The organism is Glycomyces tenuis DSM 44171 (assembly GCF_000427885.1).
GTDB classification, from domain to species: Bacteria; Actinomycetota; Actinomycetes; order Mycobacteriales; family Micromonosporaceae; genus Glycomyces; species Glycomyces tenuis.
Genome location: NZ_ATYW01000016.1, coordinates 57,672 through 115,342, shown reverse-complemented (window position 1 = coordinate 115,342; position 57,671 = coordinate 57,672). Strand labels below are relative to the sequence as shown.

Genomic DNA, 57,671 nt, shown 5'->3' with positions numbered 1-57,671 from the left:
CACCTGCGCCGTGCGCGAGAACGCCGACAACAAGCTCTACGGCAACCTCGGCCACCTGCGCCCGGCCAAGACCGCCAACCCCGACATGCAGATCGCCGTCGGCGGCTGCCTCGCCCAGAAGGACCGCGGCGAGATCGTCAAGCGCGCCCCCTGGGTCGACGCGGTCTTCGGCACCCACAACATCGGCTCGCTCCCGACCCTGCTCGAGCGGGCCCGCCACAACCGGGCCGCCGAGGTCGAGATCCTCGAATCGCTCGAGGTCTTCCCCTCGACGCTGCCCACCAAGCGCGAGTCGACCTACTCCGGTTGGGTGTCGATCTCGGTCGGCTGCAACAACACCTGCACCTTCTGCATCGTCCCGTCCCTGCGAGGCAAGGAGAAGGACCGCCGCCCCGGCGAGATCCTCGCCGAGGTGCGGGCCCTGGCCGAAGAGGGCGTCTCCGAAGTGACCCTCCTGGGCCAGAACGTCAACACCTACGGCGTCGAGTTCGGCGACAAGTACGCCTTCGGCAAGCTCCTGCGCGCCTGCGGCGAGATCGACGGGCTCGAGCGCGTCCGCTTCACCAGCCCGCACCCGCGGAACTTCACCGACGACGTCATCGCCGCGATGGCCGAGACGCCGAACGTCTGCCACTCCCTGCACATGCCGCTCCAGTCGGGCTCGGACCGGGTCCTCAAGGAGATGCGCCGCTCCTACCGCTCGAAGAAGTACCTGGAGATCCTCGACAAGGTCCGCGAGGCCATGCCGGACGCGGCCATCACCACCGACATCATCGTCGGCTTCCCCGGCGAGACCGAGGAGGACTTCCAGGCCACGCTCGACGTCACCGAGGCTTCCCGCTTCTCGAGCGCCTTCACCTTCCAGTACTCGATCCGCCCCGGCACGCCCGCCGCGGAGATGGAGAACCAGGTCCCCAAGGCCGTCGTCCAGGAGCGCTACGAACGCCTGGTGGCCCTCCAGGAGCGCGTCTCCTGGGAGGAGAACCGCAAGCTCGAGGGCGCCGAGGTCGAAGTGCTCGTCACCGTCGGGGACGGCCGCAAGGACGAGGCCACCGGCCGCATGACCGGCCGCGCCCGCGACGGCCGCCTCGTCCACTTCACGGCCGACCCGGAGCAGGGCGTCCGCCCCGGCGACGTCATCACCACCGAGGTCACCTACGGCGCCCCGCACCACCTGGTGGCCGACACCGCGATCCTGAGCCACCGCCGCACGAAGGCAGGCGACGCCTGGGAGGCCGGCACCGCCCCGAAGCTCCCCGGCGTGAGCCTCGGGATGCCCACGATCGGCCGCAAACCGGCCGAGAAGGCCGAATCGGACGGCTGCGCCTGCGGCTAACCGCCCCACCAGAAGACCGAGCCCAGCACGATGAAGGTGATCCACACCGGCAGGCTCACCGAACCGAGGATCAGCCCGGCGAGCGCGCTGGACCTGTTGTCGGCCAAGCCTTTGTTCGCCTTGTCGATCCCGATGGCGCCGAGGACGATCGCCATGACCGAGAACGGGAAGAAGCTGAACACCGAGACCAGGCCGCAGATCAGCGCCCCGTTCCCCATCGCGTTCGACGGCTCCTGAGGCGCCTCCGGCGGTGCCGCGGGCGCTCGCGGCCGAGGCGGCGGCGCCTGCTCGACGGCCGTGGGCGGAACCGCCGGGACCGCGCCGGGCAGATCGCTGAGCAGGCGGTTGAGCTCGTCGTACGTGGCGGCGTCATAGACGGCCCGGGTGCGCTCGTCGAACTCGCTCAGATTGATCCGGCCGGCGTCGAGCGAGTCCTGCAACTGGGCGGCGACGGCGTTGCGCTCCTCGTCGGAGACGCGGAGCGAAGCGGGGTCAGGCTGGGACATGGCGGCATTCCCGCAGGACGGGGGGAGGGGTGCTCGGGAGGAACATCCCTCAAGTGTATGACTCGCCGCTCTCGGTCTCAACGTGCCAGAATGTCTCGGTATGACACAGGAAACGAGTCCACAAGAGCGGCGCGATCTCATGTACGGCGAGCAGGACCTGAGCTCGCTGACGATCTTCTCCGGTTCGTTCATCAACTACGGGTACTGGAGCGATGTGGACCCGGACCGGCCGATCACGGTCGATGAGCGCACCGAGAGCCAGGCCGAGATGTACCGGCGGGTCGTCTCGCGGCTCGAGCCCGGACTGGGCGAGCGCCTGCTCGAACTGGGCTGCGGCATCGGTGTCGGCGCGGCCCTGGTGGCACGGGAGTTCGGCGTCATGGTCACCGGCGTCGACCGCTCGGACGAGCAGCTCGAGCGCGCCCGAAGAGTCAACGCCGAGGCGATCGCCGAGCTCGCCGACCGCCTCACGTTCCAGAAGGGATCGGTCACCGAGCTCCCCTCGGCCGACAACGCCGTCGAGGGCGTCTACGCCGTCGAGATGCTCCAGCACGTCGACGACCTCGCGCAGACCGCCCGCGAGGTCCAGCGCGTCCTGCGGCCGGGCGGGCGCTTCGCGACGGCCGCGTTCTTCGCGCCGGACGCCGTCGAGCCCTCGCTCTCCGAGCTGATCGAGACCATCGGCCCCGGCATCGACGTGATCCGCCCGGTGGGGGAGTTCGCGGCGGACCTGTCAGAGGCCGGACTCGAAGACGTCGAGGTCGATCCGATCGGCGAGCACGTGTGGCCGTATTTCGACCGCTGGGTCGCGCAGACCGAGTACGCCGACTCCTGGGGCCGCAACTGGCTGCGCTGCTACGAGAACGGCTGGATCGACTACTACATCGTCACGGCCCGCCGCTAGACCAGGCTCGCCTCCCACTGGCGGTGGAGTTCGGCGTAGTCGCCGCCGGAGTCGACGAGGACCTCGGGCGGGCCGTCCTCGATGATGCGGCCCGACTCCAGGACCAGGACGCGGTCGGCGATCTCCACGGTCGACAGGCGGTGCGCGATGATGATCGCCGTCCGGTCGGCCAGGATCGTGCGCAGCGCCCGCTGCACCAGCCGCTCCGAAGGGATGTCCAGCGAGGAGGTCGCCTCGTCGAGGATCAGGACGCGCGGGTCGGCCAGGAACGCCCGCGCGAACACCACGAGCTGCCGCTGGCCCGCCGAGAGCCGCCCGCCCCGCTTGCGCACGTGCGTGTCGTAGCCGTCGGGAAGCGACTCGATGAACTCGTGCGCGCCGACGACCTTCGCGGCCTCCACGATCCGCTCGCGCGTCGCCCCCGGCCTCCCCAGCTCGATGTTCTCGGCGATCGTGCCGTTGAACAGGAAGTTCTCCTGAGTGATCATGATGACCCCGGCCCGCAGGTCCGCTTCCCCGAGGTCGCGCAGGTCCACGCCGTCGAGCGAGATCGCGCCCTCCTTCGGGTCGTAGAAGCGGCTGACCAGCTTCGCGATCGTGGTCTTGCCCGCGCCGGTCGCGCCGACGAGCGCGACGGTCTGCCCGCCGGGTATCAGCAGGTCCAACCCCGGCAGGACCACCTGGTCCTCCCGGTAGTGGAACCGCACGTCGTCGAAGCGGATCTCGCCGCTCGGCCGCTCGATCCGCTTGGGCTCGGCGGGCTCGGCCACCTCGATCTCCTCGTCCATGACGCCCGAGAGCTTCTCGAGGGCGGCCGTGGCCGACTGGAGCACGTTGTAGAACTGCACCAGCTCGTTCAGCGGGTCGAAGAACCGCTTCATGTACAGCAGGAACGCCGCGAGCACGCCGACCTCGGTGTTGCCGATCATGACCTGCCAGCCGCCGAACGCCAGCACCACGACCGTCGCCAGGTGCCCGATGCCCCTCATGCCGCCGGCCATGATCGCGTTCTGCTGGTGGCCCTTGGCCTGCGCGAACCGGTTCTCGTGGTTGAGCCGCCCGAAGATGTCCCGGTCGCGCTCCTCGCGCCGGTACGCCTGCACCGCGCGCACCCCGCCCATCGACTCGACGAAGTAGACGATGAGGACCGCGACGGTCTCGCGGGCCTTGCGGTAGGCGACGGCCGAGACGCGGCTGAACCACTTGGCGAGCCCGAGCATGAGCGGGAACGTCAGCAGCGACACCGCCGCCAGCAGCGGATCGATCACGAGCATGACGACGGTGATCGTCACGACGTTCATGCCCGCCAGGACCAGGTCGTCCACGCCGTTCTCGGTCATCTCGCGGATCGACTCCATGTCGGAGCTCTGGCGCGCCGTCACGCGCCCGGAGGTGAACCGCTCGTGGAACGAGACCGACAGGCGCTGGAACTTCCAGAACACCCGCTTGCGCAGCGCGTACAGCATCGCGTTGCCCACCCTCGCCGACTGGGCGATGTAGAGCCTGACGCAGACGTATTCGAGGATCGCGCAGGCGGCGAAGGCCGCGCCGACGGCGACCATCACCGAGTAGTCGTCGTGGTCGCTGATCGCCGGGATGCCGTGGTCGATCCCGTACATGACGAGGATCGGCGTGGCCATGGTGGCGACGTTCTGCCCCACCAGGATCAACACGAGGAACACGATGGACCGCTTGTGCGGCCGCATCATCGACCCCAGGAGCCGCCGGCTGCGGGCGCGCAGCCGCCTGATCGACTCGGCGTCGTCGAGCTCGGCGCTGGTGCGCTCGGCGTCGGCCTGCTCGCTGCGGCCGCGCCAGGCGACGTGCCTGTCCTGCTGCGTCGGCACCTTCTCCTGCTGAACGGTCACGCCGCGACCTCCTCTGATTCGGCGGAGAGCACGTCGACGTACTCGGGACTTGTTCGCATCAGTTCGGAATGCGTGCCGACCGCCGTGATGCGGCCCTCGTGGAGGAGCGCGACGCGGTCGGCGAGCGCCACGGTCGAGGGCCGGTGCACGACCACGAGCGCGGTGGTGTCCTGGAGGACTCGTTCGAGGGCGCGCTCGACCAGTTCCTCGGTGTGGACGTCGAGGGCCGAGAGCGGGTCGTCGAGGACGAGCACGGCCGGGCGCACGACGACGGCGCGGGCGAGCGCGAGACGCTGGCGCTGGCCGCCGGAGAGCGAGAGGCCCTGCTCGCCGATGCGGGTGTCGAGCCCGTACGGCAGGTCGTAGACGAACTCGGCCTGGGCGACGCGCACGGCCTCCTCGACGTCGGCCTCGTCGGCGTCGGGCCGCCCGAGCGCGAGGTTCTCGCGCACGCTCATCGAGAACAGCGTGGCCTCTTCGAACGCGGTGGTCACGACGCGCCGCAGCCCGGCCAGCTCGAGGTCGCGAATGTCGGTGCCGTCCAAGGTGACGCGCCCGGCGGTCGGGTCGTTGAGCCGGGACGGGAGCGAGACGAGCGTGGTCTTGCCCGAGCCGGTCCGGCCCGCGATGGCGAGGGTCTCGCCAGGTCTGACGTCGAGGTCGACGCCGCGCAGGATCTCGCGTTCGTCATCGTCGTAGGTGAACCTGACACCTTCGAAGGCGAGCTTGCCTCGCAGAGCCGAGCGGTCGACGGCCTTCGCACCGGGGCGGTCCTTGATGGCCGGCTCGCTGTCGAGGACCTCGTAGACGCGGTCGGCGGCGGTCATCGCCTCGTTGCCGTGTGCCATGACCCAGCCCGCGGCCTCGATCGGCCACAGCAGGTTGAGCTGGAGCATGATGAACGCGGTGAGCTGGCCGACCGTGAGCTGGCCGTTCGCGACCATGATGGCGCCGATGACGAGCGTCGCTCCAAGCATGGCCGAGGCGATCGCGCCGAAGGCCGACCAGGACTTGGCGGCGATGAGGCTCTTGCGGACGCCGAGGACGCGGAGCCTGTCGGCCTCCTTCTCGAAGCGCTCGGCCATGAGCGGGCCGCGCCCGAGGGCCTTGATGGCGCGGATGCCGTTGGCCGATTCCTCGGCGGCGCTGGAGACCTCGCCGGACTGGTCCTGCTCGGCGCGGGCGGCGGGCAGGAAGTTCTTGAAGAAGCCGCGCCCGATGAGGAACAGCGGCACGGCCGCGACGGCGACGATGACGGCGAGCCGCCATTCGATCCAGAACAGCTGCGCCATGATGATCGTGATCATCCCGGTGGAGCTGATGGCGAAGACCAGGCCACCGGCGAAGAAGCGGCGGATCATGCCCAGGTCGACGGTGATGCGCGAGAGCAGCTGGCCGGTCTGCCACTGGTCGTGGAAGCCAGTGTGGAGCCGCTGGAGGTGCTCGTAGATGACGTTGCGGATGTCCGCTTCGATGGCCATGGCCGTCGCGGTCTGGAAGTAGCGCCGCACGAGGTTGAGCAGGGCGTCGAGGGCGCCCACGGCGGCGATGGCGCCGATGAAGACCCACAGGGCGTCGAGGTCGCCGTCGGTGATGGGGCCGTCGATGGCGGCGCCGACCAGGGGCGGCACGGAGAGCCCGGCGGCGATGTTGAGGAGCACCATCGTCCATAGTGCTCCAAGGCGGAAGCGGTAGGGGCGGAGGTACTGCCGCATCCTCCACAGGTTCGTCAGGGCCGTTGGGCGGGAACTCGGATCGTCGATGTCGGACTGTTCTGGAGATGTAGCGCGCACTGAACCCACCAGGCCACCGTACGGTGGCCCGGTGACAAGCGGCAAGCGATTTTCTAGCCGTGCGGCTAGTTGAATTGTGCGAGCTCGGTCACTCGTGGTCCCCGCTCATCGGGAACGACTTCGACGCCGCCCGCTCACTCCAGCAGCAGCTCGCGGAGTCGGTCGGCCTTGGTGAAGCCGATGGCCTCGGCATAGGCCTCGAGCGAACCGAAGCGCGAGTTCATCTCCTCGATGGTCTGGCGCATGGCCTCCGCCGGAGTGCGCAGACCGCGGTCGACGGTGGGCTTGCCGATGTTGGCGTCCCGCCACGCCCGCCACCGGTCTATGCCCACATTGGACAGGGCATAGTCGGCCGCGACGTCCTCATCGTCGACGCCGAGGAGCGAGAGCAGGACCGCCGCGACGATCCCGGTGCGGTCCTTGCCCGCCATGCAGTGGAAGACCACCGGCTCGCCCAGGGCGATCACGTCGAGCGAGTCGCGGATGGCCAGGTAGCCGGCCTCCATCATGCCCGAGTAGCGCTGGCGCAGGAACTTGACGACCTGCTCTTCGGGGGAGTCGTTGTAGATCTGGAGCCGGACCGACTCCCAGGCGATGTGGAGCAGCTCGAAGTGGTGGAACGTGACGCCGTCGACCTCGGGGAAGCGGCCGGTCTGCTCGAGCTCGGCGGGGCGGCGCAGGTCGATGACGTGGCGCACGCCCAGCTCGCCGACGACGTACTCCATGTCGGCGTCGGTGGCCTGGCCGAAGTTGTCGGAGCGGAAGACCCGGCCGGTCTTGACCTTCTTGCCGTCGGCGGCGTCGAGGCCGCCGATGTCGCGGAGATTGAAGATCTGCTCGGTGGGGAGAAACTGCTGCGGGAGGGTTTCCAAGGTCATATGGCTGCCTTCCTGTCGGCGGGGTGGCACCTGTCGGCGCTGCGGCGCTGTGAGCATCGTCCCTCACAGTGCTGAACACATCGAAAAAGCGGCGTGAACCGTACAGTCCACGCCGTTGTAGCTCTTCCATTATCCAGATTTTCGCGGAAGTCTCGAGTGATCTGGACGGCACTCTCAGCGAGCTTCATGCCGCCTTACGTGGTTCCCTCCGCAAGCTCCAGGCTGTGCTGCTTCGTTCCTTCCGCAAGCTCCAGGCTGTGCTACTTGGTTCCTTCCGCAAGCTCCAGGCTGTGCTACTTGGTTCCTTCCGCAAGCTCCAGGCTGTGCTACTTGGTTCCTTCCGCAAGCTCCAGGAACTGCCGCTTGCCCGCCAGGTCCGCCTCGGCCTTCTTGATGCGGCCGGCGTCGCCGTCGGCCTTCGCGCGCTCGAGCTTCTCCTCGGCCTCGGCCACCTGCTGCTTCATCTGGAGCAGCAGCGGGTTCTCCTCGACGGGGACCTTCCGCCACGCCGTGTCCAGCGCCTCGCGCAGCTTGTCCTCGACGGCCCGCAGCCGCCGCTGGAGCTTCGCCTGGTTCTTGCGCGGGACGGCGCCGGTGTCGTGCCAGCTGCCCTGGATCTCCCGGAACGCGGCCTGCGCGGCCTTCGGGTCGCTCGCGATGTCCAGCGCTTCGGCGCGCTTGAGCAGCTCTTCCTTGACGGCCTGGTTGGCCTCCAGCTCCGCGTCGCGGGCCGAGAAGACCTCTGAGCGGGCGTTGAAGAACACGTCCTGGGCGGCCCTGAACCGCTTCCAGGCCTTCTGCTCGGCGTCGGGGGCGAGCCGCCCGGCCTCTTTCCACTCGGCCATGAGCGCCTTGAGCCTGTCGGCCGTCGGGCCCCAGTCGGTCGAGGTGGACAGCTCCTCGGCGGCGGCGATCAGCTCTTCCTTCTTGGCGGCGATCACCTTCCGCTCGGCGTCGAGCTGCGAGAAGTACGCGCCGCGGTGCCTGGTGAACGTGTCGCGGGCGGCCGAGAAGCGGCGCCACAGCTTCTGGTCGGTCTTGCGGTCGACCCCGTGGATCGACTTCCACTCCTCGACCATCTCGCCGAACCGCTGCCCCGAGGCCTTCCAGTGGCTGTCGCGCTTGGCCAGCTCCTCGGCCTCGGCGACGAGCGCCTCCTTGGCGGCGACCGCCTCGGCCCGCTCGGCGTCCTTGGCGGCCTTGAACTCGCCGACGCGGTCCTCGGCGTGCTTGGACAGCTCGTCGAGCCGGTTGCCGAGCGCGTCGACGTCACCGACGACGGCGGCCGTGTCCAGGCTCTCCCGGAGCTTGCGCAGCTGCGCCGCGGCCTGCTCCACGTCCGCCGAGTCCGAATTCAGGCGCGCGGCGATGAGATCGACTTCGACCACCAGGTCGGCGTACTTGCGCGCGAAGTGCGCGAGCCCCTCGTCGGAGGAGCCGGCCTGCCAGGAGCCGACCGCGCGCTCGCCGGAGGAGGTTTTCACGTAGACCGTGCCATCGGCGTCGATGCGGCCGAAGCGGGTCCAGTCTCCGAGGTCACTCATCGCGGTAATCTCAAATCCTTCACACGAACTAAGGGACGTATTCCCGTACCTTACGGTGGTTGCCGGGTCGCTGCCAGCCGGGGCCGTCCACCTCGAAGGACGAACGGTGCCAAATGGTGCGGCCCGGTCGACATCGGGTCGGGCCCACCCGCCCGCCCACTCGAACCGAAGGGGTATTCAGTTGGACGGTGCCGAGTTATGGCTCGCAAGTTTCGCCATGAGGCCAGATGATGGCTCCCGAGCTTCGCCATGAGGGCGGCGGCGGTACCCCCACCCTACAGCCGAGGGTGATCGCGGTAGTAGGCCCTACCGCGGCCGGGAAGACGGCGCTCTCGGTCGCTCTGGCCGAGGCCCTGGCCGGGGAGGTGGTCAACGCCGACTCGATGCAGCTGTACCGCGGGATGGACATCGGCACCGCCAAGATCACCGACGCCGAGCGCCGCGGCATCCCCCACCACGTCTTCGACGTCCTCGACGTCACCGAGGGCGCCGACGTCGTCCGCTACCAGGAGCTCGCGCGGAGCGCCGTCGAGGACATCGCCGCCCGCGGCAAGACGCCGCTGCTGGTCGGCGGCTCCGGGCTGTACGTGCAGGCCGCGCTGGACGAGATGGACTTCCCCGGCACCGATCCCGAGATCAGGGCCCGCCTGGAGGCCGAACTGGAGCGCGAGGGCCCCGCCGCGCTGTGGGAGCGGCTGCGCCGGGCCGACCCGGCCGCCGCGCGGGCCATCCTGCCCTCGAACGGGCGGCGCGTGGTGCGCGCGCTGGAGGTCGTCGAGCTCACCGGCTCGTTCACCGCCACGCTGCCCGAGCCGAAGGCCCACTACGAGGCGGTGCGCATCGGCGTCGACCTCGACACCGCCGTGCTCGACGAGCGCATCGAGCGCCGCGTCGAGGCCATGTGGGAGGACGGGCTGGTGGACGAGGTCCGCCGCCTCGAGGCCGAAGGGCTGCGCGAGGGCCGCACCGCTTCGCGGGCGCTCGGCTACAAGGAAGTGCTCTGCCACCTGGCAGGCGAATACGACGAGGCCGAGGCGTTCCGCCGCACCGTGCAGGGCACGCGCCGCTTCGTGCGCCGCCAGCGCTCCTGGTTCAAAAGGGACGGCCGCATCGAGTGGCTCGATGCGGCCGATCCCGATCTGCTGGAACGGGCGACGGCTCTCGCCGCCTGACGACGCCGGTTCCCTACGGACGCGGCTTGGGGCTCTGCGTCTTCTTCGGGTCCTTGATCGAGACCGGGTCGAGGACCTCGTTGACCTTCTCGTAGACCTCGGCGTCGAGCTTGACGCCCGCGGCCTTGACGTTGCCCTTGACCTGCTCGGGGCGGGTGGCGCCGATGATCGCGGCCGAGACGTTCGACTGCTGGAGCACCCACGCGAGCGCCAGCTGCGGCAGGCTCAGGCCCGCCTCCTCGGCGACCGGGACGAGCTGCTGGACGCGCTCGAGGACGTCGTCCTCCAGCCAGCCCTTGACGAAGTGGCTGTACTTGGGGTCGGCGCCGCGCGAGCCCTCGGGGGCGGCCTGTCCGGGCTTGTACTTGCCGGTCAGGACGCCGCCGGCGAGCGGGGACCACACGATCTGGCCGATGCCCAGCTCCTCGCAGGCGGGGATGACCTCGTCCTCGATGACCCGCCACAGCGGCGAGTACTGCGGCTGGCTGGAGACCAGCTGGATCTTCAGGTCCTGGGCCAGGGCGTGGCCGCGCCGGATCTGGTCGGCGGTCCACTCGCTGACGCCGATGTAGTGCGCCTTCCCGGCGCGGACGACGTCGGCGAAGGCCTGCATGGTCTCCTCGAGCGGCGTCTCGTAGTCGTAGCGGTGGGCCTGGTAGAGCTCGACCCGGTCGGTCTGGAGCCGCCGCAGGGAGTTGTCGATGGACTCCTTGATGTGCTTGGCGCCCAGGCCGCGGTCGTTCCTGCCCTCGCCCATCGGCCAGTAGACCTTCGTGAAGATCTCCAGGCCGTCGCGCCGCTCGCTCTTGAGGGCCCGTCCGAGGACCTCCTCGGCGGCGCCCTGGGCGTAGACGTCGGCGGTGTCGAAGGTGGTGATGCCCTCCTCGAGTGCGGCCTGGACGCAGGCGATCGCCGCGTCCTCCTCGACCTGCCCGCCGTGGGTGATCCAGTTGCCGTAAGTCAGTTCAGAGATGACGAGGCCGGAACGGCCGAGATGACGAAACTCCATGCGCATGAGCCTACCGGCCGCTCGGCTAGTGTCAACGAAACGAAAATCACAGGGTTGTAGGAAGCCCTGCTCTACAGCGGTCCGTCGTCGATCGACACGACCGCGTCCAGCGTCCGGACCGCCTCGGACCTGTCCATTCTGGGCGGTATGAGCTCGGTGCCGTCGAGCCCGAGGGTCCCCCAGGAGTAGCCGTCCATGGAGGCCAGGAACCCGGCCGGATGGACCGCGATGTGCTGGTAGCGCGGGGGAACGACGACGCGCCCGGAGCGGTGGACGACGCCGGAGCGCCCGCGCTGGACGGCCACGGCGACGCCGCCGACGAAGCCGGTCACGGTACGTCCGTCCACAGTAGGCGTGTCGAGGGAGTTGTAGAGCATGGGGACGACGACGGTGCCGTGCTTGTCGATGGCGCCCCAGTCCGCCTGGCAGACCGCGGCCACGCCGCCGCGGAAGTCCCCGGCCTGGCTGAACGCCGCCTTGACCACCGGCTGGCCGTTCGGCCCCAGGTAGCCCCACCGCCCCGTCTGCCGGTCCTGGTAGCGGTCGGGCGCCGGGTGCCCGGCCCGCTCGGCCCACGGCCGCGGCCCCGGCCCGAAGCCGCCCTTCGCGGCCAGCTCCTCGGCCAGGCCGAGCGCGGTCTCGACGATCTGCATGACGAAGGCGTGCGGGTTCTGCTCGCTGGCCCGCTGGAGGTGGATGAGGCTCTCGGTGACGCGGCCCTGCGACAGGCACGACAGCGCCGCGTAGGCGCGCGCCGCGCCGGTCAGCGTGCGGGGGAGCTCCCCGGCCTCGGCGAGCGCGAACAGCTGGTCGGCCTCGGCGTAGCGGCCCTGGACGCGGAAGACCTGCCCGAGGCGGGCGCGGGCGGGGGCGAGCAGGAGGTCGGCGCCGACGGCCTCGGCGTACTTGACCGCGGCTGCGGCGTCCGCCTCGGCGCTGTCGAAGTCGCCGAGCACCCGCATCGTCACGGCCCGGACGCCGAGCAGCCGCGACTGGTCGGCCTCGGAGCCGTAGCGGGCGAGCCGCTGGCCGGCCTGCTCGCGGATCTGCTGGAGGCCGACGGTGTCGGCGATGCCGTGGCGCAGTGTGGCGCGGTCGAGCGGTCCGAGGGCGCGGACCAGCCCGGCACGCAAGTCCGCCGCGACATCGACCACGTTGACTTCTTTCCCGGTAACTGAGGGTTACGACATTCAGATTAAGCCATCGGGCGCCCCGGAGGCGAGGGGCGAGGGCGCCGTCGACGACTCGCGGGGCGCGCCGGGCCGGATCCCGGCGGCCGGGCTACCTGACGACTTGGCCGAGGTCGTCCTCGGTGGCCTTGTAGCTCATGCGCGGTTTCGGGGCGCGCATCGAGCGGAACATGATCGCCCGCTGGATCGCGTACCAGTACAGGCCGCCCTTGCGCTGCTTGGTGTTCGGGAAACGCTTCCAGACGAGGCGGCGGACCTTGCGGCACAGGAAGTACGAGTCCAGGGCGAAGCCGGCCATCATGACCACCCACCCGAGCATGAGGACGCCGACGGCGTTCGGGAAGACGTTGGTGGCCAGGAGCAGGGCCATGGTGAAGACGAAGAAGTACTGGGCGACGGTGCGGCGCGAGTCGACGATGTCGCGCACCAGCAGCCGCTCGGGGCCGCGGTCGCGGGGCAGGTGGTACTTGTCGAAGAGGGGGTCGCCCTTCCACTGGCCTTCGGCGATGCGGGCGCGCTCGCGGCGGAGGTCCTCCTTGGCCTGCTTCTTCTGCTCGGGGGAGAGCTTGGACGACTTCGACTGCTGCCGGGCCTCCTTGGCGGTGAGCGGAGGATTGGCCGGAGGACGGGCCTTGGCCTGCTTGACCTGCTTGGGGGTGGCCTTCCCCTTCTTATCGGTGGCGCCGACCGGCTTCGATTCCTCGACGGCCGGAGTGGGTTCGGCGGACTTCTTCGCCACGGGACGATCGCCCTTCCTAAAACGTGCGACAGCATGCTGTCGTCCAGCATACCCAGGCTTTCGGCGCCGCCGATCCGAGCGGCGCCCGGCCCCTGAGGGCGGCCTCAGGCTGCGGCCCCGCCCGGGCGCTCGATCTTGGCGCCGAGGCCCTGGAGCTTCGCCTCGAAGTTCTCGTAGCCGCGCGTGATGTAGCGGTCGACGCCGTAGACCCGCGAGGTGCCCTCGGCGGCCAGGGCCGCGATGAGGTGGCTGAACCCGGCGCGCAGGTCGGGGATCTGGAGGTCGGCGGCGTGGAGCTTGCTCGGCCCGGCGATCACGGCCGAGTGCAGGAAGTTGCGCCGCCCCCAGCGGCACGGGGTCCCGCCCAGGCACTCCGAGTACAGCTCGATGTTGGCGCCCATCTGGCGCAGCTCGGAGGTGTAGCCGAGCCGGTTCTCATAGACCGTCTCGTGCATGATCGACAGGCCGTCCGCCTGCGTGAGCGCGACGACGATCGGCTGCTGCCAGTCGGTCATGAGGCCCGGGTGCACGTCGGTCTCCAGCGCCACCGGCTTGAGCGGCCCGCCCGGGTGCCAGAAGCGGATGCCGCCCCCGACCGGGTCGTCGTCCACCTCGTAGGCGCCGCCGATGGAGCGGAAGACGTTGAGGAAGGTCATCATGTCCGCCTGCTGGGCGCCCCGCACGAACACGCTGCCCTCGGTGGCGAGCGCCGCCGAGGCCCACGAGGCGGCCTCGATGCGGTCGGGGAGCGCCCGGTGGGAGTAGCCCTTGAGCTCGCCGACGCCGACGATCTCGATGACCCGATTCGTGTGGACCTTGATGATCGCGCCCATCTTCTGGAGGACGCAGATGAGGTCGATGATCTCCGGCTCGATCGCGGCGTTGCGCAGCTCGGTCGTGCCCTCGGCCATGACCGCGGTCAGCAGGACCTGCTCGGTGGCGCCGACCGAGGGGTACTCGAGCGTGTAGCGGATGCCGTGGAGGCCGTTCGGGGCCGACAGGTGCGTGCCGTCGGCGCTCTTCTCGACGACGGCGCCGAACTCGCGCAGCGCGTCGAGGTGGAAGTCGATGGGGCGCCCGCCGATGTTGCAGCCGCCGAGGTCGGGAATGAAGGCGCGGCCGAGCCGGTGCAGGAGCGGCCCGCACAGCAGGATCGGGATGCGGCTGGTGCCCGCGTGGACGTTGATCTCCTCGACGCCGGCCGACTCGACCGAGGTGGGGTCCATGTACAGGGTGTCGCCCTCGAACGCGACGTCGACGCCGTGGACGCGGAGGAGCCCGGTGACGACCTCGACGTCGCGGATGGCGGGGACCCCGCGGAGGACCGAGGGGGAGGTGCCGAGGAGCGCGGCCACCATGGCCTTGGACACGAGGTTCTTGGCGCCTCTGACGGTGACTTCGCCCTGAAGCGGAGTTCCGCCGTGGATGATCAGCATGTCTTCCGGGGTGGTCGCAGTGCCGCTCAACAGGTCTCCTCAGATGGGTGGATAAGACCGGGATCGTCGCCCAACGATAACGGACCGGCAACGGCTGACACTCCCAGGCGGGACGATGGCACGGCGTGATCATGCTTACCGCTGGAGCGCGCAACCTCGCCCCTGGCCAGGGCGTGTCAACGGGAAGTGCCGGGAACGCGATCCTCGGACGCATCGAGCCTAGGGCAGTTCCAGCATCCTGTCGAGGGCCGCCCGCGCGTGCTTGGCGGTCTCGGGGTCCACCGTGATCTGGTTCGGCACGCGACCGGCCACCAGCTCCTCCAGCGCCCACACCAGGTGCGGCAGGTCGATCCGGTTCATCGTCGAGCAGTAGCACACCGTCCGGTCCAGGAACGAGATCTCCTTGTCCGGGTGCGCGTTCGCCAAGCGCCGCACCAGGTTCAGCTCGGTGCCCACCGCCCACGAGCTGCCGGGCTCGGCCTCGTCGAGGGTCTTGATGATGTACTCGGTCGAACCGACGTGGTCGGCGGCGGCCACCACCTCGTGCGTGCACTCGGGGTGCACCAGGATGTTGACGCCCGGCTTGCGCTCGCGCATCTCCTCGACGCAGTCGAGCGTGAAGCGCCCGTGCACCGAGCAGTGGCCCTTCCACAGGATGATCTTCGCCTCCCGCAGCTCCTCGGCGGTCAGGCCGCCGTTCGGCTTGTGGGGGTTGTAGAGCACGCAGTCGTCGAGCTCGAAGCCCATCTGGCGGACCACGGTGTTGCGGCCCAGGTGCTGGTCGGGCAGGAACAGGACCTTCTCGCCGCGTTCGTAGGCCCAGCGCAGCGCCCGCTCGGCGTTCGAGGAGGTGCACACGACGCCGCCCTCGCGGCCGACGAAGCCCTTGATCGCCGCCGAGGAGTTCATGTAGGTCATCGGGACGGTGTCCGCGGCGACGCCGGCGGCCGTCAGGTCCTCCCAGCACTGCTCCACCTGCGAGGCGGTCGCCATGTCGGCCATCGAGCAGCCCGCTGCCATGTCGGGCAGGACGACCCGCTGGTGGTCGCCGGTGAGGATGTCGGCCGACTCGGCCATGAAGTGGACGCCGCAGAAGACGATGTACTCGGCGTCGGGGCGGGCCGCGGCCTGCTGGGCGAGCTTGAAGGAGTCGCCGGTGACGTCGGCGAACTGGATGACCTCGTCGCGCTGGTAGTGGTGCCCGAGGACGAAGACGCTGCCGCCCAGGGCCTCCTTGGCGGCGCGGGCGCGCTCGACGAGGTTGGGGTCCGAGGGCGCGGGCAGCTCGCCGGGGCAGTCGACGCCGCGCTCGGAGCCCGCGTCGGTGCCTCGGCCGAGCAGCAGGAGCGCGGTCTGTGTGGGAGCAGGTTCATTGAAGCCCGTCATGGCGACGATTCTAATGGCTTCCGAACGGTTGTCGGAGACTCGAGCGTTCCGGTGTGCGGCGCGTGGTGCTCCTGGTGCCGCCGGACCGTTTGGCAAGCGGTTACACACCGGTTCCGGGCATGGATTAGGCTCTCGGTGTGCGCATCCTCATAGCTCCCGACAAATTCGCCGGAACCATGACCGCCGCCGAGGCCGCGAGCGCCATCGCCGACGGCTGGCGACGCGCCCGCGAGGACGACGCCACCGCCGAGCTCCCGCTCGCCGACGGCGGACCCGGCTTCCTCGACGTCCTCGAAGCCGCCCTTCCCGGCGCCGCGAGGCGCACCGTGGACGCCCGCGACCCCCTCGGCCGCCCCGTCACGGCCGACTACCTGCGCGACGGCGACACCGCCTACGTCGAATCGGCCGCCACCTGCGGCCTCCACCTGCTCACCGCCGCCGAACGCGACCCCCGCCGCACCACCACCTACGGCCTCGGGCAGGTCCTGGCCGCCGCCGTCGAGGCCGGTGCGAAGCGCGTCGTCGTCGGCCTCGGCGGCTCGGCCACCAACGACGCCGGAGCCGGCATGCTCACCGTCCTCGGCTACACCTGCCGCGACCTCGCCGGCGAGGCCATCCCGTACGGCGGCGCCGCGCTCGCCTCCTGCACCTCGATCGACGGCCTGCCGCGCACCAGGGGCGTCGAGTTCGTCGCCGCCACCGACGTCGACTCCCCGCTGCTCGGCCCCCACGGCGCCACCTACATGTTCGGGCCCCAGAAGGGCGCGCAGGAGAGCGACCTGCCGTTCCTGGAGTCGGCGCTGACGAACTTCGCCGAGATCGCCGAGCGCGACCTCGGCCCGGCCGGAGCCTCCGGCTGGCCCGGCGCGGGCGCCGCGGGCGGCCTCGGACTGGCCCTGTTCCTCCTCGGCGGCCACCGGGCCTCGGGAGCGAAGCTCACATGCGAGGCCGTCGGCCTGGACGCCGCCGTGGCGGAGGCCGACCTCGTCATCACCGGCGAGGGCTCCTTCGACGCCCAGAGCCTGCGCGGCAAACTCGCCGCCGAGGTCGCCGCCGCCGCCGCCTCCCACGACAAGCCGTGCCTGGTGCTGGCGGGGAAGTCGGACCTCGACGAGCACCCCGAACTCGCCGGGGTGCACTCCGTCGCCGGACTGCTCGGCAGCGTCGGGGAGGCGATGAGAGCGCCGGTCGAAGGGCTGCGTGCGCTGGCGGAGTCGGTGGCCCGCGACTGGAGGTAGGCCGGTGTTCCACACCTCGGCGAGACCGGGGCCGACGGCCCGGACCGCGCTTCCCATGCCCCGCCTCCGGCTCGGCCTGTGCTCCCCATCCCTCGCCTGGCGGCTCGGCCTGTGCTCCCCATCCCTCGCCTGGCGGCTCGGGAATAGAGACACGCCCAAGCCCGTTAGGTACTGTTGACAAGTCGAAGACCCGATCGACGCCGTTGATCCCAAACTCAAGCAGAGGGAGCTACAAGTGAGCGCTACTCAGCAGGCCGAGGACGTCAAGGAGACCGCCACCACCGGCGTGAAGCTCACGGACGCGGCCGCCGCCAAAGTGAAAGCCCTGATCGAGCAGGAAGGCGAGGAAGGCCTCCGCCTGCGCGTCGAGGTCAGCCCCGGCGGCTGTTCCGGTCTGCGCTACGGCCTCTACTTCGACACCGACAACCGCGAGGGCGACGTCGTGCAGTCCTACGAAGGCTTCGAGGTCGTCGTCGACCGCATGAGCGTTCCCTACCTGATGGGCGCGAACATCGACTTCGCCGACCGCATCGACGCCCAGGGCTTCACCATCGACAACCCGAACGCGCAGGGCTCCTGCGCCTGCGGCGACTCCTTCCACTAGGAGTTCAGGGGCCGCCGGAGTCGGCCAGAGCCCATGGCGGAAGAACCGGACCGCACTCGGCGGAACCCGCGAGCCGAGGCCCGGCGCGCCTCGTCTCGCATGGGCTTCACCGCGAAGCCCGACCGGTTCTCCGCCCAGCGGCCAGTCCGCCGGGCCCGGCTCCGGACGTCCATTCACCTGAGGTGACCCATAAGCTGGAAAGCCCGGTCGAAACCACCCAATATCTGGTCTCATCGACCGGGCTTCACCGTGTCTCCTGCGAGGTCAATCCCATGAAGACCGCAGTCACAGGTTCGACCGCCCTTGCCGTCTCGCACGGGATGAGCCAGCTCGGCGAGCCGGCCATCGCCCTCGAGCCGGGCCAGGAGGCATTCGACCTCATCGAGGTGATGGAGCAGTCGGGGCCGCTCAGCCTGGTGCACATCGGCCCCGACGCCCCGAAGGTCATGCTGTCCTACGCCGAGCAGTGCCGCGACCTGGGCCTGGAGTTCAGCGCCGACCCGGGCACGCTCGACGGCGCCGACGCCGCCGAGTTCATCGAAGGCGCGAAGTTCCTGGTCACGAGCCAGGACCGCTACCAGTTCCTGCAAGGCGTCACCGGCCTGAGCGACGACGAGATCCTCGCCCGGGTGCGCGTGCGGGTGACCACCGTCGACGCCGAAGGCGTCGAGATCGTCGGCCACGACATGGAGCGCATCCGGGTTCCCGTGGCCCGCGCGAGGGAGCTCATCGACCCGGCCGGCGCCTCGGACGCGTTCGTCGCCGGACTGCTGACCGCGCTCGGCTGGGGCATGCCGCTGCGCCGCGCGGCGGAGCTCGGCAGCCAGTTGGCCGCAGTAGTACTCGAATCCGTTGGTACCCATGGATACACGGTCAATCACGCCGAATTCGTGCGCCTCCTGGAGGAATCCTACGGAGTCGCCTGCGCCGCCGAGGCCTCCGCATATCTGTTGCCTGAGTGAACACTTGGGTTCCTTCTTGTCACTCTGATATCACAAGTAACAGAAGTTTGAGTTTTTACAGGTATACAAACTTAAGTTCGTCACCTCAAGGTCTCCAGTGGTGTTCCAGTGGGTAACGATTTCACAACGCACTCTTTCATTTCGCGGTGTTGTGCGTCATGGTGTGAGTCATCCCACGACTCTACTCACATCCCTGGAGCGACCTGTGAGACGAATGAAACTCGCGGTGGCCACATCGGCAGCCGCCGTACTCGCGTTGTCCGCCTGCGCGGGCGATGAAAGCGATCTCGACGGCGAGGGCGACGGCGGCGGCGGAACCCTCAACATGCAGATCGGCGAGGTGTTCAGCCTGATACCCGGCGGCTCAGGTGAATCCGAGGGCTTCCGCATCATGAAGAACGTCTACGAGGGCCTGGTCTACTACAACGCCGAGACCGGCGAGCCCGAGAACCTGGTCGCCGAGGAGATCTCGACCGAGGACAACACGACCTGGACCATCAAGATCAAGGAAGGCCTGACCTTCCACAACGATGAGCCGGTCAACGCCGAGGCCTTCATGCGCTCGTGGAACCGGACGGCCTACGGTCCGAACGCGCTGCGGCTGAACTACTTCTTCGCCACCTTCGAGGGTTACGACGAGATGAACCCCGATCCCCTCCCCGAGGAGGAGTGGGCCGACCCCGAGGTGCCCGAGTTCCCCGAGGTCGAGACCACGGAGCTGTCCGGTGTGACGGCCGTCGACGAGTACACCATCCAGGTGCAGCTCAAGGCGCCGTTCGCCGCCTTCTCGACCATGCTCGGCTACGAGGCGTTCTTCCCCGTCGCCGAGGAATGCCTCGAGGACACCGAAGCCTGCGAGAAGAAGCCGATCGGCAACGGGCCGTTCATGTTCGAAGAGGAGTACAACCTCGAGAGCGGTGGCACCGCCGTCGCCTGGGACGGCTACCAGGGTGAGCACGCCCCCTCGATCGACGCCGTCGAATGGCACGTCTACCTCGAGGGCGACGACTGCTGGGCCGACTTCATGACCGGCGACATCGACGTCTGCCGCCCGACCGCGGCCGACTACGAGCAGGCCGTCAACGACCCCGAACTGGCGGAGCGCCGCATCACCGGCCCCGACCCGAGTCTCACGGTCCTCGGCTTCCCGATGTACGCCGAGCCTTACGACGACGTGAACATCCGCCGGGCCATCTCGATGGCGATCGACCGCGAAGGCGTCATCAACGTGGTCGGCGCCGACCGCTTCGTGCCGGCCACGAGCTGGGTGCCCGAGTCCATCCTCGGCGGCGGCACCGGCATCTGCGGCGAGTACTGCACGCACAACCCCGAGGAGGCCCAGCGCCTGATCGAGGAGGCCGGCGGCTGGCCCGAGGGCCAGAAGCTGGAGCTGTGGGTCAACGACGCCAGCGACAACCTCGACATCTTCCGCGCCATCGGTGACTCGATCAGCGAGTCCCTGGGTATCGAGTACGAACTGGTGTCGATGGAGTGGGGCGACTTCCTGCTCGCCCGCGAGGGCCACACCGTCGAGGGTCCCTTCCGCTCTGGCTGGAGCCCCGACTACAACCTGAACGAGAACTACCTGGAGCCGATCTACGGCGGCGGCGCCGCCACGAACGACTACGGCTTCGAGAACGAGGAGTACAACGCCAAGATCGCCGAGGCCGGTGCCGCCGCGAGCCTGGAAGAGGCCGTCGAGATCTACGCCGAGGCCGAGGCCATCCTGGCCGAGGACTTCCCGAGCGCCCCGGTGTTCGAGGACAAGGTGAACTTCTTCTACAGCGAGCGGGTCAGCAACGTGATCGTCAACCCGATCTACGCCGGCCCCGGCGGTGACGCGGAACTGCGCGACATCGTCATCAACGAGTAGCGAACCGAGCGAACCGCGGGCGGGTCTTTGACCCGCCCGCGGCCTCTAGAACGGAAAACCATGGGACGCTACGTCATTCGACGACTGCTCCAGGCGCTGCTGACACTGTTCATCACACTGTTCCTGCTGCACTACCTGACGGCGCTGTCCGTCCAGATCCGCGGCAACCCGGCGCTGCTGTTCTTCGGCGGCGAGCGCACGCCCGACCCGGCCATGCTCGCGCAGGTCGAACGCCTCTACGGCCTCGACAACAACTGCTACGAGCGGCCCGGCGACCCCTGCCTGGTCCCCTTCGTCGAACGGCTCCAGAACTACGCCGCCGGCGACTTCGGGACCACGCTCCAGGGCAACCGCGATGTCGGCGAGCTCTTGTCGATCTACATCCCCAACACGCTGCGGCTGTTCATCTTCTCGACGATCACCCTCGTCGTCCTGGCGATGCTCCTGGGCACCTGGGCGGCGCGCCACCGCGGGGGACTGATCGACCACACGGTCCGGGGCACGACCATCCTGATCGACTCGATCCCGGTGTTCCTGATCCTCCTGGCCTACGTCTACATCATGGCCGTCCCGCTCACCAACTGGGCCAGGGACATATGGGGGACCGAGTCGTTCATGGGGCAGTTGTTCAGACCCAACTACAACCCCGACTATCCATGGACGACGATCATCATCCCCGGGATCATCGTCGGCACGGTCGGACTGGCCACCCTCACCCGCCTGGTGCGGGCCAGCCAGCTGGAGAACATCGGCTCCGACTTCGTGCGGACCGCCAGGGCCAAGGGCCTCAAGAAGTCGCGCATCACCGTCGTCCATGTGGTGCGCAACTCGATGATCCCGATCGTGACCGGGGTCGGCTACACCTTCGCCTTCGCGCTCTCCGGCGCCGTCCTCACCGAAGGGGTGATGGGCATCCCGGGGATGGGCCGCATGATCTTCCAGGCGGTGCAGAGACAGGAGACGAACCTGGTCATCGTGGGCCTGACCGTCACAGCGGTCGTCGTGGTCCTGGTGACGCTCGTCGTCGACCTCCTGTACGCCGTTCTCGACCCGAGGATCCGATATGACTGAGTTGACAGCGCCCACCGCCCAGAGCGAAGTCCCGCAGGCGTCGCTGTGGAAGGACGCCTTCCGCACCATGGCGCGTCGGCCGGACGTCATCTTCGCGACACTGATCATGCTGTTCGTGTTCACGATGGCGGCGTTCCCGGGGCTGTTCACCGACAAGGACCCGACCCGCTGCCTCGGCCGCGACGCCAGGCTGCGGCCGGACACCTGGTTCACCGGGGAGCACCCGCTCGGCACCGACGGCTTCGGCTGCGACTTCGCGGCCACGATCGTCCACGGCACCAGGCCCACGATCACGCTGGCGCTCACCGTCATCATCCTGTCGGTGCTGATCGGCATGACCCTCGGCATCCTCGCCGGCTACTTCGGCCGCTGGGTGGACGCGATCATCTCCCGCGCGCTCGACGTCTTCATCGTCATCCCGCTGATGATGGGCGCCATCCTGCTGCTGAGCCTGTTCCGCGGACGCGGCTCCTCGGGCAACCTGCTCGAGACCGTCGGCCCGGCGGCCCTGGCGCTGACCCTGTTCGGCTGGATGGAGTTCTGCCGCTACGCACGCGCGGCGACGATCGAGACCAAGAACCTCGACTACGTCACCGCCGCCCGCTGCCTCGGCGCCAGGGACCGCCGGATCATGTTCAAGCACGTCCTGCCGAACGCGATCGTGCCGATCACCGCGATCGTGCCGACCAGCCTCGGTTCGGTCATCGTCGCCGAGGCGGCGCTGGCGGTGCTCGGCATCGGCGTGCAGCCGCCCGCCACCAGCTGGGGCGTGCTGCTGTCCAACGGCACGCAATGGGCCGGCGGCGGGTACATCTACCTGTTCGGCATCCCGCTCGTGCTGCTGATCCTGACCGTGTTCGCGTTCGCCACCTTCGGCGACGCCCTGCGCGACGCGCTCGACCCGAAACTGAGGTGAGACCAGTGGCAGAGAACGTACGCGTCGTGGGCGACACGCTGCCCGGCGCCGACTTGAACGCTCCGCTGCTCGAAGTGGACGACCTCAGGGTCGAATTCCGGGTGCGCGGCAAGCGCATCCCGGCCGTGCGCGGCGCGTCCTTCACGCTGGAGCGGGGCCGCACGCTGGCCGTCGTCGGCGAGTCCGGCTCGGGCAAGTCGGTGACCTCGCAGGCGATCATGGGCATTCTCGACACGCCGCCGGGCTACGTGACGGGCGGCGAGGTGCGCCTGCACGGCGTCGACCTGCTCAAGCAGGGCGAGGAGACCCGCAGGACCGTGCGGGGCAACCACATCGCGATCGTGTTCCAGGACGCCCTGTCGGCGCTCAACCCCCTGTGGTCGGTCGGCTTCCAGATCGGGGAGCTGTACCGGGTCCACCGCGGCACGAGCCGGGCCGACGCCAGGAAGCGGGCGATCGAGCTGCTCGACCTGGTCGGCATCCCGGACGCGAAGAACCGCGTGGGGCACTACCCGCACCAGTTCTCCGGCGGCATGCGCCAGCGGGTCATGATCGCCATGGCGCTCGCACTCGATCCGGAGGTCCTCATCGCCGACGAGCCGACCACCGCGCTCGACGTCACCGTGCAGGCCCAGATCATGCGCCTGCTCAAGCAGATCCAGGACGACCGCCACATGGGGCTCATCCTCATCACGCACGACCTGGGCGTGGTCGCCGACGTCGCCGACGAGGTCGCGGTCATGTACGCCGGGGAGGTCGTCGAGCGGGCGAGCATCCACGACGCCTTCAAGCGCCCTGCCCATCCGTACACGAAGGCGCTGCTGCGGGCCATCCCGCGCGTCGACACCGTCGGCCGGGAACTGGAGGTGATCCCCGGTCTGCCGCCGAACCCGGCGTCCCTGCCGAGCGGCTGCCCGTTCCACCCGCGCTGCTGGGCGGCCGACCCCGAGAAGTGCTCGACCGAGGCGCCGCCGTACGAGGAGGTCGCCGAAGACCATCGGGCCCTCTGCCACTTCGCCAAGGAGGTCTACAGGGATGAACGCTGAGCTGGGACAGGCGGACGCCGCGCCCGAACCGGTGCTCGAGGCGACCGGGGTGGTCAAGCACTTCCCGGTGCAGCGCGGCATCGTCGTCAAGCGGACCGTCGGGCACGTGCAGGCCGTCGACGGCGTCGACCTGAAGCTCTACGCGGGCAAGACGCTCGGCGTCGTCGGCGAGTCCGGCTGCGGCAAGTCGACGCTCGCGAAGCTCCTGGTGGGCCTGGAGCCGCCGACCTCGGGCTCGATCAAGGTGCTGGGCAAGGAGATCGGGAACCTGTCGTCGAGGCGGATCCGGCCGGTGCGGCGGGACATCCAGTTGGTGTTCCAGGACCCGTACACCTCCTTGAACCCGCGCATGACCGTCGGCGACATCGTCGGGGAGCCGTTCGAGATCCACACGGACGTCATTCCGCGCGACAAGCGGGCCAAGGAGGTCAAGGAGCTGCTCGACATGGTCGGGCTCAGCCCCGACCACGTCAACCGCTACCCGCACCAGTTCTCCGGCGGCCAGCGCCAGCGGATCGGGATCGCCCGGGCCCTGGCGCTCCGGCCGCAGGTGCTGGTGTGCGACGAGCCGGTGAGCGCCCTGGACGTGTCGATCCAGGGGCAGGTGATCAACCTGCTCGAGCGGCTCCAGGAGGAGCTCGGCCTGGCCTATGTGTTCATCGCCCACGACCTGTCGGTGGTGCGGCACATCGCCGACGAGGTCGCGGTCATGTACCTGGGCAAGGTGGTCGAGCACGGCACCAGTGCGGAGATCTACGACCACCCGCGGCACCCGTACACGCAGGCGCTGCTGTCGGCGGTGCCCGTGCCGGACCCGGATCTGCGCGGCCACCGCGAGGAGATCGTCCTCCAGGGGGACGTGCCCTCGCCGATCAACCCGCCCTCGGGCTGCCGCTTCCGCACCCGCTGCTGGAAGGCCACCGAGAAGTGCGCCGAGGAGGTCCCCGGCCTGGACGTGGGAGACAAGGGCACCCATCCGACGGCCTGCTTCTACGCCGAGGAACGGGACGTCACGCACGCCGTGAAATAGCCGCGGACACACGGAAGAGGCTCCCGCCGCGCAGCGGCGGGAGCCTCGGCGACTCCAGTGGATCGGGCCGCGGCCCGCTCCGGCCTCCGCCGCGGCATCGCCCCGGCCGGTCCGAAATCGTCGAGCACTGTGGATGATCCGGCCGCGTTCCGGCTCGGCCCCGTGATCGACATGCCGGCGGGAGGACGGCCCTGTGTAGCATGAGCTCCACCGCCGCGCGAGAACGGCGGTCAGCACACCAGTCGAGACCAGATGGGCGACCATGACCGACGCCGTTCCCGGTGCCAGTTCGCTCGTGTCCTACATCCTCACCGGTTCCAGGCACGACCGCACCGCCTACCGGGCGCTGCCCGCCGAGCAGCACGCCGCCTACTACGGCCTGGTCAACACGGTGTTCTCGGTGCTGGTCTCCCACCACTTCGGCGGCGTGTTCCTCAAAGACGACGTCGACCGCCTCGTCAGGCGCGTCGCCGAGCGCCACCCGCAGTACGGCGGCGGCGTCAAGCGCGTCCTGCGGTCCCTCGTCGCCGGGGAGGACCGCCGCTCGGAACTGAGCGTCCAGCAGATGCGCACCGCGCAGCACCTGGTGATCCGGGAGCTCGCGAAGATGTACCCCCACGTGCGGACCAACGCCGAGCAGATCGTCGCCGAGGCGGCCACCCTCACCAGCCTGATCGAGCATCCCCGGCCCGGCGCCGCCGTCCCGCCGCCCGAACCGGCCCCCCGGCCCGAGGCCGTCCCGCAGCCCGGCGGCGAGGGCCCCATCGACGGCGACCCCGAGATCACCAAGCTCGGCTCGGAGCTGACCGAACTCGACCGCAGGTACCGCGAGATGCGCTCGGCCATGGCCGAAAGCGAATTCACCGGCTCCGACGCCGAGCACCTGGCCTCGGTCACGCTCGGGTTCACCGGCGAGCTGCGCCATCTCGAACTCCGCTCCGGGGTCGAACGCAAAGGCGGCAGGAGCGTCGCCGAGGCGGTCATCTCTGCCTGGAACATCGCCGAACGCGAACGGGCCGCGGGCGGCGAGGAGTTCAACCGCCGTTTCGGCGTCACCAGCGCCTACGACCCGGCCGTCCTGGAGCCCACCAGCGTCGAGAAGCTCTCCGACACGGGCGTGTGCCGCGTCGGCGTCGACCGGCACGGGCGCCTCAGCGAGATCGTCTTCCTCAGGAACAAGCTGTTCGAGCCGGCGGGCCGCGACGGTCTCGCCGCCGAGGTCGCCGCCGCGATACTATCCGCGCAGGCGAGCGCCGCCCCGAGCTCTGGAGGCTCTCAATGAGCGAGACGAACGAGTTCCATGCCGACGAGGTCCGCGCCGCCGCCCGTCGCATCCAGGCCCTCCCCGACGACACCGACCGCATCCCCGACCGGATCGCCGAGGCCACTCGGCGCGCCGCCGACGCCAACCCCGGCTTCGCCTCCGCGAGCGGACTCGTCGACATCGCCGAGGAGTACCGGCTGTCCGTCACCGGCCTCGGCGAGCGCCTCACCGACCAGGCCGAGCTGATCCTCAGGGCCGTCGAGGCCCGCGAGAGCGGCGACGAGGCCGCCGCCGCCGAATTCGACCGCATCGACCCGCCTTCGTAGACCGGAGAGACATGCCGAGCTATCAAGAGGTACTGGACGCCGACCCGGCCGAGTTCGAGTCCTGCGGCGACGAGCTCGAAGGAGCCGCGGGCGAGCTGTCGTCTGGCCGAGAGCGCTACCGCTCGCACGTCGACGACACCGACGCCCACTGGAGCGGCGGCGACCACGAGCGCGTGCGCGAAGCGGCCGCGAGCCTGGAAGACGAGGCGGCCGGTCTCGAGCGGTCGCTCGGCGAGCGCGCGGCGATCCTCAAGACGCTCGGACCCGCCCTCGCCCTCGCCGTCGAGACCCTCCAGCACACCGACCAGGAGCTCAGGGACGCCGGTTACGACGTCGACCCGAGCCCGCAGGTGCGCCCGCGAGCGCCGCGGGCCGAGCCGGGGCCGTTCGGGCCCGCGCTGGCGGCCCTGGACGAGGTCACCGCCGAGACCGCGACCGTGCTGCTCAAGATGATGCACCGGGCCGTGGTCGTCATGGACGAGACCATGGCCCGCGCGCTCGAGGCGGGGGAGCTGCCGGTGGGGCTGGCGCAGGTGATCCTCGACGAATGGGGCGACATCGCCGAAGCCGCCGACGTCGTCCGCGGCCGGCTCACCGAGACGGCCCTGGAGGACCAGTACGGAACGGCCGCCGCGCCGCGCACCATGCTCACCAGCGGGAAGGCGACCGAGACCGCTCTGGAGATCGCGGCCAGGTTCGCGCGCTGAGCGCCCGCCCTCCCGGCGAAGCCTGCGAGCCGTGAATTCAGCTCCCTCGGCGAAGCCTGCGAGCCGTAAGTTCAACTCAGCCGCCGGATGCCCTCGACGACGCCCGGCAGGACCTCCAGGAACCGGTCCACCTCCGCCTCCGTCGTCTCGCGGTGGAGCGAGACGCGCACGTTGCCGTGGCTGAGCACGCCCATCGCCTGGAGCACGTGCGAAGGGCGCAGCCTCGTCGAGGCGCACGCCGAACCCGAGGAGACCGCGAAGCCCGCCCGGTTCAGCTCGGTGAGCAGCACCTCGCCGTCCACGCCGAGGCAGGAGAACGTCACGATGTGGGGGAGCCGGTCGGCCGGGTCGCCGGGCAGCTCCACCTCGGGGATCGTCGCGGCGATGTGCTCGCGGATGCGCTCGGTGAGCTCCCGCGCCCGCTTCGCGAGCTCCTCGCGCTCGGCCGCCACCGCCCGCAGCGAGGCCGCCGCGGCGACGGCCGCGGGCACGTCCACCTCGCCGATCGCCTCCTGCGGCGAGGAGTCCTCACCGGGGAAGGGATTGCGCCACCTCGTGCCCTTGCGCACCACCAGGATTCCGCAGCCGGCCAGACCGCCCCACTTGCGGGCGCTCGCCGCCAGCACCGACCAGCCCTCAGGCACCGGCTCCCACGGCAGGCTCGCCGCCGCGTCGCACACGAGCGGGACGCCGCCCAGGCCCGCCGCGATCGCCGCGATCGGCTGGCGGGTGCCGACCTCGTGGTTGGCGCTCTGCACCGCCACGGCCGCCGCCTCACCGGTCTCGACGAGCGGATCGGCGTCGACACGCCCGAAGCGGTCCACCGGGATCTCGACCGCCGCGCCGCCGCGCCGCTCATGCCAGCGGGCCGCGTGCAGCACCGAGGAGTGCTCCACCGCGCTGTAGGCGAAGGCGTCCGGCTCGCTCCGCGCCGCGATCACGCCCAGTACTCCCGCCTGCACTGCCTGTGTGCCACTCGATGTGAAAGTGACCTCATCGGGCGCCACCCCCAGGGAAGAGGCCGCCGACTGGCGCGCCGCCTCCAGCAGCATCCGCGAGCGGCGACCCAATGTGTACAGTCTGCCGGGGCCCGCCCAGCCCTCCGACAAAGCCGCAGCATATGCGTCCTTGGCGGCCGGATGCGGCGGCTGCGCGGTCGCGCCGTCGAAGTATGTCTCCGTCACCTCCCCAATGTAGAAGACGGACGGCGCCGACCCCAACCCCTTGCGCCCGGCCCCCCGCCTCAGGCAGTAGGCTCTGCTCCGTTAGATCTGCGCGGTGCCGCCTGCCCGGCGGCCGGTCGCAGCCGAGCGCTGAGAAAGGCATGAGACAGGTGGTCGGAAAACCGTCCCGGGAATCTCGCGGCCGAGCCCGCCGCGCCATAGGTCTCACCGGAATCGCCGCGCTGCTTCCCGTGGTGCTCGCCGGGTGCAGCCTGGAAGAAGCCTTCTACTTCGGGTGGCCCCGGACGAAGCCGACCGACCAATCCGAGATGATGATGGACCTGTGGATCGGCGCCACCGTCGCCGCGCTCGCGGTCGGCGTCATCGTGTGGGGCCTGACCTTCTGGTGCATCGCCGTCTACCGGAAGCGCGACTCCAAGCTCCCCTCGCAGGAGCGCCTCGGCGAGGAGCTCCTGCCGCCGCAGACGAAGTACAACCTGCCCGCGGAGCTCACCTTCACCGGCCTGCCGTTCATCCTCATCGGCGTGCTTTTCTACTTCACGGTGATCGTGCAGGACGAGGTCACCTACATCAGCGACCACCCGAACGCCTGCACCGAGGTCACCGCCTTCAAGTGGAACTGGCAGTTCGAGTACAAGGGCGAGGACTGCGAGCCGATCGAGACCGCCGAGGGCGAGCCGATCGTCGAGACCGGCGACTCGGAGTACATCCCGGTCATCGTGGTGCCGAACCAGGACGACGTCCGCTTCGTCCTGCGCTCCGAGGACGTCATCCACTCCTTCTGGGTCCCGGACCTGCTGTTCAAGCGCGACGTGATCCCCGGGGACGACAACCAGCTCAGCGAGTTCGAGGTCGACTTCAACACCGAGGGCACCTACGTCGGCCGCTGCGCCGAGCTGTGCGGCGCGTACCACGCGTTCATGAACTTCGAGATGCGCGTGGTCTCCTCCGAGGACTACCAGACCTTCATCGACGAGCGGATCGACGGCGCCACGACGCCCGAGGCGCTCGAGGCGATCGGCCAGGAGCCGTACGCCACGACCACGGACACCTTCAACACCGACCCGAACTCGGGCACCGCGAGCTAAGGCGAGGACAGGCATGAAGACCGAGAGCAAGCTCTTCCTCCTCACGGCGATCACGATGTTCGTATTCGCCGCCGTCTACGGCTGGTGGACGCAGTCCAACGACAACCCCGCCTACGGGCGCCCCGGCGAGATCGAGTGGGTCGGCACGCTGGCCCTGGTCTTCTCGGGGCTCCTGACCGGCATGGTCTGGCTCGTGTTCTGGGTGATCTCGCGGCGCATCGACCCGCGTCCGGAGGACCGGCCCGACGGCGAGATCTCGGACATGGCGGGCGAGGTCGGCTTCTTCAGCCCCGGCTCGTACTGGCCGCTGGGCCTGGCCGCCACGGCCGTGCTCGCCGGTCTCGGCGTCGTGTTCTGGCTGCCGTGGCTGATGGTGGCCGGCGGGGTGGCGCTGCTGTTCGCCACCTGCGGCCTGACCTTCGAGTACTACACGGGCACGCGCAAGCTGGGCCCGGAGTAGACGAGGACCTCCGAACGGGGCCGGGCGATGCGCGCCCGGCCCCATTCGCTATTCGGCCAGCGGGCCGAGGCCGTAGTTCGACAGGAGCCTGGCCGTCGCGCGCGTCATCTCGGGCAGCTCGTCGGCGCGGTGCCATGCGGCGTCCCACACCTCGTGGCCGTCGACGAGGATCTGGGTCGAGTCGGGGTCGCGCACCAGCCTGAAGACGTTGTCGACCCAGCGGCCGCTGGTGTGCACCACCGCGCAGGGGTTCGCCGGGACCAGTTCGTCGAGTCCGGCCTCGATGCCGGTCTCCTCGGCCAGTTCGCGCTTGGCGCCCTCGATGGGCTGCTCGCGGCGGTTCAGGAGCCCGGCCGGGAGCGTCCATCGCCGGCCCGGGGGCTGCCGCAGCATGAGCAGCCGCTCGCCGGCCTCGTCCATCACCAGCACGACCGATCCGAGGGTGTAGGTGGGGGTGGCGATCCGCACGATCCGGCGGCGCACCGGATGCGGCAGGCTGTAGAACACCAGGCCGACGACCCTGCGGACCAAGGGCGCCCGGCGCCGCTGCACAGATGGAGTCACCGGCACACCCTATCGGCCTCCGAAGGCCCGCCAGTGGCCCGTCAGGCGGCCGACTCGGACTCGGATTCGCCCTCTCCGCCCTCGTCGGCCCCCTGATCAGGTGGATGCTCGAGGATCCCCAGGCGGGTGAGCCGACGCGAGCCGCGATACAGGACGAGGGCGATGAGCAGGGCGCCGACGAACGCGGCGCTGAAATCGCCGAGCGCCCGCAGGATGTCCGCGCGCTCCTCCGGGTCGCTGCCGCGAAGGGAGAGGAAGACGACGCAGACGAGGCCGACCGAGGCGAAGGCGATCGCCAGGAATAGATATGCGAATAGGTTTTGCATAGTTCGGTTATATCTACAGACCGTGATCATTTGCACGTGCCTCCATGCCGTGCGAATGCACGTGCATTTGCACGACTTGCTCCGCTGTCGCCCAACTGGTAAAATCGTTCGCCGCGAATGCGCGCCTCCGTCGGACGAATGCGCCGAATGAACCAATCGCACCCTATGTGGCGCATGAATCGGGGTCGCTCGATTACCCGCGGTCATCGTTCGGCGCAACCCTCACCGCCGTGACAACGCGGCGATCTGGCATGTCGGATATCCGACTTGTGTGAGCCGGAAGCGCGCCGGATCGGCCCGCGCGATGGTGGGAAACGGCCGGAGCGGCCCACGAGGCGAGCCCGTCCCCGACGCCGAAGGGGCCCGGCGGCGCCGATGCGAACGGATGCCACCCGGCGGAGCCCCGACGAGGTGGCGAGCGGGCCCACACGGCCGTCGCTGCGCGGTGGCCGGTTCGGGGGTGGCGGGCGCTGGGGAGGGCGAGCCGGACCACGCCTCTCAGAGGTCCATGACAAGCCCCGGCTCCGAGCGTGGGGGACGAGTCGGCCGGTACGCCGGATTCTGTCTTGGACGGCCATCCATCTAGGCGCGCCGTCGCCGGCGCGCTCGAGCGGTCTACCCGCGAAGGCCCGCGCCCGTCTCCGGGCGCGATTCGGGCGGGCCGCCCTCGAACCTCCGCGCAGAGCCGCGAACGGCTCCTCTTGACCTTGCTCCGGGTGGGGTTTACCGAGCCGCCGCCGTCACCGGCGGCGCTGGTGGTCTCTTACACCACCGTTTCACCCTTACCGACCGAAATCGGCGGTCTGCTTTCTGTGGCACTGTCCCGCGGGTCGCCCCGGGTTGCCGTTAACAACCACCCTGCCCTGAGGAGTCCGGACGTTCCTCGCCAGTGACACCCGCGCCTCAGAAGACACTGCCGTCACTGCCGCGACCGCCTGGCCGACTCGCCCCAGCGCTCAAGCGTACGCTGTCGGACGCCATGATGCTGCTTCAGGTCTCCGGATTGCTGCTCGCCGGATTCGTCGCCGGCGGGCTCAACGCCGTGGCGGGCGGCGGCTCCCTCATCACCTACCCCACCCTCATCGCCGTCGGCGTCCCGCCGCTCCACGCCAACGCCACGAACGGCATCGCCGTCGCCCCCGCCTACGCCGCGGCGGCCTTCGGCTCCCGCGAGCACCTGCGCCCCCAGAAGCGCCGCGTCCTCTCCCTGATCCCCACCGCGCTCCTCGCCTCCGTCGGCGGCACGATCCTGCTGCTGAGCACCCCCCACGAGGTCTTCGAGGCCGTCGTCCCGTTCCTCGTCCTGGCCGCCACCCTGCTCATGGCCATCGGCCCGTGGGTCAACCGCAAGGTCACCGCCCTCAACGGCGGACGGGCCCTCCACCCGGTCGCCCTGCACCTCGGCGTCGGCCTCGGGTGCCTGTACGGCGCCTACTTCAACGCCGCGCTCGGCCTGGTCCTCATCGCGGTCATCGCCATGAGCCTGACCGAGCGCCTCGTCCGCATCGGCGCCCTCAAGAACTTCTGCACCTTCATCGTGGGCGCGGTCACCTCGGTGGTCTACGGCGTTTTCGCCGACGTCGCCTGGTGGGCCATCGGCGTGCTCGTGCCTGCCACGTTCCTCGGCGGCTACCTCGGCGCCCGCCTCTTCCAGAAGCTCCCCGAGCGCCCCCTGCGGATCGCCGTCATCGCCTACGGACTGATCCTGAGCGTCATCCTCATGCTGAGATGACGCAAGGCGCCCGAGCAGGGAACAATGGGCGCATGCCGACGCTTCGTATCGCACTGGCCCAGGACAACCCGATCGTGGGCGACCTCGACGCCAACGCCGACCTCATCAGGCGCGCCGCCGCCGCCGCCTCCCAGGCCGGAGTCCACCTCCTCGCCACCGGGGAGCAGTCCTTGACCGGCTACCCCGTCGAGGACCTCGCGCTGCGCCGCTCCTTCGTCGACGCCAGCCGCGCCAGGCTCGAGCGGCTCGCCGCCGAACTCGCCGCCGACGGCAACGGCGCCCTTCCCGTCGCCGTGGGATATCTCGATGCCGATGGCCCCCTGGGAAACCCCCACGGAAGCGGCATTCGTAATGCGCTTGCGCTCATCCAGGACGGCAAGGTCCTATTCCGCTACTACAAACATCACCTGCCGAACTACGGCGTGTTCGACGAGGACCGATATTTCGTCTCCGGGCACGAATTGCACCTCGCCCGCATCGGCGGCGTCGACGTGGCCTTCACCGTCTGCGAAGACATCTGGCAGGAGGGCGTGCCGTTCTCCGCGGCCGCCGCGGCGGGCGCCGGCCTCGTCGTCAACATCAACGCCTCCCCCTATGAGCAGGGAAAACACGAGGACCGCCTTGAGCTGCTGCGCCGCCGCGCCGCCGACGCGGGCGCCACGATCGCCTACCTCAACATCGTCGGCGGCCAGGACGACCTGGTCTTCGACGGCGGATCGACGATCGTCGGCGCCGACGGCGGCATCATCGCCTCCGCCCGCCGCTTCGGCACCGAGCTGCTCGTCACCGACCTCGACCTCCCCGCCGCGAGCCAGGACGGCGACCTCCCCAACGACGCCTCGACGCTCATGAGCGTCACCCGCCACGTCCTCTCCGCGACCGTCGAGGCGCCCGCGCGGCCGGTCGAGGCGGCCACGGCGCCGGCGCTCGGCCGCCACGAGGAGGTCTGGGAGGCGCTGCGCCTCGGCCTGGGCGACTACACGCGCAAGAACGGCTTCAAGTCCGTCCTGCTCGGCCTCTCCGGCGGCATCGACTCGGCCGTCACCGCCGTCCTCGCCCGCGACGCGCTCGGCGCCGACGCGGTGTGGACCGTGGCCAACCCCAGCCGGTACTCCTCGCAGCACTCCGTGGACGACGCCGCCGACCTGGCCGAACGCTGCGGCATCCACCACAGCGTGGAACCGATCCAGCCCATCGTCGACGCCTACCTCGCCCAGATGTCCCTCTCCGGCCTGGCCCTGGAGAACCTCCAGGCCCGCGTGCGCGGCGTCATCTGGATGTCCCTGTCCAACCAGCACGGCCACCTCGTCCTCGCGGCGGGCAACAAGAGCGAGTACGCCGTGGGCTACTCGACGCTCTACGGCGACTCCTGCGGCGGCTTCGCGCCCATCAAGGACGTCCCCAAGACGCTGGTCTACGAGCTGGCGAACTGGCGCAACGAGCACGCCAGGCGGCTGGGCGAGACCGAGCCGATCCCCGAGAACATCATCCTCAAGCCGCCGAGCGCCGAACTGCGGCCCGACCAGAAGGACTCCGACTCCCTGCCGGAGTACGCCCTGCTCGACCCGATGCTGCTCGCCTACGTCGACGGCGACGCCGGAAGGGAGGACCTCATCGCCCAGGGCTACCCGGCCGAGCTCGTCACGCGCGTCGCGAACCTCGTCGACGGCGCCGAGTACAAGCGGCGCCAGTCCGCGCCGGGCACCAAGATCTCGAAGAAGTCGTTCGGCCGCGACCGCCGCCTGCCGATCACGAACCACTTCAGGGGGATCAGCGCGGGGAGTTTGTCACACGAGGCGCTCGGCGAGTGACGCAGGGATCGATGAGCGTTAGTCTCGTCCTGTGAGAAGCCGCTTCGCGCGGCACACGACCCGGGGACCGGCGAACGCCGGCCACGAGGAGATTGCAGGAGTACAACGATGTCTCAATCGAAGTCCCCCGACGAGATCCCGAGCCTGTACGGGCCGGGCAAGACCGTCAAGCGGGTGCGGGCCCGCCACCTCGTCGACGCCAAGGAGCGCGGCGAGAAGTGGGCGATGCTCACCTCATACGACACCTACACCGCGTCGCTGTTCGACGAGGCCGGGATCCCGGTCCTGCTCGTCGGCGACTCGGCCGCCAACAACGTCTACGGCTACGAGACGACCGTCCCGGTCACCGTCGACGAGCTCGTGCCGCTGGTGGCGGCCGTCGCCCGCTCCACCGAGCGGTGCCTGGTCGTCGCCGACCTGCCGTTCGGTTCCTATGAGGCCGGCCCCGCGCAGGCCCTGGAGACCGCCGTGCGGTTCATGAAGGCCGGGGCGCACGCCGTCAAGCTCGAAGGCGGGCGGCGCGTGGCCGAGCAGATCCGGGCGCTGACCGACGCGGGCATCCCGGTGATGGGCCACGTCGGCTTCACCCCGCAGAGCGAGCACGCCGTGGGCGGCTACCGCGTCCAGGGCCGCGACGCCCAGGCCGCCGAAGTCGAGGCCGACGCGCACGCCGTCGCCGAGGCCGGGGCCTTCGCCGTGGTCCTGGAGATGGTGACCGCGGCCGTGGCCGCCGAGATCACCAAGCGGCTGCCGATCCCGACCATCGGCATAGGCGCCGGCCCCGACACCGACGCCCAGGTCCTGGTCTGGCAGGACATGGCCGGGATGCGCCGCGGCCGGCTCCCGCGCTTCGTCAAGCGCTACGCCGAGGTCGCCGACGTCCTCCAGGACGCGGCCAGGGCCTTCGCCGACGAGGTCCGCGGCGGGCGGTTCCCGACGAGGGAGCACAGCTTCGAATAGCTCGCGTGAGCACCGCCACGGCGAAGCTCGCGAGCCGTGCATCGGCGCCGCCTTCCTCTGGGAGGGAGGCGGCGTTTCGCGTAGGGTTTGCGCACGTGACCTCTGATGTGATCCTGCTCTTCGACTTCGACGGCACCGTCTGCCTCGGCGACGAGCCCGCCTACGCCTACGCCCGCCGCGTCGCGTCCGCCCTCGGCGCCGACGACGAGCGCGCCTTCCTCACCGCCCACGACGCCTTCTGCAAGGGCAGACCCACCACCGCCTCCACCTTCGACGCCCTCGACCCGTACAACGCCGTGCGCCGGCTCGCCGGCGAGTACGGCCTCGGCGAAGACGTCCGCCTGCCCGCCTACCTCGCCGCCCGCGCCGGGATGGCCGCGGGCGAGTTCGAGCTGTCCGCCCCCGAAGGGCTCAGGGAGCTCCTGTGGGGCCTGCCGGGCGGCGTCCGGACCGCCCTGGTCACCAACGCGCCGCTCGACGGCTTGGACTCGATCCTCGCCCACATCAAGCTCGACGGCCTGTTCGACCAGGTCATCGGCGACGCGGCCAAACCCGCCGGGCTCGGCCCGATCCTCGAGGGCCTCCTGGACGGGCGCGAGGCGTCCTCGCTGCTGAGCATCGGCGACATCCCCCGCAACGACCTGGCCCCGGCCGCCGAGCACGGCTGCGCCACGGCCTACATCGACCACTTCGGACGGCCTTGGCCGCGGGCCGACGCCTCGGGGGCGACGCTTCAGGAGCTGTACCCCTTCATCCGCCGCTGGGTCGCCGACCGGCTCGCTTGAGAACGGTTGCACCGCAACTCGAAGCAAATCCCACTGACGGTGTACCGATCTTGTCGCCCCGGCGGCATAAGCTGAATATGCGCCCTGAGCCGACCGATCCCCGGCTCAGGGCGTCCACTCCTCAGCCGCCGACCTCGTCGCCGACGCCGATGCTCACGGTCTCGGGGGTCTTGAGGTAGACGCCGAAGTGGTTGCCGAGCCCTCGGACGATGTGTTTGTGCAGCTCTTTGTCGCGCTCCCGCCCGCGGGGGTCCCAGCTGGGCAGGACGCAGCGCTCGCACGGCTTGTGCACCACGAAGGCATTGCCGCCGAGGCTGATCGGCATGCCCCGCTCGAACCGCGCCTCGGCGTACGGATCGAGGTCGGCCTCGATCATCACGTTCGGCCGGAACCGCTCGGGCTCGATCTCGCGGCCCATCTCCTCGGACAGCCGCTTCAGGCTCGCCTCGAAGACGACCAGGACGCGCCCGCTCGTCCCCGTGTCGGTCTTCCGCAGGTCCAGCGCCTCCTCGCCGAGGTCGTCCGCCATCGCCGCGCCGAGCCCCGGGTCGTCCGCCGCCCACGCGGCCCCGCCGGGCTCGTAGACGACCGGGGCGTCCCCGACGCCGTCGGCGCAGCCGCACTGGGCCGGCCAGGCGGCCTCCCACTCCAGCATCCTGGGGTGCCCTCCGGCCCAGATGTCGTCGTCGGTGCCGGTCTTGAACACCTTGAGCACCCGGTCGCCGGTCATGCCGTGCGGGCCGATCTCGGCCGATCGCACCGTCTCGCCGCGGAGGCCCTTGACCGGCCAGCGCCACATCTTCGTCACCGAACCTGAGAACATGTCCACGAATGTACCGCTCCCAGCCCGCGGGCCGCACCGCCCGATTCGCGGAGCGGGGTCGCGGACGCCGCCATGTCCGGTTAACGTCGGGGACACAATCAAGTGAGACACTGGAGCCCCAGGACCGAGAGGAAGGGCACCATGGAACGGCAGAAGGAGTTCGTGCTCCGCACGCTCGAAGAGCGCGACATCCGGTTCGTCCGGCTGTGGTTCACCGACGTGCTCGGCACGCTGAAGTCGGTGAGCGTCGCCCCCGCCGAACTCGAGTCCGCCTTCGAGGAGGGCATCGGATTCGACGGCTCGGCGATCGAGGGCTTCGCGCGCGTCTACGAATCGGACATGGTCGCCATGCCCGACCCGACCACCTTCCAGGTCTTCCCCTTCGAAGGCCGGGGGATCGGGGAGTCGGCGCGGATGTTCTGCGACATCCTCACGCCCGAGGGCGCTCCCTCGTGGGCCGACCCGCGGCACGTGCTGCGCCGGTCACTGTCGAAGGCGGCCGACCGCGGCTTCACCTTCTACGTCCACCCCGAGATCGAGTTCTTCCTGCTCTCGGACATCCCCGAGGACGGCTCGGACCCGACGCCGGTGGACGAGGGCGGCTACTTCGACCACACCACGCACTCGGTCGCCCGCGACTTCCGCCGCCAGGCGATCCTCGCGCTCGAGCGGGTCGGCATCTCCGTGGAGTACAGCCACCACGAGGTCGCCCCCGGCCAGCAGGAGATCGACCTGCGCTACGCCGACGCGCTGGCCACGGCCGACAACATCATGACCTTCAGGCACATCGTCAAGGAGGTCGCCCTGACCTCCGGCGTCACGGCCTCGTTCATGCCCAAGCCGTTCAGCGCCCAGCCCGGCTCGGGCATGCACAGCCACCTGTCGCTGTTCGAAGGCGAGGACAACGCCTTCCACGACCCGGGCGACGAGCAGCGGCTGTCCAAGACCGCCAAGGCCTTCATCGCCGGGCTCCTGCGCCACGCGCCCGAGTTCACCGCGATCACCTGCCAGTGGGTCAACTCCTACAAGCGCCTCTACTCCCGGCCGCAGCCGGGCCAGATCTCCGAGGCGCCCTCCTACGTCTCGTGGGGCAAGGCCAACCGCTCCGCGCTGGTGCGCGTCCCCGTCTACGGCAAGCCGAACTCGGCGCGCGTCGAGATCCGCTCGCTGGACTCGGCGGCGAACCCGTACCTGGCCTACGCGGTCATGCTCGGCGCCGGGCTCAAGGGCATCGAAGAGGGCTACGAGCTGCCCCCGGGCACCGAGGACGACGTCTCGGCCCTCACCAACGCCGAGCGCGTCGCCGCCGGCTACCAGCCGCTGCCCTCCTCGCTGAACGAGGCCCTCGACGTGATGGAGTCCTCCGAGTTGGTCCCCGAAGTCCTCGGCGAGCACGTCTTCGACTACTTCCTGAAGAACAAGCGCAGCGAGTGGGAGGACTACCGCACACAGGTCACCGCCTTCGAACGCCGTCGATACATCAATCTGTGACCGATTAGCATGAGACCGTGACCACTGCACTCGTCATCGAGAACGACCCGAAACTTGGCATCGGACGCGCCGCGGGGTGGCTCGCCGAGGCGGGAATGGAACTGGACGTGGTGCGCCCGCACGCCGGAGACGCCGTCCCCCGCACCCCCGGCGGCCACGAGGCGCTCATCGCGCTCGGCGGCACCCGCAGCCGCGAGTGGGCCGAGGAGCTGACCGGCCTCCTCGAATGCGCGGTCGCCGACTCCACCCCGACCCTGGCGCTGTGCTCGGCGGCGCAGATGCTCGCCGCCGCCTTCGGCGGCTCGGTCGAGCCCTCCGACGACCCGGCCGGGCCCAGGATGCTCGCCAAACGCGACGCCGCCGGGCAGGACCTCCTGTTCGGGCCCGCGCCCATGACCATCGACGTGATCTCCTGGAGCGCCAACCGGCTGGTGAGCCTCCCCGAGGAGGCCACGCTCCTGGCGGCCTCCCCGTACGGGGCCCTGGAGGTGTTCCGCGTCCGCGCGGCCGCCTGGGGCGTCCAGTCCCACTTCGAGTTCACCGCGGACCAGCTCGCCGGCTTCAGCGCCTTCGACGAGGCCGCGCTCGCCAAGGTCGCCGACGTCGACGAGCACATCGTCGAGACGTGGCGTCCGATCCTCCAGCGCTTCGCCCGCGTCGCCGCCGGGGAGCGCCGAGCCCTGCCGGTGGTCGATGCCTGAGCTCGACGAGGCGCGCCAGGCGGTGGTCGAGGCCAGCAACGCCCTGGCCGACTTCCTGCGCGCACACCCCGACGTCGAGACCGCCCTGACCGAGGACGAGGAGACCGGCCTCGCCCGCGTCCGCGCCGCCGGCGCGGGCGGATTGAACGCCGCGTGGAAGGCGAACCTGCTGCGCATCAGCGCCGCCGACCTCACCGGCGAGGCCCGCCTGCCCGCCACCTCCGACGCGCTCACCCGCCTGGCCGACGCCGTCCTCGCCCGCGGCCTGGAGCTCGCCCGCGCCGAAGTCCCCGGCGAGACCGGCCTGGCGGTCATCGCGATGGGCAAGACCGGCGCCGAAGAGCTCAACTACGTCTCGGACGTCGACGTCGTGTTCGTCGCCGAAGGCGACCTCGACCTCGCCACGCGGCAGGCGGCCCGCATGATCCAGATCGTCGGCCCCGCCACCTGGCCGGTCGACGCCGGGCTGCGGCCCGAGGGCCGCCACGGCGCCCTGGTGCGCACCGTCGACTCGTACCTGAGCTACCTGCGCGACTGGGCCCGCACCTGGGAGTTCCAGGCGCTGCTCAAGGCCAGGCCCGCCGCCGGCGACCTGCGGCTCGGCCTCGACTGGCTCGCCGCCGTCCAGCCGCTGATCTGGGACGCCGCGAACCGGCCCGGCGTGGTCGAGGACATCCGCGACATGCGCCGCAAGGTCGCCGACTCGGTGCCGCGCGCCGAACGCAAGTACGAGATCAAGCTCGGCCCCGGCGGCCTGCGGGACATCGAGTTCGCCGTGCAGCTGCTCCAGCTCGTCCACGGCCGCGGCGACCCGTCGCTGCGGGTGCGGTCCACGCTGGAGGCCCTCGAGGTGCTCGTCGCGGGCGGCTACCTCGCCCGCCGCGACGGCGAGGAGCTCACCGACACCTATGTCTTCCTGCGCACCGTCGAGCACCGGCTCCAGCTCCAGCGGCTGCTGCGCACCCACCGCGTGCCCGAGGGCGGCGAGCCGCTCCACCAGCTCGCCCGCACCCTCGGCTACACCACCGACGAGGGCTTCCTGGCCGCCTGGCGCGCCCACGCCGCCACCGCGCGGCGCCTGCACGAGAAGCTGCTGTACCGGCCGCTGCTCGACGCCGTCACCCGCGTGTCCACCGCCGAGCTGCGCATGACCGAGTCCGAGGCCGCCTCGCGCCTGGCCGTCCTCGGCTTCGCCGACCCGGACAGCGCCCTGACCCACATCCGCAGGCTGACCGCCGGGATCGGCCGCACCGCCACCGTCCAGCGCGCCCTGCTGCCGGTCGTGCTGCACGAGCTCGCCGACTCGCCCGAGCCCGACCGCGGCCTGCTGGCCTACCGGCAGGTCTCCGACAAGCTCGGCTCCACCCCCTGGTACCTGCGGCTGCTGCGCGACGGGGGACCGGCCGCCGTCCGGCTCGCCCGCCTGCTGGGCACCTCCCGCTACTTCACCGCCCTCCTGCTGCACGTACCGCAGTCGCTGCGGTTCCTCTCGGACAACGCCGACCTGGAGCCGAAGAGCCGCGACGGCCTCGCCGCGGGGATGCGCCAGGCCGTCGCGCGGCACGTCGACGCGACCGACGCCGTGGCCGCGGTCCGGGCGATCCGCCGTCGCGAGCTCATCCGCATCGCCGCCGCCGACCTGCTCGGCCTCCTCGACGACCAGCAGGTGGGCCTGGCCCTGTCCGACCTCGTCGACGCCGTCCTGGACGCCACGCTCGCCGTCGCCTCCCGCGACGTGCCCGACGCCCCGCCGATCGCGATCATCGGCATGGGACGCCTGGGCGGCAGGGAGACCGGATTCGGCTCCGACGCCGACGTCGTCTTCATCCACAACGGCGAGGGCGACGCCCAGCGCAAGGCCGCCGGGCGGATCGTCGAGGCGGTGAAGAGCCTCCTGGCCGCCCCGACCGCCGACCCGCCCCTCGAGATCGACCTCGGCCTGCGCCCCGAGGGCAAGGGCGGCCCCATCGTGCCGAGCCTGGCCGCCTACGAGCGGTACTACTCCGACCGGGCGCGGTTGTGGGAGCGCCAGGCGCTGCTGCGGGCCCGAGCCGTCGCGGGCGACCAGGGCCTGCTCGACCAGTGGGCCGAGGCGGCCGACGCCGTCCGCTACCGGCCCGGCGGGCTGAGCGAGGCCGAGCGGATCGAGTTCCGCCGCGTCAAGGCCCGCGTCGACTCCGAGCGCCTTCCCAGAGGCGCCGACCCCAACGGGCACACCAAACTCGGTCGCGGCGGCCTGGTCGACATCGAGTGGGCCGCGCAGCTGCTCCAGCTCGAGCACGGCGACGAGCCGCTCATGCGCACCACCCGCACCGTCCCGGCCCTAGAGGCCGCCGCCGCGGCCGGGCACCTCGACACCACCTCCCTGGAGGACCTGCGCGCGGCCTGGGAGTTCGTCTCGCGGGTGCGCAACGACATGACGCTGGCGCGCGGCGTGCCGCGCGACGAGCTCCCGCGCTCGGGCCCGGAGCTCACCGCCCTGGCGCAGACGCTCGGCTTCGGCTCGGACACCCAGGAGTTCCTCAACCACTACCGGCGCTTGACCAGGCTCGCGCACGAGGCGGCCCACCGGATCGTCTACGGCCCGACCTAGAGGGACATAGACTCGGGAGCGCGGGAGGTGAGCATGGTCGGCTACTCGGTGACCGCCCCCGGCGGCCTGGAGCGGCACGACGGCGATCCGGCCGCGATCGGCCGCGCCGCCGCGGAGCTCGGCCGCGACCGGCATCTGTGGGCGGAACTCGACGGACGGGACGCGGTCGAGCTCGCGGGCGTCCTCGACGCGCTCGGCCTGAAGCGCTTCGGCTCCGAGAGCCGCGGGCACCCCAAGGTGGAGCGGGTCGGCGACACGGTCATGCTCGTGGTCAAGACGCTCTGGTACATACAGGACACACGGCAGGTGGAGACCGGTGTCCTCGTGCTCTACACCGACGGCCGCTCGCTGGTGACGGTGAGCCGCGGCGAGGCGGACCCGGTGCCGGCCGTGCGCGGGCGCATCGCCGCCGAGGACCGCCTGCGCTCCGACGGCGTCCCGGCGATCGTGTACGCGCTGCTCGACCGCGTCGTCGAGGACTACGCCTCCGCGCTGGAGTCGCTGTCGGACGAGATCGAGAGCCTCGAGCGGGCGGTCTTCTCCGGAGGCAGGCGCGACCTCATCGAGCGGATCTACTCGCTCATCCGCGAGACGCTCGAGTTCCAGAACGCGGTCAGGCCCTTGATCCCGTTCGCGCAGCGGCTCAGGCGGCGCCGCGCCGCCTCGCCGGTGTTCTCGCCGTCGTACATGAGGGACGTCGCCGGGCGGTTGCTGCGCGTCGACGGCGAAGTCGACTCGTGCATGAACCTCTTGACGACCGTGCTGACCGCCCACCAGGGACAGATCGGGACGTGGCAGAACGAGGACATGCGCAAGATCTCGGCCTGGGGAGCGATCGCGGTGGTGCCCACGGCGATCGCGGGGATCTACGGCATGAACTTCGACCACATGCCCGAGCTGCACTGGGTGTTCGGCTACCCGCTGGTGCTGGCGGTCATGGCGACGGTGTGCCTGTCGCTGTACCGCGGCTTCAAACGCAACGGCTGGCTCTGACCCCATCTGCGAGCGGGCAGTGAAGCCGTTGCGCCCCAAGGCGAGAAGATGAGGGGCGGACCGGTTCCCCGGTCCGCCCCTCTGGCCCTGCCTGCCTTCGCCTACACGATAGCCATGCCGTGCAAGCCCTCCGAGGCCGACCGCCCCCGCCGGGCGCGAACGCGTTTGCCGAATCGCGACATTGGCGGCCTCTGAACTTTTTCTCCCCGGAGGCTTGACTTCCCAGGCCGCAGCCATAAAGATAAAGATACTTATCAATTAACTCTCTTTACTTTTGGGAGGACGAATTGAGACTCAAGAGCAGACGGCTGATCGCCGCGTTGACCGCGGCCGTGGCCGTGGCGGCGTCGGCAGCGATCATCGCCGTCGCCAATCCCTTCACCGCCGGAGCCCAGACGGTCTGCTCCGAGGCGTGGCAGTCCGGGGCGGTCTACGTCGGCGGCGACCAGGTCAGCCACGAGGGCGTCGAGTACCGCGCCAAGTGGTGGACCACCAATGAGGAGCCCGGCACCACCGGTGAGTGGGGCGTCTGGGAATCCCTCGGCGAGTGCGGCGACGGCGACGGCGGCGATCCGACCGACGACCCGACCACCGACGACCCGACCGATCCGCCGGTCGACCCGCCCACCGATCAGTACAACGTCGCCTACTTCACCGAGTGGGGCGTCTACGGCCGCGACTACCACGTCAAGGACATCGTCACCTCCGGCTCGGCCGAGAAGCTGACCCACATCATGTACGCCTTCGGCAACGTCAAGAACGGGCAGTGCCAACTCGACGACTCCTTCGCGGCGATCGAGAAGACCTACACCGCCGCGGAGTCCGTCGACGGCGTCGCCGACGCCTGGGACGACCCGCTGCGCGGCAACTTCAACCAGCTCATGAAGCTCAAGGAGATGTACCCGCACATCAAGGTCGTCTGGTCCTTCGGCGGCTGGACCTACTCCGGCGGCTTCGGCCAGGCCGCGCAGAACCCGGCCGCGTTCGCCCAGTCCTGTTACGACCTCGTCCACGACCCGCGCTGGGACGGCCTGTTCGACGGCATCGACATCGACTGGGAGTACCCCAACGCCTGCGGCCTGACCTGCGACTCCAGCGGCCCCGACGCCTACCCGGCGCTCATGTCCGCATTGCGATCGGAGTTCGGCGATGAGCTGGTGACCTCGGCCATCACCGCCGACGGCACCGACGGCGGCAAGATGGACCTCGGCGGCTACGGCGACGCGGCGCAGTACGTCGACTTCTACATGGTCATGACGTACGACTTCTTCGGCGCCTGGGACGCGGACGGGCCGACCGCCCCGCACTCTCCGCTGACCGAATACGACGGCATCCCGATCAGCGGCTTCAATGCCGAGACGGCGATCGGGAAGCTGAAATCGCTCGGCGTCCCGGCCGACAAGATGCTGCTCGGACTCGGCTTCTACGGCAGAGGCTGGACCGGCGTGACCCAATCGGAACCGGGCGGGTCGGCCACCGGCGCGGCACCGGGCACCTACGAGGCGGGCATCGACGACTACGAAGTCCTCGTCGGCCAATGCCCCGCCACCGGCACCGTCGCGGGCACCGCTTACGCCCACTGCGGCAACGAGTGGTGGAGCTACGACACTCCCGAGACGATCGCGGGGAAGGTCGACTGGCTCAACGACCAAGGCCTGCGCGGCGCGTTCTCCTGGGAGCTGTCGGGCGACACCGCCGACGGCGACCTCATGAGCGCCATCCACAACGGACTGAGTTAGCACGACCTGAAGCGCTGCTCTCAACGCGGCGGGCGGCCCAGCCTCGGGGCCGCCCGCCGCACCTCTATTCACTCGAGGTGTACACCCCGCGCGCCAGGCGCGAGACCTCCGAAGCGGGGTACTCCCGCAGCCGCCGCAGGAGCTCGCGCCACTCGGGCGTCCAACCGGCCATGGAGCCCGGCCCGCGGATCGCGGCCGCCGCCAGCACGCAGGCGTTCGGGACGCCCGAGGAGGCGAGCCGCTCGAAGAACGGCAGCAGGTCGACGCCCCGGGCCGCGTGCAGCCGAGGCTGGAGCTGCCGGCCCAGCTCGTAGGCCTCCAGCGGGTCGGCGATCCGCGCGGTGAGCTCCCGCAGCCTGACGCCGTCGGCGTCCCAAGGGACCGTGACGAACAGCAGCCGCGTCCCCAGATCCACCGGCAGGAGATCGATCAGGGCGTCGGGCACGAAGTCCAGGGCGGTATGGCGGTAGCGGGGGATCAAGAGCCCGATCAGCCGCTCCAGCCGCTGCCGCACCGGCAGGTCGCGCTCGGCCGTGGCATTGGGCTCCACCCGCTCATCGGATCGGAGCCGCCTGACCGCCTCCATCAGCGGCTCCCAGTCGCCGGAGTCGACGGCCAGATTGCGCAGCGCGAACATCCCCCCGCCCCAGTTGGCGGTGGCGTCCAGGTTCGACGCCAGAGCGATGAGCGCCTCCTTGACGCGCGCGGAGTAGGGCGCCCAGCGGCCGACGCCGTTCATGGTCGCCTCCAGCAGCCGCTCGTCGCCGGACTCGACGGCGTCGGCGATCAGGTCCGCGTACTCCTCGCGGTGGCGCGGCGCGACCGCGAACGGCGCCGGCGCCAGCGCCGGAGTGGCGACGTCGGCGCCGAACTCGAGCGAGCCCTTCACGATCCGCCCGGCCCACGGCCGGTCGAAGCGGTGCACGAGCCCTGCCGTGATCGCCTCGCGGACGCCGTCGGGCAGCGTCTCGTCGTCCCACATGCGCCGGACGGTCTCGTCGGCGCCCGGCACGCGGTGCTCCAGCATGAGCCGCACGCCCTGCTTGCGGGCGGCGAGCTGCTCGGACTCGAGCATCGGGGCGAGCCGCTCGGCCAGGAACTCGGGCCGCATGCGCCGAGAGAGCCGCGCCAGGCCGACCCCGGCGACGAAGGCGTCCGGGCCCGCCGCGTGTTCCGCCAGCAGCTCCCAGGCCCGCTCGAACGGCCGGGCCGCGTCGAGGGCGGCGAGCGCCGATGTGGACGACGCCGGGTCGCCACCGCCGAGGAAGCCCTCCAGCTCGCCGACCTCGAGCCCGGCGACACGGGACATGGCCCGGACCGCCATGGCCCGCTCGCGGGAGCTGCGGCGCCCGTCCCGCGCCAGCGACGCGAGCGAGTCCACATACGCCTCGCGCACGGCCGGAGGCCAGCGCCGGGTGAACGATCGGCCGATGGGCCGCAGCAGCGCCGAGACGCCGTCGCCCGGCGCGGCGAGCCAGGCGGCGAGCACGTCCACCCGATCGCGGACCAGGCGGCCGAAGACGGCCGGGACGGCCGCCATCGCCGGATCGGCCTCGATCAGCTCGGCGGCGGCCTCCCGATCGGCGGCGGCCAGGGCGGACGCGGCCCGCTTGGCCGTGTCGGTGTCGGCCGATCCGGCGGCCTCGCGCAGCAGCGCGCACAGCTCCGGCAGTCCGCCCGCGCGGCGCCCCAGTGCTTCGGCGAACACCAGCGCCAGTTTGAAGCGCCCGACCTCGGCCTGGCCCGACATGATCGGCGCCAGGCGCCGGCACAGCTCCATCGCGGTCGGGCGCGGCAGCGCGCGGAGCGCGTCGGCCACATCTCGACTGCCGCTCTCGGCGGCGACGCGCTCGAGCCACTCGTATCCGAACCCGGCGAAGGCCGGACGCCCGTGGTCCATGCCGACCAGGAGCAGGCGGGAGGCGAGGCGGAGCATCGCTTGGTTCGTCGTCCGTGAGCGCCAAGGCGAGCCGAGCACGGCGCCGGTCAGGTCGCCCAGCGCCGCCAGGTGCGCCTCCCGCCAGTGGTGGGCGGGCACCTTCGCCAGGGCGGCGAGAGCGGCGACATGGACGGGGTCCTGGTCGCGGGCCAGCCGGTCCAGCGCTCTGAGCATCGATGCGACCGCTTCGGGACCGTCCAGGCCGGCGCAGCGGATCAGGTGCTCGTACGCGGTGGCCCGTTCGCTTGCCGACGACCGCTCAGCGGCCGCGACCAGCTCGTCGCGGACCTCGGCGAACGGCAGATACGAGCGCAGGTCCTCCCGGAGCGCCCGGTCGTCGGCGATCGCGCGCCACGAGAGACGCTTGCGGACCGTCTTGTGCCGCAGGGGTTTCGGCAGGTGCCAGACCTGCCCGCGCGCGGCCCTTCCCCGCCGGTTCTCCGCGCAGGCGTCCAGCACCGCCTTGCGGCGCGACGGCGCCAGCCTCGGCATCAGCAGGTTCTGGGCCAGCATGACGGCGGGGGAGGCGCGGAGGAAGGCCGCGATGGTCGCGGTGTCGCGGTCGGCCAGGCGCCGCAGCACGCCCCGGTGGTGACCGACGGTTCTGGTCAGGGACTCGCGCTCCGGTGCGAGGGCGAACCGCCACGCGGCGTCGGGGTCGGCGCTGATCAGGCGCGGCAGCAGAGGGGAGACCACGGGGGTCAGCGTCGCGCACCAGAAGCGCTCGAACAGCGACAGCCAGGCCGCGGGCTCGGACTCGACGGCCGAGGCGATCCCCCGGTGGTGGTGGGCCCACCACTGCGCCCGATGGGAGGGCGGCAGTTCGTCGAGGCCGTGCTCGGCGTACTCGGCGAAGACGCGCGGGTGGCGGCGCGCGAGCGTCGCCCAGGCCGTGACGGCGTAGGCCAGCTCCGGCAGCGCCTCGGCGACGGTCGCATCACCGCAGGCGGTCAGCAGCCGCGCGGCCTCGCGGTCGCCGAACCGCTCCCGAACCTGGGGGAGCAGCCGGTCGGCGAGGGACTCGCGCCCCCGGACGCGCAGCGCCTTGTAGGCGGCGCGCCGGACGTGCCGGGCGCCGTCCAGGACGGCCGCCTCGATCGCGTCGTCGAGCCCGCCGAGCGCGGCGGCGGTCTTGACCGCGGCGGAGGCGACGTCGGGATCCTCGTGCCCGAGCAGCGAGGCGACGTGGCCGCGGTGCTGCGACACGCGCGCCGCGAACAGGGACAGCTCGGCGGCGAAGGCGCTGTGCCCGGCCAGATCGGCGAGCAGTGCGGCGAAGCCCTCTTCGGAGGCGTGCTCGCGCGCGTATGCGGAGAGGAATCGCGTGCGCGCGCCGACCGGCATGGTCTCGACGCGAGCCAGTAGGTCCATGGTGGACAGTTTTTGAGAGCTCAACGGCGCTCCCGATTCTCGTGCAGTCAATGGCGGACCCCCGCGTCTTGGAATGCCGTAGGCAGAGGCCGGGGGAGACGACGGAGGGATATGGCGTCCGGAGCGTGCGCACTGCGCACGTGGGCCGGATTCATCGGCGACAGGGGCTCGTCTCGTCGAATGTCACGGCGCTCAGTATAGGGCCCGGCGGCCCACGGCGGGGTCCGCGGCCCGGGCGGCACTCGGGCGCGCACGGAACCGTGCGCGCCCGAGTGCTCTGCCGCCCGTCACCTGAACGGGTAGCCCGGGTAGATGTAGCCCGAGCCCCAGTAGGGCGTGAACCCGTAGTACCCGTAGACGTCCTCGTACGGACGCTCGGGTTCGGGTGCCAGTTCGGGGTTGTAGACGGGACCGGAGGCCACATGCTCGCGGTCCCTGTTGATGTACACGCGGTCCTCGTCGATACCGGTGACGGCGTCGACCGGGACGAGCACCTGCTGCTTCCCGATGCCCAGGAAGCCGCCGGAGCCCACTTCCAGGAAGCGGACCTTGCGCTCCCGCTGATCGATGACCAGGCCGTCGACCTTGCCGGTCTCCTCGCCGTTCCGATCGACCACGGTGTGGCCGCGGACGTCGTCGACCTCGTTCGCGAGCGTCAGGTCGGTGTCGCCGAGCCGCACGAGCGTCGCTGTCTCATCAGCCATGATGTTCCCTTCGTCATGTTTGACGTCGAGGGGATACCCGGTGGCGCCGTACGCAAAACGCCGCCGCGGCGGCGCGGGGTCACGAAGGCTCCGAGGAGGCGAGCCCGATCCCGGCCGGGCGCAGGGCGGCCATGGCCCGCTCCAGGTGCTGCTCGAACCGCTCGGGGTCGCCGTCGGCGGCGATGTGCGAGACGGCCGCGTGGAGGCACGCGAAGGCCGAGCCGACCATGGCGCGCATGACCATCCGGTCGGGCGCCGGGCCCGGGCCCGCGGCGGCGCGCCCCATGAGCTCCTCGGTGAGGTGCTGCTGGATGCGGTCGAGCCGTTGCAGGTAGGCGGCCAGCAGCCGCGGGCTGCCCTCGATGATCCGCTGCACCGCCGCTTCGTGCTCGCGGCGCTCGCGGTCGGCGAACCGCTCGACGACGAGGCCGAAGGCCCGGTGGAGCGAGTCCCACTCCGGCTCCTCGGCCGGGCGCGCGCCGACGGCGGCGGCGAGGTCCGCGCCGAAACGGCTGAGGTTGTCGAGAATCACATCGTCTTTTGAGGCGAAATAGCGGAAGAAACTACGCTGGGACATGCCCACCGCGGCGGCGATCTCGTCGACCGTGGTCTCCTCGAATCCCCGGGCGATGAACAGCGCTTCCGCGGTCTCGGCGATGCAGGAGCGCACGGCTCGGCGCGACGCCTCGCGCAGGCCCCCACCGGTAGTCATCATCGGAATTGTACCGAGTCAAAAGACTGGCAGTCGCTGACGGACCGGACGTAGACTGCATCGCGGTGCGCGGTGTCGCGTATCCGCTTCCTCCCCAAGGCCCGTGCGGCGGTGAATCCGGCCTCGGCCTGCCCTCCGAACGTAAGGAAAGGTTCTCCATGAGCGTTGACCAACGCGAGGACGACGCCGCGACGCCGTCCGCCGAGGAGTCGGGGTCGGGGATTCCACGCCAGATCAAACTCGTCATCGGACTGCTGCTCGCCGCCTCGTTCGTCATGATCCTGAACGAGACCGTCATGGGCGTGGCGATTCCCAGGCTCATGGAGGAGCTCACGATCAGCGCCGCCACGGCGCAGTGGCTCACCACCGCCTTCATGCTCACCATGGCCGTGGTCATCCCGACGACCGGGCTGATCCTCCAGCGCTTCACGACCAGGGCGGTCTTCATCACCGCGATGTCGCTGTTCACCGCCGGCACCCTCCTCGCCGCGGTCGCGCCGGCCTTCGGCGTCCTCGTGACCGCGCGCGTGATCCAGGCCAGCGGCACCGCCGTGATGCTCCCGCTGCTGATCACCACCGTGCTGACCTTCGTCCCGGCCGACCGGCGCGGGCGCACGATGGGGCTGATCACCATCGTCATCTCCGTCGCACCGGCCGTGGGGCCGACGTTCTCCGGCTTCATCCTGTCGGTCCTGGAGTGGCGGTGGATGTTCCTGTCCGTCCTGCCGATCGCCCTCCTGGCCCTGGCGTTCGGCGCCGCGCTGGTCAAGAACATCACCGAGCCCAAGTCGGTCAAGTTCGACGTGCGCTCGGTCGGGCTCTCGGCGCTGACGTTCGGCGGCCTGATCTACGGGCTCAGCAGCATCGGCGAGGCCGCCGCCGAGCCCGGCGGGACGCCGCTGCCCCCGGCGGTGCCGATCGTGATCGGGGCCGCCGCGCTGGTCCTGTTCGTGCGCCGCCAGCTGACGCTCCAGCGCTCCGACGCGGCCCTGATGGACCTGCGGCCCTTCCGCAACCGCGCCTTCGTCGTCGGCGTCGTCATGATGCTCATCTCCATGGGCGCCCTGTTCGGCACGCTCATCCTCCTGCCGATCTACCTCCAGAACGTCCTCGGCCTGACCACGCTGGAGACCGGCCTGGTGCTGCTGCCCGGCGGCCTGGCCATGGGCCTGATCGCGCCGGTCATCGGGCGGCTGTTCGACCGCTTCGGCCCCCGGCCGCTGGTCATCCCCGGCTCGATCGTCGTGGCGAGCGCGCTCGGGCTGCTGAACCTGCTCGACGAGTCCAGCTCCGCGGGCTTCGTGCTCGGCGTCAACCTGATGCTCAGCATCGGGCTCGGCTTCATGATGACCCCGCTGATGACCTCCGCGCTCGGCTCACTGAAGCCCGAGCTGTACCCGCACGGCAGCGCGATCGTCAACACGCTCCAGCAGCTGGCGGGCGCCGCGGGCACCGCGCTGTTCATCACGCTCATGACCACCGGGACCACCGCCAACCTCGAGGCGGGCATGGCGCCGGCCGCCGCCCAGTCCGGCGGCATCCACGGCGCGTTCCTGGTGGGCGGGATGCTGGCCCTGGTCGCCGTCGCGGCGTCCTTCCTCGTCAGGCGCCCGCCCGAGCCCACAGTCGAGGCCGCTGTCGAGGCCGCGCCGGCCCACTGACGGACCCCTCGGCTTCGCGGGAGTCCGCGAAGCCGAGGGCCGCTACGGCGGCGGCGCGGTGCTCTGGCGCACGATGAGCTCGACCGGGACGAGCTCGTGCACGTCCTCGAGCGGTTCGCCGCCGCGCACCTGGCGCATCAGCAGGTCGACCAGGCGCGTCCCGATCTCCGCGAAGTCCTGGCGCACCGTCGTCAGGGGCGGCCACAGGTGCGCCCCGAGGGCGATGCCGTCGAAGCCCACGACCGAGACCTCGCCGGGGACGCGGCGGCCCGCCTCGTGGAGCGCGTGCAGCACACCGGCGGCCATCTCGTCGTTGGCGCAGAACACGGCCGTCGCGCCGGGCTCGCGCGCGATGCGCCGCCCCGCCTCGTATCCCGAGGCGGCCGTCCACTCGCCGCGGACGATCTCCGGCGCTTCGCGGCCCGCGTCCTCGAGCGCCCCGCGCCAGCCCTCGATGCGCAGCCGCGTGGGGCCCGAGTCCGCGGGCCCGGCGACATGGTGCACCGTCCGGTGCCCGAGGGCGAGCAGGTGCTCGGTGGCCCGCCTCGATCCGTCGATCTGGTCGGCGCCGACCGCGGGATGGCGGCCCACGAAGCGCGAGTCGGAGACGACGACCGGCAGGCCCCGCGGCACGGTGAGCATGTCCGGTGTCACCGTCTCGGCGCGGATGATGACCAGGCCGTCGATCGACTGCTGGGAGAGCCGGGCGGCGGCCTCCGAGACCTCCGTCGACACCGGACTCTCCACATCGACCACCGTGACCGTGTGGCCCTCACGCTGGGCCGCCTCGACGACGGCCTCGACCGTCCGCGACTCGCCGGTGCGGCTGAGCTGGTGGGCGATGATCCCGATCGTGCGGAAGGCGCCGTAGCGCAGCGCCCGCGCCGCGGAGTTCGGCGAGTAGCCGAGTTCGGACATCGCGGCGAGCACGCGGTCGCGGGTGGCCGGCCGCACGTTGGTCGCCCCCATCGACACCCGCGAGACCGTCTGCGAGGAGACCCCGGCGAGGGCGGCCACGTCGCCCATCGACGGTTTCGGTTTCGGGAGTGTGCGGCGCCCCGAAGACTCACTGCCCGCCATCGACAGGCTCCCCTCAAGACGACCGTGCGATTCGGTTCCGAGGATACAGCCGCGGGGGACCGGAGCGGGGCCGCGAGCAGGGCCGGTCCGCCCTGCTCGCGGTGGCGCCGAACCGTTTCGGGGCACGGCGCGGCCGGAGGAGGCGTGCCGGGCCGTCGCACATGCCGCGTACGCTCCCACTCGGGCGCGCTAACGTACGCATAGGATTGGCGAACCAGGCGGAGGAGGGCTGGCATGTCGATATCCCGAGGGGCGCGCCAGCCGACGATCAAAGAGGTCGCGACGCGCGCCGGGGTGAGTCCCATGACCGTCTCCCGCACGCTCGCCGGCGGCCGGAACGTGCGGCCGGACGTCCAGGAGCGCGTGATGGCGGCCGTCCGCGAGCTCGGCTACTACCGCAACGAGAACGCGCGGAGCCTGCGCCCCGGGCAGCCCAGCGGCCTCATCGGCGTCGCGATCACGAACCTCGCCAACCCCTACTACGGCAACTTCGCGCTCGGAGTCGAGGAGGTCGCCGCCGAGCACGGCCGGCGCATCATCCTCGGCAACACCGGCGAGGACGACGCGCGCGAGCGCCAGCTCGTCAGCGACTTCATCGGGCGGCAGGTCGACGGGCTCATCCTCGTGCCGACCAGCGGCGGCGACGCGGAGCACCTGCGGCCCGAGCGCCTCGGCGAGGTCCCGCTCGTGCTCGCCTCGCGGCGCGTGCCCGGCCTGGAGGTCGACACGGTGCTGCTCGACGACGTCGGCGGCGCCTACCGCGGCACCGTCGCCCTGCTCGACGCCGGGCACACCCGCATCGGCTTCCTCGGGAACCGCAGCTCGGTGTTCACCGGGGAGCGCCGGTACCGGGGCTACGAGCGGGCGATGCTCGAACACGGGGCGCCGATCGACCCGGCGATCGTCGCCCGGGACCAGCAGGACGTGACCGCGGCGACCCGGGCCGCGCGGGCCATGCTCGACCTCGCGGAGCCCCCGACGGCGATCTTCAGCGCGAACAACCGCAACTCGATCGGCGCGATGCGCGAGATCGGGCGGCGGATGCGCGACGGCCTGCCCGGGCCCCGCCCGGCCGTCGTGAGCTTCGACGACTTCGAGCTCTCCGAGCTCATGCCGGTCCCGGTCACCGTCATCGACCACGACGCGCGGCTGCTCGGCCGCGAGGCGGCGACCCTCCTGTTCTCGCGGCTCGACGGCGAGACCGCCGAGGCGGCCAGGACGGTCGAACTGCCCGTCACCATCGAATATCCCTGACGACGCGCCGACAGGCGGGGGTGGTTGCAGAAGACCGCGCTAAGTTGGTAACGTTACCAACCGCACGATCACCGAGCCGGACCACGGCGGTGCCCACAGCCACGGAGGAGGAGGCGGACGCGATGGAGCTCTGCATCGACTTCGGAGGATCCGAGATCAAGCTCGGCGTCCTCGACCGCGGCGCGCCCGTCCGCACCGCCACCGTCCCGACCGGCGAGGACGACCTCGAGCGGACGGTGGCCGCGGCCGTCGAGCTGACCGCGGCCGCCGCGCCGGACTCGGCGGGCATCGCGGTCCCCGGCGTCGTGGACCGCGCCGCGGGCCGCCTGGTGAAGGCGCACGACAAGCAGCCCCGCCTCGGCGGACTCGACCTCGTCGCCTGGGCGCGGGCCTCGTTCGGACTGCCCGCCGTCATCGAGAACGACGCCAGAGCGGCGCTCGTCGGCGAGATCACCGCCGGCTCGGCGGCCGGGGCGCGGGACGCCGTGCTCATGACCCTCGGCACCGGCATCGGCACCGCGGCCGTCATGGACGGCACGCTCCTGCGCGGCGCCCACGACCACGCGGGCATCCTCGGCGGCCACCTCACGGTCGACATCGACGCCGAACCGTGCAACTGCGGCAACGTCGGCTGCGCCGAGTCGATCGCCGGGGCCTGGGCCATCCGGCGCGAGCTCGCCGCCCGCGGGGACGCGGTCACCGACGTCAAGGCGATGCTCGCCGCCGCCGAAGCCGGCGACACCGCCGCCGCCGCCCTGCGCGACCGCGCGATCCGGGCCTGGGGCGCCACGGCCGTGTCGCTGTGCCACGCCTACGACCCCGACGTCGTCGTCCTCTCAGGCGGCATCATGCGCGCCGGCGCCGCCCTCGCCGCCCCGATCGAGGCCTACGTCGCCGAGCACCTCTGGACGAGCTCGTACCGCCCCTCCTTCGTCATCCCCGACCGACCCGACCTCTCGGTGCTGCGCGGACTGTCCGTCCTCGCGGCCGAGAACCATCCCAGAAGGAGCACCCGTGCCGACCGCTAGTCCGTCTCCCACCGAACCCGGGCGCTACGTGAAGCGGCCGACCGTGCCGCTCCCGGCCGACGCCCGCGTGCTCACCGGCGCGAAGGCATGGGTCCGGGCCGCCGAAACGGCCGCCGACCGGGCCGCCGGCCGCGCACCGCTGCTCGTCGTCGACGCCTACCCCGGCGCGGACCTCCCGCTCATCGCCGAGGCCGTCGCCGAGGCGCTCCCGCAGTGGCACCTCGTCGACGTCGAGGAGGCCGCCGCGCTCCCCATCGAACTGATCGACGCCCGCATCGCCGACAACCTCACCGACGACCGCGTCTTCGGCGTCCTCTCCCACGCGGCGGTGGACTCCTTCTACGACGCCGAGCGCCTCGACAAGCTCGCCGTCGAGGTCGACGGCGACGACCGGCCGGTGGTCCTCCTCGGCTGGGGCGCCGACCTCGTCGCCCGGCGCACCGGCGCCCCGTACGCGCTGGTCCTCGCCGACATGGCCCGCTGGGAGATCCAGCTGCGCCAGCGGGCCGGGGCCGCCAACTGGCGGGCCGAGAACCCCGACGAGGACCAGCTGCGCAAGTACAAGCGCGGCTTCTTCGTCGAGTGGCGCGTGGCCGACCGCCACAAGCGGACCCTGTTCGACCGGGTCGACTTCGTGCTGGACGCCAACGCGATCGGCGCCGCGGAAGGGCACCCGCGCGAGGCCGGGATGATCACCGGCGACGCCTTCCGGGCCGCCGTCGCGAACGCCGCGCACGCCCCGCTCCGCGTCGTGCCGTTCTTCGACCCCGGCGTCTGGGGCGGGCAGTGGATGAAGCGCAAGCTCGACCTCGACCCGAGCAAGCCGAACTACGCCTGGTGCTTCGACTGCGTCCCCGAGGAGAACTCGCTGCTGCTGGAGGACGCCGACGGCGCGATCGTCGAGATCCCCTCGCTGGACCTGGTGCTCACCCAGCCCAAGGCGCTGCTCGGGGAGCGGACGTACGCGCGGTTCGGCGCCGAGTTCCCCATCAGGTTCGACTTCCTCGACACCATGGAGGGCGGCAACCTCTCCCTCCAGGTGCATCCCTTCACCGACTACATCCACCAGACCTTCGGCATGCACTACACGCAGGACGAGTCGTACTACCTGCTCGACGCCGGAGACGACGCCGTCGTCTACCTCGGAGTCAAGGACGACGTCGACAAGGACGCCATGCTCGAGGACCTGCGCGCCGCCGCCGCCGGCGAGCGCCCCTTCGAGGCCGAGCGCCACGTGAACGCGTTCCCCGCCAAGAAGCACGACCACTTCCTGATCCCGGCGGGCACGATCCACAGCTCCGGCGCGAACTCGATGGTCTTGGAGATCTCCGCGACCCCCTTCATCTTCACCTTCAAGCTCTGGGACTGGGGCCGCGTCGGACTCGACGGGATCCCCCGGCCCGTGCACCTCGACCACGGCGAGGCGAACTTCGCCTGGGAGCGGGACCGGACCTGGACGGAGGCGAACCTCGTCAACCGCGTCGAGGTGGTGTCCCGCGGCGGCGACGGCGCCGCCGAGGAGGGCAACGTCGAAGAGCGCACCGGCCTGCACGAGCTGGAGTTCATCGAGGTGCGCCGCCACTGGTTCTCCGAGCAGGCCGCGCACGACACCGAAGGGACCGTGAACGTGCTGAACCTCGTCGAAGGCGACGAGGTCGAGATCGTCAGCCCCACCGGCGCGTTCGCGCCCTACGAGATCCACTACGCCGAGACGTTCATCGTCCCGGCCGCCGTCGGCCCGTACGTCATCCGGCGCACGGCGCGTTCGCGCAGCGAACGCTTCGCGACGGTCAAGGCCTCGGTCCGCGGCACCGGCGCCGGCGCGTCCGAGGCATGACACCGCACCCGCACAAGCCCCACCCCCTTGAGAAGGAAGAACAAAGGAGTTCGAAATGAGATCACGCAAGATCCCCCTCGTCATCGCGGCCGCCGCCGGCGTCTCCTTGCTGCTCGCCTCGTGCGGCGGCGGAGGCGAGGACGACGGCGCCACCACGGGCACGCTCGACTTCTACACGAACAAGGCCGCCTGGGAGCCGGACTTCGACGAGCTCAACGCCCAGAGCGAGTCCGATGCCGAGATCACCTTGAACACGACCGGCTACTCCGACGCCGACCAGTACGACGCGTTCATCAGGCAGTCCTTCCGCACCGACAAGAGCCCGGGCCTGTTCACCTGGCAGACCGGCCCCTCGCTCGCCGAGCTCGTCGAAGAGGACCTCATCGCCGAGACGACCGACATCTGGACGAAGGCCGTCGACTCCGGCTGGGTCTCGCCCGACCTGCGGGACAGCTACACCTTCGACGGCAAGCAGTACTGCGTCCCGATGAACATCGCCTACTGGGTCATGTACTACAACAAGAACATCTTCGAGGAGCAGGGGCTCGAGGAGCCCACCACCTGGGCCGAGCTCGACGCGATCGCCGCGCAGCTGACCGAGGAGGGGATCACGCCGTACTACCAGACCAGCACGCTGTTCACCTTCCCGTGGTTCCAGCAGCTGGTCGCCGGCACCGACCCCGAGCTGTACAACGGGCTCGCCACCGGTGAGGTGAAGTACACCGACCCGAGGATCGTCGAGATCATGGAGACCTGGCGCGACCAGGCCGAGGCCGGCTGGTTCTCGGACGCCGGCAGCACCGTCGACCCGGCCGTCGGCCTCAAGCAGGGCGACTACGCGATGATCAACTTCGGCTCGTTCTTCAACGGCTCCCTCGACGGCGCCGGCATGGTCTCCGGCGAGGACTACGACATGTTCGTGATCCCCGCGGTGAACCCCGAGCTCGAGCAGACTCCCGTCGCCGTCGAGTCCGGGCCGCTGTGCGTGGCCGAGAACTCCTCGCAGAAGACGCTCGGCCTGACCTACTCCGAGTGGTGGATGTCCCCGGAGGCGCAGACGGCGTGGAGCGAGGCGCGCGGCGACGTCGCGTTCAACCCGCAGGCCACCGTCGCCGACCCGATGCTCGAGGAGCTCGGCACCACCGTCACCGGCGGCGACTACCAGCTCTACGACCGCTACTACGAGGCGACGCCGACACCGATCCTCACCGTCGCGCTCGAGCAGTTCGGCGCGTTCATCGCCAACCCGGGCGATCCGATGCCGTACCTGGAGACCATCCAGGCCGAGGCCGACGACTACTGGGCAGACCAGGAGTAGCGCCAGATGACGTCCGACAAGACCCCGACGAGGCGGTTCCCCAAGGAGCGCGACCCGTACCGCTGGTCGGCCAGGGGCTTCATCGCGCCGAGCGTGCTCGTGGTGGCGGTGCTGCTCTACCTGCCGCTGCTGTGGACGACCTTCATCAGCTTCACCGAGTACAACGGGCTGGGCGATCCCGAGTGGATCGGCGTCGAGAACTACGTCGAGATGTTCGACGACCCGGAGTTCCTCGGCTCCGTGCTCAACACGCTGCTGTGGGTCGTCGGCACCCTCATCGTCCCGGTGGGCATCGGCCTCGGGGTCGCCCTGCTCACCTGGAACCTCGCGGGCGGGACGTGGCTGCGGCTGCCGTTCCTCATCCCGTACGCGCTCTCGGGCATCGGGGTCGGCGTCATCTGGTCGTTCATCCTCGGCGGCGGCGGCGCCCTCGACCAGGCGCTGGCCGCCTTCGGGATCGCCGACACGCCGCGCTGGCTCGTCGACGCCCCGCTCAACACGGTCGTGATGATCCTCGCGACCGCGTGGCAGGGCGTCGGCGTCAACGCGCTGCTGTTCACGATCGGCCTCCAGTCGATCCCGAAGGAGCCGCTCGAGGCGGCGCGGATGGACGGCGCCACCGGCCTCCGCCTCTTCCGCAGCGTCCTGTGGCCCATGCTGCGCCCGCTCACCGCGGTCGTCGTCGGCCTCTCGATCGTCGCGAGCCTGAAGACCTTCGA

At 70.7% G+C, this 57,671-nt stretch carries 49 protein-coding genes and 1 other RNA gene (2 of these 50 cut by a window edge); 31 read left to right on the top strand and 19 right to left on the bottom strand.

The features are described from left to right. A protein-coding gene (gene miaB / locus YWW_RS0117410; protein WP_026931104.1) for a tRNA (N6-isopentenyl adenosine(37)-C2)-methylthiotransferase MiaB crosses the window boundary here: on the top strand, positions 1-1,336 show its 3' portion. The gene continues 149 nt to the left of window position 1, outside the view; the window shows 1,336 of its 1,485 coding nt (coding positions 150-1,485); the start codon falls outside the window, past its left edge; it ends in the stop codon at positions 1,334-1,336. Here the strand turns inward: miaB and YWW_RS36055 are convergent. After that, positions 1,333-1,842 carry a DUF1707 and DUF4190 domain-containing protein gene (locus YWW_RS36055; protein ID WP_051325974.1) on the bottom strand — a complete coding sequence of 170 codons (510 nt, stop codon included), beginning with the start codon at positions 1,840-1,842 and terminating at the stop codon, positions 1,333-1,335. The two genes, miaB and YWW_RS36055, sit on opposite strands and share 4 nt — an antisense overlap. 100 nt (positions 1,843-1,942) lie before the next feature. Between YWW_RS36055 and YWW_RS0117400 the strand changes: the two genes are divergently transcribed. Continuing rightward, on the top strand, positions 1,943-2,746 hold the full coding sequence (locus tag YWW_RS0117400; RefSeq protein WP_026931103.1) for a class I SAM-dependent methyltransferase: 804 nt from the start codon (positions 1,943-1,945) through the stop codon (positions 2,744-2,746). Here the strand turns inward: YWW_RS0117400 and YWW_RS0117395 are convergent. The 4 genes from YWW_RS0117395 to YWW_RS0117380 all read right to left on the bottom strand — a co-directional run bounded on the left by YWW_RS0117395 (position 2,743) and on the right by YWW_RS0117380 (position 8,829). Beyond that, positions 2,743-4,614 carry an ABC transporter ATP-binding protein gene (locus YWW_RS0117395; RefSeq protein ID WP_051325973.1) on the bottom strand — a complete coding sequence of 624 codons (1,872 nt, stop codon included), beginning with the start codon at positions 4,612-4,614 and terminating at the stop codon, positions 2,743-2,745. The genes YWW_RS0117400 and YWW_RS0117395 overlap by 4 nt on opposite strands. After that, positions 4,611-6,329 carry an ABC transporter ATP-binding protein gene (locus YWW_RS0117390; protein ID WP_081687554.1) on the bottom strand — a complete coding sequence of 573 codons (1,719 nt, stop codon included), beginning with the start codon at positions 6,327-6,329 and terminating at the stop codon, positions 4,611-4,613. Before YWW_RS0117390 ends, YWW_RS0117395 begins: the two co-directional genes overlap by 4 nt. Positions 6,330-6,541: 212 nt before the next feature. Beyond that, positions 6,542-7,285 (bottom strand): tyrosine-protein phosphatase, encoded by a 744-nt coding sequence (locus tag YWW_RS0117385; protein ID WP_026931100.1) that lies wholly within the window; start codon positions 7,283-7,285, stop codon positions 6,542-6,544. 326 nt (positions 7,286-7,611) lie between these two features. Next, a complete protein-coding gene (locus YWW_RS0117380) occupies positions 7,612-8,829 on the bottom strand; it encodes a DUF349 domain-containing protein (protein WP_026931099.1) in 1,218 nt (405 codons plus the stop codon). Between the two features lie 227 nt (positions 8,830-9,056). Between YWW_RS0117380 and miaA the strand changes: the two genes are divergently transcribed. Next, entirely contained in the window at positions 9,057-10,001 is a 945-nt protein-coding gene (miaA, locus tag YWW_RS0117375) for a tRNA (adenosine(37)-N6)-dimethylallyltransferase MiaA (RefSeq protein ID WP_081687552.1), read from the top strand. Between the two features lie 13 nt (positions 10,002-10,014). Here miaA and YWW_RS0117370 read toward each other — a convergent pair whose 3' ends face one another. From YWW_RS0117370 to nadA, 5 genes are all read right to left on the bottom strand, one after another. Beyond that, positions 10,015-11,010, bottom strand: a complete 996-nt coding sequence (locus tag YWW_RS0117370) for an aldo/keto reductase family protein (protein ID WP_026931097.1) — start codon at positions 11,008-11,010, stop codon at positions 10,015-10,017. 71 nt (positions 11,011-11,081) lie between these two features. After that, positions 11,082-12,164, bottom strand: a complete 1,083-nt coding sequence (locus tag YWW_RS0117365) for a WG repeat-containing protein (RefSeq protein WP_026931096.1) — start codon at positions 12,162-12,164, stop codon at positions 11,082-11,084. Between the two features lie 127 nt (positions 12,165-12,291). Further along, positions 12,292-12,939 (bottom strand): DUF3043 domain-containing protein, encoded by a 648-nt coding sequence (locus YWW_RS36485; RefSeq protein ID WP_051325971.1) that lies wholly within the window; start codon positions 12,937-12,939, stop codon positions 12,292-12,294. Between the two features lie 104 nt (positions 12,940-13,043). After that, positions 13,044-14,375 carry a UDP-N-acetylglucosamine 1-carboxyvinyltransferase gene (gene murA / locus YWW_RS0117355; RefSeq protein WP_035702291.1) on the bottom strand — a complete coding sequence of 444 codons (1,332 nt, stop codon included), beginning with the start codon at positions 14,373-14,375 and terminating at the stop codon, positions 13,044-13,046. A gap of 219 nt (positions 14,376-14,594) precedes the next feature. Continuing rightward, positions 14,595-15,761, bottom strand: coding sequence for a quinolinate synthase NadA (gene nadA / locus YWW_RS0117350; protein ID WP_026931094.1), 1,167 nt, complete (start codon positions 15,759-15,761; stop codon positions 14,595-14,597). A gap of 137 nt (positions 15,762-15,898) precedes the next feature. Between nadA and YWW_RS0117345 the strand changes: the two genes are divergently transcribed. From YWW_RS0117345 to YWW_RS0117295, 11 genes are all read left to right on the top strand, one after another. Beyond that, the gene (locus YWW_RS0117345) at positions 15,899-16,999 is read left to right on the top strand and encodes a glycerate kinase family protein (RefSeq protein WP_026931093.1); all 1,101 of its coding nucleotides are present in this window, start codon (positions 15,899-15,901) and stop codon (positions 16,997-16,999) included. Positions 17,000-17,234: 235 nt separating this feature from the next. Next, positions 17,235-17,603, top strand: coding sequence for an iron-sulfur cluster insertion protein ErpA (erpA, locus tag YWW_RS0117340; protein ID WP_026931092.1), 369 nt, complete (start codon positions 17,235-17,237; stop codon positions 17,601-17,603). 272 nt (positions 17,604-17,875) lie between these two features. Continuing rightward, a complete protein-coding gene (locus tag YWW_RS31225; protein ID WP_081687551.1) occupies positions 17,876-18,565 on the top strand; it encodes a PfkB family carbohydrate kinase in 690 nt (229 codons plus the stop codon). A 226-nt stretch (positions 18,566-18,791) separates the two neighbouring features. Next, positions 18,792-20,438 (top strand): peptide ABC transporter substrate-binding protein, encoded by a 1,647-nt coding sequence (locus YWW_RS31220; RefSeq protein WP_162145968.1) that lies wholly within the window; start codon positions 18,792-18,794, stop codon positions 20,436-20,438. 60 nt (positions 20,439-20,498) lie between these two features. Continuing rightward, complete coding sequence (locus tag YWW_RS0117325; protein ID WP_026931091.1) at positions 20,499-21,509, top strand: ABC transporter permease; 1,011 nt, start codon at positions 20,499-20,501, stop codon at positions 21,507-21,509. Further along, complete coding sequence (locus YWW_RS37455; protein WP_026931090.1) at positions 21,502-22,425, top strand: ABC transporter permease; 924 nt, start codon at positions 21,502-21,504, stop codon at positions 22,423-22,425. The genes YWW_RS0117325 and YWW_RS37455 overlap by 8 nt, the downstream gene beginning before the upstream one ends. Positions 22,426-22,430: 5 nt before the next feature. After that, positions 22,431-23,471 (top strand): ABC transporter ATP-binding protein, encoded by a 1,041-nt coding sequence (locus YWW_RS0117315; RefSeq protein WP_026931089.1) that lies wholly within the window; start codon positions 22,431-22,433, stop codon positions 23,469-23,471. Continuing rightward, positions 23,461-24,501, top strand: coding sequence for an ABC transporter ATP-binding protein (locus YWW_RS0117310; RefSeq protein ID WP_051325968.1), 1,041 nt, complete (start codon positions 23,461-23,463; stop codon positions 24,499-24,501). The genes YWW_RS0117315 and YWW_RS0117310 overlap by 11 nt, the downstream gene beginning before the upstream one ends. A gap of 262 nt (positions 24,502-24,763) precedes the next feature. Continuing rightward, a complete protein-coding gene (locus tag YWW_RS0117305) occupies positions 24,764-25,783 on the top strand; it encodes a hypothetical protein (RefSeq protein WP_026931087.1) in 1,020 nt (339 codons plus the stop codon). Next, positions 25,780-26,091: a hypothetical protein gene (locus tag YWW_RS0117300; protein WP_026931086.1), complete on the top strand. Its 312-nt coding sequence runs from the start codon at positions 25,780-25,782 to the stop codon at positions 26,089-26,091. The genes YWW_RS0117305 and YWW_RS0117300 overlap by 4 nt, the downstream gene beginning before the upstream one ends. Before the next feature lie 11 nt (positions 26,092-26,102). Further along, positions 26,103-26,798 (top strand): WXG100 family type VII secretion target, encoded by a 696-nt coding sequence (locus YWW_RS0117295; protein WP_026931085.1) that lies wholly within the window; start codon positions 26,103-26,105, stop codon positions 26,796-26,798. A gap of 71 nt (positions 26,799-26,869) precedes the next feature. Here YWW_RS0117295 and YWW_RS0117290 read toward each other — a convergent pair whose 3' ends face one another. Next, positions 26,870-27,982 (bottom strand): cysteine desulfurase family protein, encoded by a 1,113-nt coding sequence (locus YWW_RS0117290; RefSeq protein WP_026931084.1) that lies wholly within the window; start codon positions 27,980-27,982, stop codon positions 26,870-26,872. Positions 27,983-28,122: 140 nt separating this feature from the next. Here YWW_RS0117290 and ctaC point away from each other — a divergent pair, with 140 nt between their 5' ends. Together ctaC and YWW_RS0117280 are read left to right on the top strand one after the other, a co-directional pair. Then, a complete protein-coding gene (gene ctaC / locus YWW_RS0117285) occupies positions 28,123-29,070 on the top strand; it encodes an aa3-type cytochrome oxidase subunit II (RefSeq protein ID WP_051325967.1) in 948 nt (315 codons plus the stop codon). A gap of 13 nt (positions 29,071-29,083) precedes the next feature. Further along, positions 29,084-29,530, top strand: a complete 447-nt coding sequence (locus YWW_RS0117280; RefSeq protein ID WP_026931082.1) for a cytochrome c oxidase subunit 4 — start codon at positions 29,084-29,086, stop codon at positions 29,528-29,530. 48 nt (positions 29,531-29,578) lie between these two features. On the opposite strand, the gene YWW_RS0117275 is transcribed toward YWW_RS0117280, so the two are convergent. From YWW_RS0117275 to rnpB, 3 genes are all read right to left on the bottom strand, one after another. Further along, positions 29,579-30,094, bottom strand: coding sequence for an NUDIX hydrolase (locus YWW_RS0117275; protein ID WP_211228608.1), 516 nt, complete (start codon positions 30,092-30,094; stop codon positions 29,579-29,581). 41 nt (positions 30,095-30,135) lie between these two features. Continuing rightward, a complete protein-coding gene (locus YWW_RS0117270; RefSeq protein ID WP_026931080.1) occupies positions 30,136-30,420 on the bottom strand; it encodes a hypothetical protein in 285 nt (94 codons plus the stop codon). Between the two features lie 534 nt (positions 30,421-30,954). Then, positions 30,955-31,367, bottom strand: an RNA gene (gene rnpB / locus YWW_RS34240) — RNase P RNA component class A. A 32-nt stretch (positions 31,368-31,399) separates the two neighbouring features. Here rnpB and YWW_RS0117265 point away from each other — a divergent pair. The 4 genes from YWW_RS0117265 to YWW_RS0117250 all read left to right on the top strand — a co-directional run bounded on the left by YWW_RS0117265 (position 31,400) and on the right by YWW_RS0117250 (position 35,708). Then, a complete protein-coding gene (locus tag YWW_RS0117265; RefSeq protein WP_026931079.1) occupies positions 31,400-32,152 on the top strand; it encodes a sulfite exporter TauE/SafE family protein in 753 nt (250 codons plus the stop codon). Between the two features lie 32 nt (positions 32,153-32,184). After that, a complete protein-coding gene (locus YWW_RS0117260) occupies positions 32,185-33,963 on the top strand; it encodes an NAD+ synthase (protein ID WP_026931078.1) in 1,779 nt (592 codons plus the stop codon). Between the two features lie 108 nt (positions 33,964-34,071). Further along, positions 34,072-34,923, top strand: a complete 852-nt coding sequence (gene panB, locus YWW_RS0117255) for a 3-methyl-2-oxobutanoate hydroxymethyltransferase (RefSeq protein ID WP_026931077.1) — start codon at positions 34,072-34,074, stop codon at positions 34,921-34,923. Positions 34,924-35,018: 95 nt separating this feature from the next. Next, positions 35,019-35,708 (top strand): HAD family hydrolase, encoded by a 690-nt coding sequence (locus YWW_RS0117250; RefSeq protein WP_026931076.1) that lies wholly within the window; start codon positions 35,019-35,021, stop codon positions 35,706-35,708. A 121-nt stretch (positions 35,709-35,829) separates the two neighbouring features. Here YWW_RS0117250 and YWW_RS31215 read toward each other — a convergent pair whose 3' ends face one another. Next, positions 35,830-36,531: an MOSC domain-containing protein gene (locus YWW_RS31215; protein ID WP_155830226.1), complete on the bottom strand. Its 702-nt coding sequence runs from the start codon at positions 36,529-36,531 to the stop codon at positions 35,830-35,832. A gap of 141 nt (positions 36,532-36,672) precedes the next feature. On the opposite strand from YWW_RS31215, the gene glnA reads away from it, so the two are divergent. From glnA to YWW_RS0117220, 5 genes are all read left to right on the top strand, one after another. Beyond that, a complete protein-coding gene (gene glnA, locus YWW_RS0117240; protein WP_026931075.1) occupies positions 36,673-38,022 on the top strand; it encodes a type I glutamate--ammonia ligase in 1,350 nt (449 codons plus the stop codon). A 17-nt stretch (positions 38,023-38,039) separates the two neighbouring features. After that, a complete protein-coding gene (locus YWW_RS0117235; RefSeq protein ID WP_026931074.1) occupies positions 38,040-38,723 on the top strand; it encodes a type 1 glutamine amidotransferase in 684 nt (227 codons plus the stop codon). Further along, entirely contained in the window at positions 38,716-41,316 is a 2,601-nt protein-coding gene (locus YWW_RS31210; RefSeq protein WP_051325963.1) for a bifunctional [glutamine synthetase] adenylyltransferase/[glutamine synthetase]-adenylyl-L-tyrosine phosphorylase, read from the top strand. The genes YWW_RS0117235 and YWW_RS31210 overlap by 8 nt, the downstream gene beginning before the upstream one ends. Before the next feature lie 33 nt (positions 41,317-41,349). Then, positions 41,350-42,309 (top strand): magnesium and cobalt transport protein CorA, encoded by a 960-nt coding sequence (locus YWW_RS31205; RefSeq protein WP_051325962.1) that lies wholly within the window; start codon positions 41,350-41,352, stop codon positions 42,307-42,309. 287 nt (positions 42,310-42,596) lie between these two features. Next, positions 42,597-44,048: a glycosyl hydrolase family 18 protein gene (locus YWW_RS0117220; protein ID WP_035702264.1), complete on the top strand. Its 1,452-nt coding sequence runs from the start codon at positions 42,597-42,599 to the stop codon at positions 44,046-44,048. A 64-nt stretch (positions 44,049-44,112) separates the two neighbouring features. Here YWW_RS0117220 and YWW_RS0117215 read toward each other — a convergent pair whose 3' ends face one another. From YWW_RS0117215 to YWW_RS31200, 3 genes are all read right to left on the bottom strand, one after another. Beyond that, positions 44,113-47,358 carry a hypothetical protein gene (locus tag YWW_RS0117215; protein WP_026931072.1) on the bottom strand — a complete coding sequence of 1,082 codons (3,246 nt, stop codon included), beginning with the start codon at positions 47,356-47,358 and terminating at the stop codon, positions 44,113-44,115. 287 nt (positions 47,359-47,645) lie between these two features. After that, on the bottom strand, positions 47,646-48,062 hold the full coding sequence (locus YWW_RS0117210) for a PRC-barrel domain-containing protein (RefSeq protein ID WP_026931071.1): 417 nt from the start codon (positions 48,060-48,062) through the stop codon (positions 47,646-47,648). 79 nt (positions 48,063-48,141) lie between these two features. Continuing rightward, a complete protein-coding gene (locus YWW_RS31200; RefSeq protein ID WP_162145967.1) occupies positions 48,142-48,774 on the bottom strand; it encodes a TetR family transcriptional regulator in 633 nt (210 codons plus the stop codon). A gap of 158 nt (positions 48,775-48,932) precedes the next feature. On the opposite strand from YWW_RS31200, the gene YWW_RS0117200 reads away from it, so the two are divergent. Further along, on the top strand, positions 48,933-50,435 hold the full coding sequence (locus tag YWW_RS0117200; RefSeq protein ID WP_026931070.1) for an MDR family MFS transporter: 1,503 nt from the start codon (positions 48,933-48,935) through the stop codon (positions 50,433-50,435). A gap of 42 nt (positions 50,436-50,477) precedes the next feature. Here YWW_RS0117200 and YWW_RS0117195 read toward each other — a convergent pair whose 3' ends face one another. Then, positions 50,478-51,461: a LacI family DNA-binding transcriptional regulator gene (locus YWW_RS0117195; RefSeq protein WP_211228607.1), complete on the bottom strand. Its 984-nt coding sequence runs from the start codon at positions 51,459-51,461 to the stop codon at positions 50,478-50,480. A gap of 288 nt (positions 51,462-51,749) precedes the next feature. Between YWW_RS0117195 and YWW_RS0117190 the strand changes: the two genes are divergently transcribed. The 5 genes from YWW_RS0117190 to YWW_RS0117170 all read left to right on the top strand — a co-directional run. Continuing rightward, on the top strand, positions 51,750-52,769 hold the full coding sequence (locus tag YWW_RS0117190; protein ID WP_026931068.1) for a LacI family DNA-binding transcriptional regulator: 1,020 nt from the start codon (positions 51,750-51,752) through the stop codon (positions 52,767-52,769). A gap of 122 nt (positions 52,770-52,891) precedes the next feature. Continuing rightward, positions 52,892-53,797, top strand: coding sequence for an ROK family protein (locus tag YWW_RS31195; RefSeq protein ID WP_051325960.1), 906 nt, complete (start codon positions 52,892-52,894; stop codon positions 53,795-53,797). Then, entirely contained in the window at positions 53,784-55,634 is a 1,851-nt protein-coding gene (locus YWW_RS0117180) for a class I mannose-6-phosphate isomerase (RefSeq protein ID WP_026931067.1), read from the top strand. The genes YWW_RS31195 and YWW_RS0117180 overlap by 14 nt, the downstream gene beginning before the upstream one ends. A 55-nt stretch (positions 55,635-55,689) precedes the next feature. Beyond that, positions 55,690-56,952: an ABC transporter substrate-binding protein gene (locus YWW_RS0117175; protein WP_026931066.1), complete on the top strand. Its 1,263-nt coding sequence runs from the start codon at positions 55,690-55,692 to the stop codon at positions 56,950-56,952. Between the two features lie 6 nt (positions 56,953-56,958). Beyond that, on the top strand, positions 56,959-57,671 hold the 5' portion of the coding sequence (locus YWW_RS0117170) for a carbohydrate ABC transporter permease (RefSeq protein ID WP_026931065.1). It continues 193 nt past the right edge of the window; 713 of the gene's 906 nt are visible here — the first part of the coding sequence; it begins with the start codon at positions 56,959-56,961; the stop codon falls past the right edge of the window.

Coding starts and splice junctions, on each gene's coding strand:
- YWW_RS0117190 (WP_026931068.1), top strand. CDS start 51,750: ATGTCGATATCCCGAGGGGCGCGCCAGCCGACGATCAAAGAGGTCGCG.
- YWW_RS37455 (WP_026931090.1), top strand. CDS start 21,502: ATGACTGAGTTGACAGCGCCCACCGCCCAGAGCGAAGTCCCGCAGGCG.
- YWW_RS0117305 (WP_026931087.1), top strand. CDS start 24,764: ATGACCGACGCCGTTCCCGGTGCCAGTTCGCTCGTGTCCTACATCCTC.
- nadA (WP_026931094.1), bottom strand. CDS start 15,761: ATGACGGGCTTCAATGAACCTGCTCCCACACAGACCGCGCTCCTGCTG.
- YWW_RS0117380 (WP_026931099.1), bottom strand. CDS start 8,829: ATGAGTGACCTCGGAGACTGGACCCGCTTCGGCCGCATCGACGCCGAT.
- YWW_RS31225 (WP_081687551.1), top strand. CDS start 17,876: ATGAAGACCGCAGTCACAGGTTCGACCGCCCTTGCCGTCTCGCACGGG.
- miaA (WP_081687552.1), top strand. CDS start 9,057: ATGATGGCTCCCGAGCTTCGCCATGAGGGCGGCGGCGGTACCCCCACC.
- panB (WP_026931077.1), top strand. CDS start 34,072: ATGTCTCAATCGAAGTCCCCCGACGAGATCCCGAGCCTGTACGGGCCG.
- murA (WP_035702291.1), bottom strand. CDS start 14,375: ATGCTGATCATCCACGGCGGAACTCCGCTTCAGGGCGAAGTCACCGTC.
- YWW_RS36055 (WP_051325974.1), bottom strand. CDS start 1,842: ATGTCCCAGCCTGACCCCGCTTCGCTCCGCGTCTCCGACGAGGAGCGC.
- YWW_RS0117295 (WP_026931085.1), top strand. CDS start 26,103: ATGCCGAGCTATCAAGAGGTACTGGACGCCGACCCGGCCGAGTTCGAG.
- YWW_RS0117215 (WP_026931072.1), bottom strand. CDS start 47,358: ATGGACCTACTGGCTCGCGTCGAGACCATGCCGGTCGGCGCGCGCACG.
- YWW_RS0117200 (WP_026931070.1), top strand. CDS start 48,933: ATGAGCGTTGACCAACGCGAGGACGACGCCGCGACGCCGTCCGCCGAG.
- YWW_RS0117370 (WP_026931097.1), bottom strand. CDS start 11,010: ATGGAGTTTCGTCATCTCGGCCGTTCCGGCCTCGTCATCTCTGAACTG.
- YWW_RS0117390 (WP_081687554.1), bottom strand. CDS start 6,329: ATGCGGCAGTACCTCCGCCCCTACCGCTTCCGCCTTGGAGCACTATGG.
- YWW_RS0117280 (WP_026931082.1), top strand. CDS start 29,084: ATGAAGACCGAGAGCAAGCTCTTCCTCCTCACGGCGATCACGATGTTC.
- YWW_RS31215 (WP_155830226.1), bottom strand. CDS start 36,531: ATGTTCTCAGGTTCGGTGACGAAGATGTGGCGCTGGCCGGTCAAGGGC.
- YWW_RS0117385 (WP_026931100.1), bottom strand. CDS start 7,285: ATGACCTTGGAAACCCTCCCGCAGCAGTTTCTCCCCACCGAGCAGATC.
- YWW_RS0117300 (WP_026931086.1), top strand. CDS start 25,780: ATGAGCGAGACGAACGAGTTCCATGCCGACGAGGTCCGCGCCGCCGCC.
- glnA (WP_026931075.1), top strand. CDS start 36,673: ATGGAACGGCAGAAGGAGTTCGTGCTCCGCACGCTCGAAGAGCGCGAC.
- YWW_RS0117260 (WP_026931078.1), top strand. CDS start 32,185: ATGCCGACGCTTCGTATCGCACTGGCCCAGGACAACCCGATCGTGGGC.
- YWW_RS0117325 (WP_026931091.1), top strand. CDS start 20,499: ATGGGACGCTACGTCATTCGACGACTGCTCCAGGCGCTGCTGACACTG.
- YWW_RS0117210 (WP_026931071.1), bottom strand. CDS start 48,062: ATGGCTGATGAGACAGCGACGCTCGTGCGGCTCGGCGACACCGACCTG.
- ctaC (WP_051325967.1), top strand. CDS start 28,123: ATGAGACAGGTGGTCGGAAAACCGTCCCGGGAATCTCGCGGCCGAGCC.
- YWW_RS0117195 (WP_211228607.1), bottom strand. CDS start 51,461: ATGGGCGACGTGGCCGCCCTCGCCGGGGTCTCCTCGCAGACGGTCTCG.
- YWW_RS31210 (WP_051325963.1), top strand. CDS start 38,716: ATGCCTGAGCTCGACGAGGCGCGCCAGGCGGTGGTCGAGGCCAGCAAC.
- YWW_RS31195 (WP_051325960.1), top strand. CDS start 52,892: ATGGAGCTCTGCATCGACTTCGGAGGATCCGAGATCAAGCTCGGCGTC.
- YWW_RS0117310 (WP_051325968.1), top strand. CDS start 23,461: ATGAACGCTGAGCTGGGACAGGCGGACGCCGCGCCCGAACCGGTGCTC.
- YWW_RS0117265 (WP_026931079.1), top strand. CDS start 31,400: ATGATGCTGCTTCAGGTCTCCGGATTGCTGCTCGCCGGATTCGTCGCC.
- YWW_RS31200 (WP_162145967.1), bottom strand. CDS start 48,774: ATGACTACCGGTGGGGGCCTGCGCGAGGCGTCGCGCCGAGCCGTGCGC.
- YWW_RS0117270 (WP_026931080.1), bottom strand. CDS start 30,420: ATGCAAAACCTATTCGCATATCTATTCCTGGCGATCGCCTTCGCCTCG.
- YWW_RS0117175 (WP_026931066.1), top strand. CDS start 55,690: ATGAGATCACGCAAGATCCCCCTCGTCATCGCGGCCGCCGCCGGCGTC.
- YWW_RS0117400 (WP_026931103.1), top strand. CDS start 1,943: ATGACACAGGAAACGAGTCCACAAGAGCGGCGCGATCTCATGTACGGC.
- YWW_RS31205 (WP_051325962.1), top strand. CDS start 41,350: ATGGTCGGCTACTCGGTGACCGCCCCCGGCGGCCTGGAGCGGCACGAC.